Source organism: Ruegeria sp. TASC047, from assembly GCF_059612445.1.
The window spans coordinates 339261-395112 of record NZ_JBXWQP010000029.1; the positions used below are offsets into that span (position 1 = coordinate 339261).

Annotated in this window: 53 protein-coding genes and 2 tRNA genes (2 of these 55 only partly in view); 27 read left to right on the top strand and 28 right to left on the bottom strand. The window is 57.3% G+C overall.

Translation table 11 applies throughout. The features are described 5' to 3' along the window. Both AC2FLO_RS09465 and AC2FLO_RS09470 read right to left on the bottom strand, forming a co-directional pair. A protein-coding gene (locus AC2FLO_RS09465; protein WP_496752470.1) for an Ldh family oxidoreductase crosses the window boundary here: on the bottom strand, window positions 1-315 show its beginning. Its footprint begins 696 nt before the window's first position; only the first 315 of its 1011 coding nucleotides appear in the window; it begins with the start codon at window positions 313-315; its stop codon lies beyond the left edge, outside the window. A 31-nt stretch (window positions 316-346) separates the two neighbouring features. Further along, window positions 347-2776 (bottom strand): GcvT family protein, encoded by a 2430-nt coding sequence (locus AC2FLO_RS09470; RefSeq protein WP_496752469.1) that lies wholly within the window; start codon window positions 2774-2776, stop codon window positions 347-349. A 342-nt stretch (window positions 2777-3118) separates the two neighbouring features. Here AC2FLO_RS09470 and xylB point away from each other — a divergent pair, with 342 nt between their 5' ends. Genes xylB through AC2FLO_RS09485 form a run of 3 tightly spaced genes read left to right on the top strand, consistent with a single transcriptional unit; the run spans window position 3119 to window position 6818 of the window. Further along, window positions 3119-4576 (top strand): xylulokinase, encoded by a 1458-nt coding sequence (xylB, locus tag AC2FLO_RS09475; protein ID WP_496752467.1) that lies wholly within the window; start codon window positions 3119-3121, stop codon window positions 4574-4576. Then, complete coding sequence (locus AC2FLO_RS09480) at window positions 4573-5523, top strand: aldose epimerase family protein (protein ID WP_496806601.1); 951 nt, start codon at window positions 4573-4575, stop codon at window positions 5521-5523. Before xylB ends, AC2FLO_RS09480 begins: the two co-directional genes overlap by 4 nt. Further along, window positions 5520-6818: a cytochrome-c peroxidase gene (locus AC2FLO_RS09485; RefSeq protein WP_496752464.1), complete on the top strand. Its 1299-nt coding sequence runs from the start codon at window positions 5520-5522 to the stop codon at window positions 6816-6818. Before AC2FLO_RS09480 ends, AC2FLO_RS09485 begins: the two co-directional genes overlap by 4 nt. On the opposite strand, the gene AC2FLO_RS09490 is transcribed toward AC2FLO_RS09485, so the two are convergent. After that, window positions 6819-8330: a CRTAC1 family protein gene (locus AC2FLO_RS09490; RefSeq protein WP_496752462.1), complete on the bottom strand. Its 1512-nt coding sequence runs from the start codon at window positions 8328-8330 to the stop codon at window positions 6819-6821. Then, entirely contained in the window at window positions 8320-9537 is a 1218-nt protein-coding gene (locus tag AC2FLO_RS09495; protein WP_496752460.1) for an ROK family transcriptional regulator, read from the bottom strand. Before AC2FLO_RS09495 ends, AC2FLO_RS09490 begins: the two co-directional genes overlap by 11 nt. Window positions 9538-9689: 152 nt before the next feature. Here AC2FLO_RS09495 and xylF point away from each other — a divergent pair, with 152 nt between their 5' ends. The 5 genes from xylF (at window position 9690) to AC2FLO_RS09520 (ending at window position 15752) form a co-directional block, all read left to right on the top strand. Beyond that, complete coding sequence (gene xylF, locus AC2FLO_RS09500) at window positions 9690-10709, top strand: D-xylose ABC transporter substrate-binding protein (RefSeq protein ID WP_496752459.1); 1020 nt, start codon at window positions 9690-9692, stop codon at window positions 10707-10709. Window positions 10710-10785: 76 nt separating this feature from the next. Beyond that, the gene (locus AC2FLO_RS09505) at window positions 10786-12084 is read left to right on the top strand and encodes a sugar ABC transporter permease (protein ID WP_496752457.1); all 1299 of its coding nucleotides are present in this window, start codon (window positions 10786-10788) and stop codon (window positions 12082-12084) included. Further along, window positions 12084-12881: an ATP-binding cassette domain-containing protein gene (locus tag AC2FLO_RS09510; RefSeq protein WP_267364642.1), complete on the top strand. Its 798-nt coding sequence runs from the start codon at window positions 12084-12086 to the stop codon at window positions 12879-12881. The genes AC2FLO_RS09505 and AC2FLO_RS09510 overlap by 1 nt, the downstream gene beginning before the upstream one ends. A 10-nt stretch (window positions 12882-12891) precedes the next feature. After that, window positions 12892-14199 (top strand): xylose isomerase, encoded by a 1308-nt coding sequence (gene xylA, locus AC2FLO_RS09515; RefSeq protein ID WP_496752455.1) that lies wholly within the window; start codon window positions 12892-12894, stop codon window positions 14197-14199. Between the two features lie 89 nt (window positions 14200-14288). Then, entirely contained in the window at window positions 14289-15752 is a 1464-nt protein-coding gene (locus AC2FLO_RS09520; RefSeq protein ID WP_496806602.1) for an MATE family efflux transporter, read from the top strand. Between the two features lie 9 nt (window positions 15753-15761). On the opposite strand, the gene AC2FLO_RS09525 is transcribed toward AC2FLO_RS09520, so the two are convergent. From AC2FLO_RS09525 to AC2FLO_RS09560, 8 genes are all read right to left on the bottom strand, one after another. Then, complete coding sequence (locus AC2FLO_RS09525; protein WP_496752451.1) at window positions 15762-16859, bottom strand: M56 family metallopeptidase; 1098 nt, start codon at window positions 16857-16859, stop codon at window positions 15762-15764. After that, entirely contained in the window at window positions 16846-17241 is a 396-nt protein-coding gene (locus AC2FLO_RS09530; protein WP_209504337.1) for a BlaI/MecI/CopY family transcriptional regulator, read from the bottom strand. The genes AC2FLO_RS09525 and AC2FLO_RS09530 overlap by 14 nt, the downstream gene beginning before the upstream one ends. A 65-nt stretch (window positions 17242-17306) precedes the next feature. Continuing rightward, window positions 17307-17711 carry a DUF2160 domain-containing protein gene (locus AC2FLO_RS09535; protein WP_480583453.1) on the bottom strand — a complete coding sequence of 135 codons (405 nt, stop codon included), beginning with the start codon at window positions 17709-17711 and terminating at the stop codon, window positions 17307-17309. Window positions 17712-17719: 8 nt separating this feature from the next. Then, window positions 17720-18517 carry a carbohydrate ABC transporter permease gene (locus AC2FLO_RS09540; protein WP_155139158.1) on the bottom strand — a complete coding sequence of 266 codons (798 nt, stop codon included), beginning with the start codon at window positions 18515-18517 and terminating at the stop codon, window positions 17720-17722. After that, window positions 18514-19377 (bottom strand): carbohydrate ABC transporter permease, encoded by an 864-nt coding sequence (locus AC2FLO_RS09545; protein WP_209595792.1) that lies wholly within the window; start codon window positions 19375-19377, stop codon window positions 18514-18516. The genes AC2FLO_RS09540 and AC2FLO_RS09545 overlap by 4 nt, the downstream gene beginning before the upstream one ends. Next, complete coding sequence (locus AC2FLO_RS09550) at window positions 19374-20450, bottom strand: ABC transporter ATP-binding protein (RefSeq protein WP_496752448.1); 1077 nt, start codon at window positions 20448-20450, stop codon at window positions 19374-19376. Before AC2FLO_RS09550 ends, AC2FLO_RS09545 begins: the two co-directional genes overlap by 4 nt. A gap of 1 nt (window position 20451) precedes the next feature. Then, complete coding sequence (locus AC2FLO_RS09555) at window positions 20452-21501, bottom strand: ABC transporter ATP-binding protein (protein WP_496752446.1); 1050 nt, start codon at window positions 21499-21501, stop codon at window positions 20452-20454. Window positions 21502-21563: 62 nt separating this feature from the next. Beyond that, on the bottom strand, window positions 21564-23303 hold the full coding sequence (locus tag AC2FLO_RS09560) for an ABC transporter substrate-binding protein (protein WP_480476378.1): 1740 nt from the start codon (window positions 23301-23303) through the stop codon (window positions 21564-21566). 474 nt (window positions 23304-23777) lie between these two features. Between AC2FLO_RS09560 and AC2FLO_RS09565 the strand changes: the two genes are divergently transcribed. Continuing rightward, entirely contained in the window at window positions 23778-24560 is a 783-nt protein-coding gene (locus tag AC2FLO_RS09565; RefSeq protein ID WP_480476380.1) for a DeoR/GlpR family DNA-binding transcription regulator, read from the top strand. 65 nt (window positions 24561-24625) lie between these two features. Here AC2FLO_RS09565 and AC2FLO_RS09570 read toward each other — a convergent pair. The 6 genes from AC2FLO_RS09570 to AC2FLO_RS09595 form a co-directional block, all read right to left on the bottom strand. After that, a tRNA-Glu gene (locus tag AC2FLO_RS09570) sits at window positions 24626-24700 on the bottom strand. Window positions 24701-24726: 26 nt separating this feature from the next. After that, window positions 24727-24801 (bottom strand) — tRNA-Glu (locus AC2FLO_RS09575). A gap of 98 nt (window positions 24802-24899) precedes the next feature. Continuing rightward, window positions 24900-26642, bottom strand: coding sequence for a single-stranded-DNA-specific exonuclease RecJ (gene recJ / locus AC2FLO_RS09580; protein ID WP_496752969.1), 1743 nt, complete (start codon window positions 26640-26642; stop codon window positions 24900-24902). Between the two features lie 93 nt (window positions 26643-26735). Next, window positions 26736-27719: a class II fructose-bisphosphatase gene (gene glpX, locus AC2FLO_RS09585; protein WP_267366140.1), complete on the bottom strand. Its 984-nt coding sequence runs from the start codon at window positions 27717-27719 to the stop codon at window positions 26736-26738. Between the two features lie 69 nt (window positions 27720-27788). Beyond that, on the bottom strand, window positions 27789-29075 hold the full coding sequence (locus AC2FLO_RS09590) for a homoserine dehydrogenase (RefSeq protein WP_267366139.1): 1287 nt from the start codon (window positions 29073-29075) through the stop codon (window positions 27789-27791). A 125-nt stretch (window positions 29076-29200) separates the two neighbouring features. Next, complete coding sequence (locus tag AC2FLO_RS09595) at window positions 29201-29449, bottom strand: hypothetical protein (RefSeq protein ID WP_496806704.1); 249 nt, start codon at window positions 29447-29449, stop codon at window positions 29201-29203. A gap of 102 nt (window positions 29450-29551) precedes the next feature. On the opposite strand from AC2FLO_RS09595, the gene AC2FLO_RS09600 reads away from it, so the two are divergent. Beyond that, the gene (locus AC2FLO_RS09600) at window positions 29552-30139 is read left to right on the top strand and encodes a TetR/AcrR family transcriptional regulator (RefSeq protein WP_267366137.1); all 588 of its coding nucleotides are present in this window, start codon (window positions 29552-29554) and stop codon (window positions 30137-30139) included. A 21-nt stretch (window positions 30140-30160) separates the two neighbouring features. On the opposite strand, the gene AC2FLO_RS09605 is transcribed toward AC2FLO_RS09600, so the two are convergent. Continuing rightward, window positions 30161-31072 carry a pirin family protein gene (locus AC2FLO_RS09605; protein ID WP_496752967.1) on the bottom strand — a complete coding sequence of 304 codons (912 nt, stop codon included), beginning with the start codon at window positions 31070-31072 and terminating at the stop codon, window positions 30161-30163. A gap of 157 nt (window positions 31073-31229) precedes the next feature. Here AC2FLO_RS09605 and AC2FLO_RS09610 point away from each other — a divergent pair, with 157 nt between their 5' ends. Further along, the gene (locus AC2FLO_RS09610) at window positions 31230-31709 is read left to right on the top strand and encodes a hypothetical protein (protein WP_496752966.1); all 480 of its coding nucleotides are present in this window, start codon (window positions 31230-31232) and stop codon (window positions 31707-31709) included. Here AC2FLO_RS09610 and AC2FLO_RS09615 read toward each other — a convergent pair. From AC2FLO_RS09615 to AC2FLO_RS09625, 3 genes are read right to left on the bottom strand one after another with little or no spacing between them, the layout of a single operon-like run. Next, window positions 31671-32267 carry a TadE/TadG family type IV pilus assembly protein gene (locus tag AC2FLO_RS09615; RefSeq protein WP_496752965.1) on the bottom strand — a complete coding sequence of 199 codons (597 nt, stop codon included), beginning with the start codon at window positions 32265-32267 and terminating at the stop codon, window positions 31671-31673. The two genes, AC2FLO_RS09610 and AC2FLO_RS09615, sit on opposite strands and share 39 nt — an antisense overlap. A gap of 4 nt (window positions 32268-32271) precedes the next feature. Next, the gene (locus tag AC2FLO_RS09620; protein ID WP_480583474.1) at window positions 32272-32802 is read right to left on the bottom strand and encodes a TadE/TadG family type IV pilus assembly protein; all 531 of its coding nucleotides are present in this window, start codon (window positions 32800-32802) and stop codon (window positions 32272-32274) included. After that, complete coding sequence (locus tag AC2FLO_RS09625; protein ID WP_496752964.1) at window positions 32799-34436, bottom strand: pilus assembly protein TadG-related protein; 1638 nt, start codon at window positions 34434-34436, stop codon at window positions 32799-32801. The genes AC2FLO_RS09620 and AC2FLO_RS09625 overlap by 4 nt, the downstream gene beginning before the upstream one ends. Before the next feature lie 335 nt (window positions 34437-34771). Here AC2FLO_RS09625 and AC2FLO_RS09630 point away from each other — a divergent pair, with 335 nt between their 5' ends. The 4 genes from AC2FLO_RS09630 (at window position 34772) to rpoD (ending at window position 40745) form a co-directional block, all read left to right on the top strand. After that, window positions 34772-36202 carry a Glu/Leu/Phe/Val family dehydrogenase gene (locus AC2FLO_RS09630; protein WP_496752963.1) on the top strand — a complete coding sequence of 477 codons (1431 nt, stop codon included), beginning with the start codon at window positions 34772-34774 and terminating at the stop codon, window positions 36200-36202. Between the two features lie 119 nt (window positions 36203-36321). Continuing rightward, entirely contained in the window at window positions 36322-36618 is a 297-nt protein-coding gene (locus AC2FLO_RS09635) for a hypothetical protein (protein ID WP_267366003.1), read from the top strand. 80 nt (window positions 36619-36698) lie between these two features. Then, entirely contained in the window at window positions 36699-38648 is a 1950-nt protein-coding gene (gene dnaG, locus AC2FLO_RS09640; RefSeq protein WP_496752962.1) for a DNA primase, read from the top strand. A 114-nt stretch (window positions 38649-38762) separates the two neighbouring features. Next, on the top strand, window positions 38763-40745 hold the full coding sequence (rpoD, locus tag AC2FLO_RS09645) for an RNA polymerase sigma factor RpoD (RefSeq protein ID WP_209504318.1): 1983 nt from the start codon (window positions 38763-38765) through the stop codon (window positions 40743-40745). 178 nt (window positions 40746-40923) lie between these two features. On the opposite strand, the gene AC2FLO_RS09650 is transcribed toward rpoD, so the two are convergent. Then, on the bottom strand, window positions 40924-41163 hold the full coding sequence (locus AC2FLO_RS09650; protein ID WP_496752961.1) for a helix-turn-helix domain-containing protein: 240 nt from the start codon (window positions 41161-41163) through the stop codon (window positions 40924-40926). Further along, complete coding sequence (locus tag AC2FLO_RS09655; protein ID WP_496752960.1) at window positions 41160-41942, bottom strand: AraC family transcriptional regulator ligand-binding domain-containing protein; 783 nt, start codon at window positions 41940-41942, stop codon at window positions 41160-41162. The genes AC2FLO_RS09650 and AC2FLO_RS09655 overlap by 4 nt, the downstream gene beginning before the upstream one ends. Before the next feature lie 345 nt (window positions 41943-42287). Between AC2FLO_RS09655 and AC2FLO_RS09660 the strand changes: the two genes are divergently transcribed. The 6 genes from AC2FLO_RS09660 to ribD all read left to right on the top strand — a co-directional run bounded on the left by AC2FLO_RS09660 (window position 42288) and on the right by ribD (window position 45879). Next, the gene (locus tag AC2FLO_RS09660; RefSeq protein WP_496811670.1) at window positions 42288-42725 is read left to right on the top strand and encodes a thiol-disulfide oxidoreductase DCC family protein; all 438 of its coding nucleotides are present in this window, start codon (window positions 42288-42290) and stop codon (window positions 42723-42725) included. A 2-nt stretch (window positions 42726-42727) separates the two neighbouring features. Further along, the gene (locus tag AC2FLO_RS09665; protein WP_496752958.1) at window positions 42728-43273 is read left to right on the top strand and encodes a DUF4166 domain-containing protein; all 546 of its coding nucleotides are present in this window, start codon (window positions 42728-42730) and stop codon (window positions 43271-43273) included. A 78-nt stretch (window positions 43274-43351) separates the two neighbouring features. Further along, window positions 43352-43756 carry a hypothetical protein gene (locus AC2FLO_RS09670; RefSeq protein ID WP_496804350.1) on the top strand — a complete coding sequence of 135 codons (405 nt, stop codon included), beginning with the start codon at window positions 43352-43354 and terminating at the stop codon, window positions 43754-43756. Window positions 43757-43777: 21 nt separating this feature from the next. After that, on the top strand, window positions 43778-44191 hold the full coding sequence (locus AC2FLO_RS09675) for a secondary thiamine-phosphate synthase enzyme YjbQ (RefSeq protein WP_496752956.1): 414 nt from the start codon (window positions 43778-43780) through the stop codon (window positions 44189-44191). A gap of 120 nt (window positions 44192-44311) precedes the next feature. Further along, the gene (nrdR, locus tag AC2FLO_RS09680) at window positions 44312-44782 is read left to right on the top strand and encodes a transcriptional regulator NrdR (RefSeq protein WP_267367325.1); all 471 of its coding nucleotides are present in this window, start codon (window positions 44312-44314) and stop codon (window positions 44780-44782) included. Further along, window positions 44779-45879, top strand: a complete 1101-nt coding sequence (gene ribD, locus AC2FLO_RS09685) for a bifunctional diaminohydroxyphosphoribosylaminopyrimidine deaminase/5-amino-6-(5-phosphoribosylamino)uracil reductase RibD (RefSeq protein ID WP_496752955.1) — start codon at window positions 44779-44781, stop codon at window positions 45877-45879. The genes nrdR and ribD overlap by 4 nt, the downstream gene beginning before the upstream one ends. A gap of 2 nt (window positions 45880-45881) precedes the next feature. Here the strand turns inward: ribD and AC2FLO_RS09690 are convergent, their stop codons facing one another. The 3 genes from AC2FLO_RS09690 to AC2FLO_RS09700 form a co-directional block, all read right to left on the bottom strand. After that, window positions 45882-47882: a capsule polysaccharide biogenesis protein gene (locus tag AC2FLO_RS09690; RefSeq protein WP_496752954.1), complete on the bottom strand. Its 2001-nt coding sequence runs from the start codon at window positions 47880-47882 to the stop codon at window positions 45882-45884. A 3-nt stretch (window positions 47883-47885) separates the two neighbouring features. Then, window positions 47886-49019 carry a polysaccharide biosynthesis/export family protein gene (locus AC2FLO_RS09695; RefSeq protein ID WP_496752953.1) on the bottom strand — a complete coding sequence of 378 codons (1134 nt, stop codon included), beginning with the start codon at window positions 49017-49019 and terminating at the stop codon, window positions 47886-47888. An 80-nt stretch (window positions 49020-49099) separates the two neighbouring features. Further along, a complete protein-coding gene (locus AC2FLO_RS09700; protein ID WP_480583507.1) occupies window positions 49100-50398 on the bottom strand; it encodes a capsule polysaccharide biogenesis protein in 1299 nt (432 codons plus the stop codon). Window positions 50399-50539: 141 nt separating this feature from the next. Between AC2FLO_RS09700 and AC2FLO_RS09705 the strand changes: the two genes are divergently transcribed. From AC2FLO_RS09705 to AC2FLO_RS09730, 6 genes are all read left to right on the top strand, one after another. Continuing rightward, window positions 50540-51127 carry a riboflavin synthase gene (locus tag AC2FLO_RS09705; RefSeq protein ID WP_480583510.1) on the top strand — a complete coding sequence of 196 codons (588 nt, stop codon included), beginning with the start codon at window positions 50540-50542 and terminating at the stop codon, window positions 51125-51127. 104 nt (window positions 51128-51231) lie between these two features. Then, window positions 51232-52353, top strand: coding sequence for a 3,4-dihydroxy-2-butanone-4-phosphate synthase (gene ribB / locus AC2FLO_RS09710; protein ID WP_480583513.1), 1122 nt, complete (start codon window positions 51232-51234; stop codon window positions 52351-52353). 2 nt (window positions 52354-52355) lie between these two features. Beyond that, window positions 52356-52907 (top strand): 6,7-dimethyl-8-ribityllumazine synthase, encoded by a 552-nt coding sequence (locus AC2FLO_RS09715; RefSeq protein ID WP_496752952.1) that lies wholly within the window; start codon window positions 52356-52358, stop codon window positions 52905-52907. Beyond that, window positions 52904-53386: a transcription antitermination factor NusB gene (gene nusB / locus AC2FLO_RS09720; protein WP_496752951.1), complete on the top strand. Its 483-nt coding sequence runs from the start codon at window positions 52904-52906 to the stop codon at window positions 53384-53386. Before AC2FLO_RS09715 ends, nusB begins: the two co-directional genes overlap by 4 nt. A 59-nt stretch (window positions 53387-53445) precedes the next feature. After that, complete coding sequence (locus AC2FLO_RS09725; RefSeq protein ID WP_496752950.1) at window positions 53446-53751, top strand: hypothetical protein; 306 nt, start codon at window positions 53446-53448, stop codon at window positions 53749-53751. Between the two features lie 328 nt (window positions 53752-54079). Then, a complete protein-coding gene (locus tag AC2FLO_RS09730; protein ID WP_480481561.1) occupies window positions 54080-55183 on the top strand; it encodes an adenylate/guanylate cyclase domain-containing protein in 1104 nt (367 codons plus the stop codon). 387 nt (window positions 55184-55570) lie between these two features. On the opposite strand, the gene AC2FLO_RS09735 is transcribed toward AC2FLO_RS09730, so the two are convergent. After that, a protein-coding gene (locus AC2FLO_RS09735) for an SRPBCC family protein (RefSeq protein WP_267365293.1) crosses the window boundary here: on the bottom strand, window positions 55571-55852 show its 3' portion. Its footprint extends 144 nt past the window's final position; 282 of the gene's 426 nt are visible here — the last part of the coding sequence; the start codon falls outside the window, past its right edge; its stop codon occupies window positions 55571-55573.

Sequence of the window (55852 nt, forward strand, 5' to 3'; positions counted from 1 at the left end):
TTCGATCAACGCGTCGCGGGCTTCTGCTGCGGCGACCTGATAGTACCCGTTATCTGCGTTACAGCGCAGAACGCCCGGGGCAGCCTTTTCTATCTTAGGTTTCGCATTGCCGTTTGCATAGCCCGAGGTGAAGCTTTGGACATAGACCGGCAGCATACGCAATCCGTGGCTGCGCGGTCCGTCCCGCTCGGACCGGGTAACAATGTCGGCCAGAATATCGCTGCCCTGCGCGTTTACACCGGCAGAAACAAGTACGGATTTCGCGAGCGCCCGAACCTCGGCAAGAGAAAGCGTTTTGGTCGATTGTTCGGTCATCTTTTCAAATCCAGTCTTTTTACTTCAGGGGTCAGGCACGCGCACGCGCGCTGGTGGGATCAACGGCGCAAGTATCGATCACCTCGGCATCACGCATTTCGTTATGGACCAACACCTGCATCCGTGTACCCGGCGCGGTCATATCGTTTGGTACAAGTGCCATCGCTATGTCGTGGTTGCAATAATAAGAGAACCCGCCCGACGTAACGTGCCCGATCAGTTCACCGTTTGCATAAACGCCTTCATCGAACATCACCGAAGTTTCGCCAAAGGGAAGTTTCAACGTGACCAGCCGTTTGTGATTGCCCTCGCTTCTCTGCTTCTCCAGCGCCGTTTTTCCGATGAACTCTCGCCCCTCGGTGACAACAAACCGATCAAGGCTGGCCTCATACGGTGTCATGTCCTTGCAAATCTCGCGGTTGATGGCGCGATAGGATTTTTCAAGGCGCATGGATTCCAAAGCCTCAAGACCGAAGGGTTTTACACCGGCTTTCAAAAGCAGGTCGACAAGGTGGCGGTTATACCCGACCGGATGGTGCAGTTCCCAACCCAGCTCGCCTGTGTAAGATACCCGAAGCAGGTGAACGTCTTTGGCATAGCCCACTTCACCTTTTTGTGCAGAGAGCCAGGGAAAAGCAGCATTCGACAAATGGTTGTCGGTGAGGGGTTGCAAAATCTCGCGCGCCTTGGGACCGGCCAGCGCGATCACACCCAACTGTTCCGAAACGTCTTCAAGGATAACCGATTGATCTTGTGGTAGCAGGCGTTGCAGCTGATCCCAGTTATAGGCGCGCCAATTCGGGGTAGAGACCAGGTAAAAATCATTCTCGGCATAGCGGACAACTGTGTATTCCGCATCCATGCCACCTTTTGGATTCAACAAGAGCGACAGGTTCATCCGGCCCACTTTGGGCAATTTGTTTGCCATCAGACCATCCAGCCACCGCGCGGCGCCGGGACCGCGTACAGTAAACTTGGTCATCGGCGACATCTCGATGAACCCGGCCGCCTCGCGGGTGGAACGTACTTCATCCTGAACGCGTTCCATGTGGTTAGTGCGGCGGAAAGAATGTTCAGGGATCGCCTCTTGCGGCGATTTGGCGAACCAGCGCGGGAATTCGTAGCCGTTGAAGCTGGTCCAGACTGCGCCATGCGCCGTCAGCAGATCGTAAGACCCCACGGTTTTCATTGGGCGCGCGTCCGGGAAATCTTCACGGGGGATATGCGCGTTCATATGTGTGCCCCAGGTTTCGCGAACCTTGTCCATGGTCCAGCGTTTGGAGGCGTAGTCAGAGAAACGGCGCGGGTCCAGTTCCGACATGTCCATGCCCGGATCACCGTCGACGATCCAGCGGGCCAGCCGTTCGCCCACGGTGCCGCCCCACAGAATGCCACCGGGCATCCCTTCGGCCAGCCACAGGTTTCTGTGCCCCGGCGCTGGCCCGGCAAGTGGCAATTCGTCCGGCGTCATTTGGAAGGGGCCGCGCGTGTTGGCCTTGATGCCCACCTCGCCAAGAACTGGAACCCGTTCGATTGCCCGTGCCCATTGGGTTTCCACGGCATCGAAATCCTCGGGCAAGAGGTCTGCGCCAAAGTCAGGTGGCACGCGGTCTTCGGCAAACAGTTTTAGGTCCTTGGTGAATTCATAGGGCCCGAACTGAATGCCACCGACATCTTCGCGCAGATATGCGCCGTAATCCTCATCCCGCAGGATCGGGAACTCGGGCAAACCCTGCGCGCGACGTTCCTTGAGCAGTGGAACGGTTTCCGTGGTCCAGTACTGGTGAACGATGGGAATGCAGGGCAGGTCCAGCCCAACGCGCCGGGCATTTTCACGGGCATAGTTGCCGGTGGCAAAAACCAGATGCTCGCAGTTAATCTCACCCTGATTGGTGGTCACTTTCCAATGACCGCTTTCCAGCTTTTTATACGCCTGTGCTTCGGTGTTCTGACAGATTGTGGCGCCTGCATCCCGCGCCAGTTTTGCCATTGCCATGGTGATGTCCGCCGGGTTCACATAGCCGTCCTCGGTATGCAGGATACCGCCGCGAATATGCTCGGACTGGCTCAAAAGGGGGTGAACTTCGGCAATTTCCGCCGGTGTCAACAGTTTGCAGGGCACACCGGCGGCCTCGGCAATCGAGATATATGACTGGAATTCATCCCAACGTTCCTGGGTGTTGGCAACGCGCAGCTGACCCACTTTGCGCAAGCCTACCGACGCACCCATCTTCTGTTCGACTTCGGAATAGATGCGGATGGTTTCCATCGTCATCTTCGACACTTTATGGGACCGCACGAAGGTGACCAGCAGACCTGCGGCATGCCAGGTCGAGCCTGAGGTCAGCGTGGTCCGTTCCAGCATCACCGCATCGCTACAGCCGTGCTGTGTCAGCCCATACAGAATGGACGCGCCCACACATCCGCCGCCAACGACAACAACTTTGGCATGTGACTTCATTTGCCGATTTCCTTCTTGCGACTGATCATGGTGTCAGACGCTCTGCCTGCCCGAAATCAGTAAGATGAGAACGTTCCGAAGTTTTTACGGAAACATGGCGCCAGACAATCGCAAAAAATCTCTCCTGCGGCTTAGTTCAGGTCACCTCTCACCGGGTGCCTTCGCATTGGTCGCTGTCTGGGTCCCGGTCATTCGGTGCTGTCCAGCACGGCATCAATTTTTATGTGCCTTGTGTTGTTTCACCTTGTTATGTTAGCGCAAACTGTGCCAGTGAAACCTGATACCTTTGCAAAACTGGGTTTCTGTTGCCTACGTATTGCGGCTTACAAGTGGGAGAAACAGGTGTATCTCGGTCTTGATTTGGGGACGTCAGGTCTTCGGGGAATTGTGGTCAGTGAAGACGGCGACGTCGTTGCCGAGGCCGAAGCGAGCGTCAGCACATCGACACCGCATCCGGGCTGGTCAGAGCAGGAGCCTGCGGATTGGGTTGAAGCGTGTCAAAAGGTCGTTGCCCAGTTGCGCGGGCAAAACAACGCTGCGTTTTCGGCAGTGCGCGGCATTGGTCTTAGCGGGCATATGCATGGCGCGACGCTTCTGGACCGAAATGGTAGCGTCTTGAGGCCCTGTATCCTTTGGAACGACACAAGGTCTGCCCGCGAAGCTGCCGAACTGGATGCGCATTCCGCGATGCGATCGATCACCGGAAACATCGTTTTTCCCGGCTTTACTGCGCCTAAACTGGAATGGGTGCGCAGGCATGAACCTGACGTTTTTGAAAAGACCGCCAAAGTCTTGCTCCCCAAAGACTATTTACGCTTCTGGCTGACCGGAGAATACATCAGCGACATGTCTGACAGCGCGGGTACAGCGTGGTTGGACGTCGGATGCCGTGAATGGTCGGAAACAGCGCTTGAGCTAAGCCACATGCGTTGGGATCAGATGCCCGAACTGGTCGAAGGCAGCACTGCCGGGGGCGAGCTGAGGGCGGAGATTTTGCAGCACTGGGGTCTGACCGGACCCGTTGTTGTTGCCGGCGGGGCTGGCGACAACGCGGCGGCGGCCTGTGGTATTGGAAGCATCGCCGAAGGCAGCGGTTTTCTATCGCTGGGAACGTCGGGTGTGCTGCTGGTTGCCAAGGACAGTTACGCGCCCGCACCGGAAACGGCGGTTCACTGCTTCTGCCACGCGGTGCCGGAGCGCTGGATTCAAATGGGCGTCATCCTGTCGGCGACCAACAGCCTGAACTGGCTGTCCCGGAATCTCGGCCAATCCGTTGGTGCACTCGCATCGGCTTTGCCGGATACCGTCACCGGGCCGTCGAAGACCACATTCCTGCCATACCTGTCGGGGGAACGTACCCCTCATAATGACAGCGCCATCCGGGGGGCGTTTCTTGGGTTGGATATTGCGTCGGATCCAGCGGATCTTGCACAGTCCGTGATGGAAGGTGTCTCATTCGCGCTGCGCGATTGCCTTGAGGCCCTCAGGAGCACGGGAACAAAGCCTGAAAGCCTGATGGTTGTGGGTGGGGGCGCACGATCCCGGTTCTGGGTCGAGACGCTGGCAACTGTTCTGAGCGTCCCGCTTGCCTTGCCCAAAGGCAGTGAATTCGGAGCCGCCATCGGCGCGGCGCGCCTTGCTGCCTGTGCAGTAGACGGCGCAGACCCGGTGGAACTCATGACATCGCCAGAAATCTCTGAAATTGTTCAGCCGCGCGCGGGGTTATTCGATGCCTATGAGGCTGAATATCAAAGATATCGCCAGTTTTATGCGGCACTATCCCCCTTGTCTACGCCATGATGAAGGGCGTCACTTCCCTACCCATCGAACAGGTTGTTCTGGAAGATGGTGCGATGTCGGTTTCCCTGCTGAGCTATGGGGCGATCACACAAGGGTGGTGGATCGGTGAAACGCCCTTGATCCTGGGCTATCCAAACCCGCAGGAATATCTGACGGACCCGTATTTTCTGGGTGCAATCGTGGGTCGCGTCGCCAATCGGATCGGTGGCGCAAAGTTTAAAATTCAGGATGCCGCTTATCGCCTGATGGCGAATGAGGGGGAAAACACGCTGCATGGCGGTGTGGTCGGGCTGTCACGCAGCCACTGGATTATCAGGAAGACCAAGCCGAACCGTGCGGTTCTGTCCTTGACGTCACCTGACGGCGCTGACGGTTTTCCCGGAGAAATCAGGTTCGTGATTCATGTCGAGCTGGCTTTTCCACGGCTGACTTACACGATCACCGCATGGCCGGACCGGCCTACGCCGATCAGCATTGCGCAGCACAATTACTATACTCTTGGGTGCCAAAGCGGTATTCTTGGCAACCGTTTGACCCTGAATTCCAAGCGGGTACTGGAACTGGACGACAGCTCCACTCCGACAGGCGTCGTGGATGAGATCGAAAACCAAGCGCTGGATTTCTCATCCCCGCGCGTTATCGGTGATGAGGGGCGCGGCCTTGACCACTACTTCGTGTTTGAAGAGGCGGGCAATTTCGATCGACCGGTTGCCACAGTCGAAACACCGTCAGGTTTGCGTATGAATATCTACTCTGATCAGCCCGGCGCGCAGGTCTATTCTGCCGCGCACCTGTCCGATCCTTTCAGGCCATGCGCAGGGCTTTGCATTGAACCGTCCGGTTACACGGACGCTGTGAACCAGCCCTTGTTTCCGTCCGCCATCTATTCTCCGGCCAATCCGTATAAACAAGTTCTGACGTTGGAAATCGCAGAGGATCAGGCATGAAAGTTGCGATATCGATGTATGCTCTGGCCTTTTGCGTGACACTGTCGGCGGCGCAGGCGCAGGACCTCGGGTCGCTTCCGCAATTTGTAGAACCGGACCTTGTCAAGGTCGAACTGGGACAGTTGCTGTTTTACGACCCGATCCTGTCGGGGAACAAAAACATCAGCTGCGCCACTTGTCATCATCCGAAACTGGGAACGTCAGACGCGCTGTCTCTGGGTATCGGCGAAGGCGGTGTGGGGCTGGGGGCAGCGCGCAGGCTTGATCAGGAAAACATGCCCGAGCAGCGCATTCCCCGAAATGCACCGGGGCTGTGGAACCTTGGAGCGCTGGAATTCACCACCTTTTTTCATGACGGGCGTCTTGAGGCAGACCCGTCACAGCCTGACGGGTTCCGAACGCCCTTGGGCACAGATATGAGGCCGGGCTTCCAATCTGCACTGGCCGCGCAAGCGATGTTCCCGGTCTTGTCGGCTGACGAAATGGCGGGCCACTATTCGGAAAACGAAGTGAGCAAAGCTGTGCGTCTTGGTTTGCTGACCCAAAAGGACGGCGCATGGGACCTTATCGCGGCGCGTGTTGCCGCAATCCCGGAATACAGGGCGCGCTTTGACCAGCTCGCGCCCGGAGAAGAGATCACTTTTACCGCAATCGCCAATATCATTGCCGATTTCATCGCCTTTGAATGGCGCGCTGACAACAGCCTGTTTGATCGCGCGATGCAGGGGAAAGAGGCGCTGCCCGAACAGGCACAAATGGGGCTCGACCTTTTTTACGGCAAAGCCGGGTGCAGCACCTGCCATTCCGGCTGGTTCCAGACGGATCATGGATTTCATTCTATCGCCATGCCGCAAATCGGGCCGGGAAAAGCCGCCCGGTTCGAGAACCATGTTCGCGATGACGGGCGATTGCGTGTGACGGGCAATGCGGATGACGCCTTCACATTTCGCACGCCATCCTTGCGCAATGTGACCCTTACGGCACCCTATGGTCACAACGGAGCTTACGCGCGGCTTGAAGATGTTGTCCGTCATCATCTGGATCCGGTCGCAGCTTTGCGCAGCTATTCGGTCGAAAAAGCAGCGTTGCCAGAGTTTCCGGGCGCGGAAGATCAAAAAGCCTTGCTCGACCCCACGCTGATTGAGGCGATTGCAGCGTCGAATGATCTGGCCCCAATCAGCCTGAGTGATGATGAAGTAAACGCCATTTTGAGTTTTCTTAACACATTGGAAGACCCGGCAGTCCGGCTGGGTGTGCCAGCGCATGTGCCTAGCGGTTTGCCTGTTGATCAATGATCAGCGGTCGATGCGAAGCACTTGATTGCTTCTGAAGGTCTGCCAATCACCAACTGTACGGTCTGGCCAGATAACCCGCAGCTCCAGTTCGTCCGCATTGCCCAGGCCAAAGTGGTGAAGCCCGGAGATGCCGCTTGCATGGCCGCCACCAATGGTCACTTCCCGCGTTTGAATTCCGTCGGTGGTTTTAACCTCGATGTAGCTGCCGACAGCTGCGCGGTTGGGTCGATCCTGGCCAAGATCAACCTGAATCCAGTTTCCAAGTTGTTGTTCGTTCTGAAATACCTCAAGCGCTGACCCGCGATTGACCACCAACAGATCAATCGATCCATCCCCGTTCAGGTCCGCCAGGGCCCCACCGCGGGACTTTCCCATTGAGGCGACACCCGCCGCTGAGGCAGCTTCAAAAAACTGACCATCTGCTGATTGCAGCAACAGGTTGTTGGGGTCGGTTTGCGCTGCATCGGGCATCTGTTCGACATTGCCCTTGGCGACAAATATGTCGTCGCGCCCGTCGTTATTGACGTCGCCGAACTGCGCATGCCAGCCGGTTGAGGGGCGACCATCGCCACCGACATGCGGCCTGTGAGCCGTTGTCCCCCGGTCATAAGTCGCGTCGCGCCATGTCGGCCCCTCGGCAGTAGGATCAAAGATCTGAAACTTCTGGTCCCCCATCGAGGTCAGGTAAACATCAGGGAAGCCGTCCCCTGATATATCCCTTGATGCAATCCCCATGCCCCAGATCGAATAGGGCAGCCACCCATCTTCCGGCGCATAAAGGCGTGGCGTGTCTTCCATGGCCCAAAGCTGCTCTTGCCCGCCGCGCACATAGTAATGGCGGTCGTTACTGACACGCAGGTCCGCGCGCCCGGTGCGCGCCCAGTCGGAAAACAGAATGGACAAGGAACAGTGGCCCGGCACCAGGTGGAGAGGCGGGCCATAGGCCGTCCTTTCGGGGCGATACAAAAGCGTCGGCCCGCAGGCTTCAAACGGGCCATCGGGATTGGTTCGATCGACATATGTTCCAAAAGCCAGTGTCGGCAGGGTTTGACCACTTTCCCAGGTGGCGGAAAAACCGGTGGTCCAGTGATCCTGAGACTGGAAATTCAACGAGGTGAACGGTTCGAATGCGCAATTCGCCTTGCCACGCAATAAAACGTCTTCGCCAACGCGCAAAACCGCCAGGTCCACAAACCCGTCCCCATCGATATCCAGTGGGTAGGCGCCGGTCACGCCGGTCAGGGACAGTGCGCTTGGCGTTTCTGACCGAAAACTGACATCGGGTCCTGATGTGTTGACAAACAATTGAGCCGGATTGGTTCCCCCTGCGGCAAACAGCTCGGGCCGATCATCGCCATTGCAGTCGAAAACGGCAACGCCTCCGCCCACGAAGTGCTCCCACCCGCCGTCGTAAACATGGCTGGGGACGTCGATGCTGTGAAACTGCGGAAGGTTGATGTCGGCCGTGGCGGTGGAAGCTGTCGCAAGCAGGGCTGTCAGTTTAATTCGCATTTTCCGCCAGTTCCCTGACTTTCAGGATCGAGACTTGTTCGATCCCATAGGCCGCTGCCCCTTTTGCCCACATTGAATCCCCCCAATGGTTTACGTTGATTTCAGGCAGTGGCGCGTCAACGCTGACGACACCGTTTTTGATGCGGGTCATTACTGCCTCGGAATGCAGGTATTCGAAACTGCCTCTGGTGCCGGACAGGATGATACATTCCGGATCGAACAGATTAATCAGGTTGGAAAGCCCCATTCCAAACATCTGGCCAGCGCGGGACAGAACTGAAATGGACCGGGCATCACCGGATTGGGCGGCCGCGTGAATATCAGCAAGAGTGTGCGGGTCAGTAGCCTGGCTGGCAATGGTTGCTTCGCGGATCAGGGCATATTCCCCAACATAAGCTTCAAGGCATCCGCGTTGCCCACACTGGCACAATGCGCCATCCAGCTGAACTTTGACATGCCCGAATTCCGCGCCGCAGCCGCGCTCGCCGCGATAAAGCTTGCCATCCAAAACAATGCCCAGACCAATGCCGTGTTCTATCGTGACAACCAGAAAGTTCTTCAGCCCTTTGCCAAGACCGAAAAGCTGTTCGGCCTTTGCAACCAGATTGGCGTCATTCTCGACAAAAGCGGGGCAGGGGAGCGCTTGGGACAGAAGCGGGCTCAGATCCACGTTGCGCACTGTCAGCGAAGATGACCAATGTACAAAATTCCGCTCTGCGTCGACCAGTCCGGCAATCCCGATGCAGACGCCGGAGACCTCTGTCAGGGACCTGCTTGCAGAGGCGCAGGCCTGTTCCAGCGCCGTGCATATCTTTATTGCAAACGCCTCCGGGGCCATCCGGGCCTCTTCCAACGGATGTGTGTAGGAGATGATCTCAGTGCCTTCAAAATCGACCAGGATGACTGAAATCTGGTGCCGGGCCACTTTTACACCTGCAATCAAATGACATCCGCCGTGCAGTTTCAGCAGCACACGTGGTCTGCCGCGGCGCGCGGATTTTGACGGTGTTTCGCTTTCGATTTCCTGAATCAGACCAGCTGAAAGCAGGTCTGACGTTGCTGTTGTCACTGTCGCCGGGCTGGTCTCAAGCGCGCTTGCAATGTCGATCCGCGATATCGCTCCGGTCGACCGGATTTGTTCCAGCACGCGCAAGCGGGTGATGTTTCGTTGATCCGTAGCGTTTGAAGAAACCTTGCTTTTCAGCATTCTGCCCTCGCGAATCTGGTGATTTCCCAAGCGTAAGCGGTTTTTCTTCTTTCCGGTAGCATAAATATTTTACTGACTGAAATAAATATGCTACTCAGAATTGTGAGAGCCACGAATCATGAAGCGATGGCTCGATAAACCGGGAGGAAATCATGAAACGAATTCTCAGCGCTTCTGCTGTGGCCGTCCTGATGGGGACGGTTGCGTTTGCAGAAACTACGGTCGGTGTCAGCTGGTCGAACTTCCAGGAAGAGCGCTGGAAAACCGACGAGGCGGCAATCAAAGCCGCGCTTGAGGCTGGCGGTGCCGAGTATATATCGGCAGATGCGCAATCGTCGTCGGCCAAGCAGTTGTCGGATATTGAAAGCCTGATCGCCCAGGGCGTTGATGCGCTGATCATTCTGGCGCAGGACTCTCAGGCCATCGGACCGGCTGTTCAGGCAGCGGCCGACGAAGGTATCCCAGTCATCGCATATGACCGTTTGATCGAAGATAATCGGGCCTTCTACCTGACTTTTGACAATGTCGAAGTCGGTCGTATGCAGGCGCGTGCGGTGTTCGACGCCATGCCCAAGGGCAACTATGTGATGATCAAGGGCTCGCCCACCGACCCGAACGCGGATTTCCTGCGCGGTGGTCAACAGGAGATCATTCAGGGCGCTGTTGACAGTGGTGACATTGTGATCGTCGGCGAAGCCTATACCGACGGCTGGCTGCCTGCGAACGCGCAGCGCAACATGGAACAAATCCTGACCGCCAACGAAAACAAAGTCGATGCTGTGGTCGCGTCAAATGACGGAACCGCAGGCGGTGTAGTTGCTGCACTGACCGCACAAGGTATGGACGGCATTCCGGTGTCGGGTCAGGATGGCGACCATGCGGCGCTGAACCGGGTGGCCAAAGGCACGCAAACCGTTTCGGTCTGGAAAGACGCACGTGAGCTGGGCAAGGCCGCAGGTGAAATCGCGGTCGCGCTGAGCGGTGGAACGGCTGCGGCGGACGTCGAAGGCGCGGTCAGCTGGACTTCGCCCGGTGGGACTGAGATGACGTCTGTCTTCCTGGCGCCTGTGCCGATCACAAAAGACAACCTTTCCGTTGTGGTCGATGCTGGCTGGATTCCGCTGGAAGACCTGTGCCAGGGCGTCGAGAACGGCCCTGCACCCTGCAACTAAGTCAAGTCTCCAAACCATAACGTCTCTGGCCCGCAAGGCCGGGCCAGAGACCATAGCTGAACATGAAAGATCGGATATGACCGAAACTTCGTCTCAGCCGGTACCCCAAAAAGCAAAGGCCAACCTGTTCCAGCAACTGGAACTGGACATGCGGCTATTGGGCATGATCGGCGCCTTCATCATCCTGTGCATCGGCTTCAACATCGTAACGGATGGCCGTTTTCTGACGCCCAGAAACCTGTTCAACCTGTCGATCCAGACCGTCTCGGTCGCGATAATGGCCTGCGGCATGGTGTTCATTATCGTGATGCGCCACATTGATCTTTCGGTCGGCGCGCTGCTGGCGACCACATCCGCCGTCATGGCGATGACACAGACCGAGCTTCTGCCGAACGTGCTGGGGTTAGGTTTAAATCACCCGGCGACTTGGGCAATCACCCTTGTTGTCGGCCTTTCAGTCGGAACCTTGATCGGCGCATTCCACGGTTGGATGGTCGGCTATCTGACGATACCGGCCTTTATCGTGACGCTTGGCGGTTTTCTGGTCTGGCGCAACGTCGCCTGGTACATGACAGACGGCCAGACTATCGGCCCGCTGGACAGCACGTTCCTGATATTTGGCGGAACCAACGGGACGTTGGGAACAACGGTCAGCCTTCTGTTCGGCCTTGCCGCCACCGCTATTGCGGTCTGGGCGTTGTGGAGCGGACGCCGCTCCAAGGCTGCCCATGGGTTCCCTGTGAAACCGGTTTGGGCTGAAACAACTTTGGCGGGGATCATTGGCATCGCCATTATGGGTTATGTCTTGATCGTCAACAGTTACTCGATCCCCACACGCAGGCTGGAACGTATGTTCGAAGCGCGGGGCGAGACCATGCCTGAAGGGCTTGTTGTGGGTTATGGTATCCCGATCTCGGTTCTGATCCTGATCCTTGTTGCAGTAACCTTGACTGTTGTGGCCCGCAAAACCCGATTTGGCCGCTATATCTTTGCCACGGGGGGCAACCCGGATGCGGCGGAACTGTCGGGCATCAATACCCGTATGATGACCGTCAAGATCTTTGCCCTGATGGGGTTCCTGTGTGCGCTGTCGGCGGTCGTGGCCTCGGCCCGTCTGGCCAACCACTCGAACGATATCGGCACATTGGATGAGCTTCGCGTGATTGCTGCGGCCGTGATCGGCGGCACCGCCCTGTCCGGCGGTATCGGTACGATTTACGGCGCGATCCTTGGCGCGCTGATCATGCAGGCGCTGCAATCGGGCATGGCCATGGTTGGCGTGGACGCGCCGTTTCAGAACATCGTCGTGGGCACCGTTCTGGTTTTGGCCGTCTATATCGACATCGTCTATCGCAAACGTCTGGGAGCGAAATGATGCAAGCACAAGAAACACAGAACCAAACTTCGGGCCGTGGGTCCGGCCAGCCTCCGCTTGTCGAAATGCGCGATATCTCGATTTCGTTCGGCGGTATCAAGGCGGTGGACCGTGTCTCGGTCGATCTGTACCCGGGCGAGGTTGTGGGCCTTCTAGGCCACAATGGGGCCGGTAAATCTACGCTGATCAAGGTGCTTTCCGGCGCCTATCAGATGGACCACGGAGAGATTCTGATCGACGGCAAGAAGGTTGAGATCAACAACCCCCGCGATGCGCGTGCCAACAATATTGAGACGATCTACCAGACGCTGGCCTTGGCGGACAATCTGGATGCAAGTTCGAACCTTTTCCTGGGGCGGGAAATGGTCACGCCCTTCGGGCTGGTCAACGATGCCGCGATGGAGGCCGAATGCCGCAAGATCATGGCACAGTTGAACCCGAACTTTCAGAAGTTCAATGACCCGGTCTCGGCGCTATCCGGCGGTCAGCGGCAGTCGGTGGCCATCGCGCGTGCGGTGTACTTCAACGCGCGTATCCTGATCATGGACGAGCCCACAGCCGCGCTTGGCCCACACGAAACACAGATGGTGGCGGACCTGATCCAGCAGCTCAAGGCGCAGGGGATCGGGATTTTCCTGATCGACCACGACGTGCATGCAGTGATGGAGTTGTGCGACCGGGCTTCGGTCATGAAAAACGGGCAACTGGTTGGCACTGTCGACATCGCCGATGTCACGGATGACGATCTGTTGTCGATGATCATTCTGGGCAAGAAGCCCGGCGAAAAGACGGAATGAGGTAAACGAGATGACGAGCGGTTTCTTTCAGGGGATCGAGCAGGTCCAATTCGAGGGCGAGAACAGTAAGAACCCGCTCGCATTCCGTCACTACAACCCGGACGAGATCGTGATGGGTAAGCGTATGGAGGATCACCTGCGTTTTGCCGTGGCGTGGTGGCACTCGTTCGCCTGGGAAGGCGGGGATCCGTTTGGTGGCTCGACTTTTGAACGCCCATGGCATCCGCAAGACGACATGGGCCGCGCCAAAATGAAGGCCGATGTCGCCTTTGAGATGTTCGAGATCCTTGGCCAACCCTATTTCTGCTGGCATGACGCGGATATCCGCCCCGAACAGGGGAACTTCGCCGACAATCTGCGCACTTTGAACGAGATCACCGATTATATCGGTGAAAAGATGCAGGCATCCGGCACTAAGCTGTTGTGGGGTACGGCCAATATGTTCAGCCATCGTCGCTGGATGGGGGGTGCCAGCACCAATCCCGACCCAGATGTCTTTGCATTTGCCGCTGCCACGGTGAAATCCTGTTTGGACGCGACCCACAAGCTGGGCGGCGAAAACTATGTGCTTTGGGGTGGGCGCGAGGGCTACGAGACGCTGCTCAATACCAACATGAAGGCCGAACTGGATCATATGGGCCGGTTCCTGAACATGGTGGTCGAGTACAAGCACAAGATCGGCTTCAACGGCACGATCCTCGTCGAACCCAAACCGCAGGAGCCGTCCAAGCATCAATATGATTTCGATGCGGCAACCTGCATCGGTTTCCTGCGCAAGTACGGCCTTGAGGATGAAATCAAGCTGAACCTGGAACAAGGGCACGCAATCCTGGCAGGACACAGCTTTGAACATGAGATCGCCGTTGCCTCGGCCGAAGGTATGCTTGGGTCCATCGACATGAACCGGAACGATTACCAGTCCGGGTGGGATACGGATCAGTTCCCCAACAACACGCCTGAAGTCGCGCTGGCTTATTACCACATCCTGAAAGCGGGCGGGTTTACCACGGGTGGTACCAATTTCGACGCCAAGCTTCGCAGGCAATCCATCGATGCCGAAGACCTGATCGCGGCGCATGTGGGCGGGATGGATATCTGCTCCCGGGGTCTGAAAGCGGCAGCTGCGATGCTTGAAGATGGTGGTCTGGAACAGGCACTGGCCGACCGGTATGCAGGCTGGAAAACGCCTAAAGCTCAGGCGATGCTAACCTCTGGCCTCGACGAGATTGCAGCGCGGGTACTTGCCGAAGACCTCAATCCTCAGCCACGCTCGGGGCGTCAGGAAGTGCTTGAGAACTACGTGAACCGCTTTGTGTAATTCCGGTCGTCTGAGCCTGAACTGAAATATTCGGTGTACAAAGCCCCGGAAACGCGTGAGTTTACTTAGGCGTTGTCCGGGGCTTTCCCTTGTCGAACGCAGTGGCATCATGGGCCCGTCCGGGTCGCGCAGGTGGGACGACCAAAGACTTGGTGGAAAAATCGGCAGGTAAGGCAATCTTTCTAAGTGGCAACCTGATGCTACATGTGACGCGCATGTCGCTGACCACGAGCATTGGATTGATGGCGATATTTGCTGTCGATTTTGTCGATATGGTCTTTATCTCGATGCTGGGCAACGACGCGCTGGCCGCAGCGGTAGGTTATGCCGGGACGCTGCTGTTTTTCACCAACGCAATCAATATCGGTCTGTCGATTTCTGCCGGGGCGCTGGTCGCGCGTGAGTTGGGCGGCGGGCGGGCTGAACAGGCAAGGCAATACGCATCCAGTGTCGCCGTTCTGGGGCTGATCGTCGGGTTGGTAACCTCTGTTCTGGTGTTGCTGAACGTCAGTTTTCTGCTGTCGCTGCTTGGCGCAAAGGGCGAGGTTTTGCGGCTGGCGACGCGTTATGTGTCGATCATTCTGCCGACCATGTGGGTGATGTCGATTGCGATGGCGGCGATGGCTGTGCTGCGCGCGCACGGCGATGCGCGCCGATCAATGATGGCAACGATTTACGGCGGCGTTGTGAATGCAGTTCTTGACCCGATTTTGATCTTTGCCGTCGGGCTGGGGTTGGATGGGGCCGCGATAGCCTCGGTTCTGGCGCGGCTATGCATGTTGGGAGCAGCATTGTGGCCCGCGCTGCGGGTGCATCAGGGATTTGCACGCCCATCGCTGAAACAGGTGGCACAGGACTTTCGGCCCGTGCGGGCCATCGCAATCCCTGCCGTTCTGACGAATGTCGCCACGCCGATCGGGAATGCCATCGTAGTGCGGGAAATTGCACAGTTTGGAACGGATGCGGTTGCGGGAATGGCGGTGATCGGGCGGCTGTTGCCGGTGGCGTTTTCGGTCATCTTTGCACTGTCCGGCGCGATAGGGCCAATCATCGGGCAGAATTTCGGGGCAGAAAAATTTGATCGCGTGCGTGCCGCGTTTTTGGCCGGGATCAAGTTCACCGCAATCTACGTTCTTTGCATGTCGGCCATTTTGTTTTTACTGCGTTCGCCAATTGCGAATTTGTTCGCAGCCCAGGGGGAAACGCGCGTACTGATTTATCTGTTCTGCGGCCCGCTGGCATTGGCTTCGTTCTTCAACGGTGTGATTTTTGTGACAAATGCCAGTTTCAACAATCTGGGCCATCCGGTCTATTCCACATGGATAAACTGGGGTCGTCACACTATTGGCACATGGGTGTTTGCCATGATTGGCTCACAAATCGCCGGGGCCTCGGGCGTTCTGCTGGGTCAGGCTTTTGGGGGCGTCATCTTTGCTGTCATAGGATGGGTTCTTGTCGCGCGCGTAGTGGCACGGCTGGAACGCGTGCAAACGCCCGAGCCTTTTGCCGATCAGGGGCGGCTTCACTCGCTGTTCGGGCGTCGCGGCTGGTAAGCGATCAGGTCAGTTCCCCTGATTGCGCGCTTCCAGCCGTTCCAGGTTGACCACTGTCGACAGCATCAGGCGGTCATGGCTCCAATCCCGTGTCTGCTGGATTGAGGCCGACCCCAGAGCCAAAAGCGCACCAAAGATCAGTGTCATTCCAAGGAACACTGCCGGTAGGGCAGGTACCGATGGCTGAACATCGGTCAGCGCGATTACACGTTGCCGCAATACGCGCTTTGCCTTACCGCCTGTCACAAAGGCAACATTCAGAACGCGTGGGCTGTTGGTTGAGATTGTCCGGGCGCAATAGTCCAGCAGGCACGCCGTGTATTCCCGCGCATCAATCCGTTTGCGCGCAACAACCGACTGGTCGCAGGCCAACTCGCGCAGCCGGCCGAACTGATACTTGAGCATCAGATAGGCGGGGTTCCAGAACAACAGCGGCCGCAGCAGCTCAAACCCCAGTTCCCATTCGACGTCACCCGTACGGATATGCTGAAACTCGTGGGCAAGTGCAAAACGCAACTCGCGCGGGGTGTCCAGCAGATGGCTGGGCAGAACGACGTGGCGGCGGCGAAGTCCTCGCACGGCAAAGGGCACAGTGATGCGATCGGAAAGTCGAATATCCACCTTGGCGGACCGCCGCCAAAGAAAACTGGAATTGACAGTCTGACGGATCGTCATTGCGTCCCGTAAGGCACGCGCGGCGTACACGGCTGCGATACAGGCAAGTATGGCGGCAACGAGGGTGATCACGGGCTGCCGCCCGGACAATGCCAGATCAACCCACCTTTCGCGGGTGTTCAGCAGTGCTTCGAACTGCGTGGCAGGCATTGCGATGTCACCGCGCAGATAGGCTGCAACGGCGATATCGCCAAGGGCCACGGCACTGCCCGGCCAAGCGTAAGTCGCCAGCGACGACACGCAAACCGCGAGAAACGGACTGGCAAGAACACAAATGCTCAAGGTCTTGAGCACCCGCAACTGTGCGACATAGCCATTGCGTAGGACGGTGCGGCTTAGGGCCGTGCGGGTCACCAGCCAGATGACCGCCGAAAATGCCAGCACGATGTTGAGTTCGATGAATGCGTCGAGAACCGGTCTAACCACTGTCATTTTGCAGTCTCCTCTCTACCAGTGCTCGAATTTCCTCCAGGTCGGCTTCGCTCAGCCCCGCGTCGTCGACCAGCCGCGCCACCAGTGTGGCGGGGGTGTCGTCGAAAAGCGTGCGCGACAGATTTTGAAGCGAACGGGCCTGATATCTGTCCTTTTCCAGAAGCGGCGTATAGATCAGGGTCTTTCCCGACTTGTGGCTTTCCACAAAACCCTTCTCGTCCAGAATGCGCAGGATCGTGGCCCCGGATGTATAGGCCAGGTTGCGTTCTGATGGCAGGCGGTCCAGGACATCACGCACCGAGCCTTGCCCGAGGGCCCAGAGCTCGTTCATGAACTCCAGTTCGACCTCGGTCAGCAGATTTGTTGTCTTTTTCTTTCGCATTGGTCTCGGTGTCGTCATGGTTAGTATGCCTGACAGACAAGCATCCTTTCGCGATTTCTCAAAGTCTAAACTTTCCAGAAAACAAAAACGCCCCAGCCAATGGACAGGAACAGCGGTGTCCAGACGGGTTGCCCGACCAATCCAAGCCACGCCAGGAAAATATATGCGGCCCCCAGAAGGGTGATGAACAGGCGATCCCCCAGCGTGGTTGTCAGCCCCAGAACCCCGCGCCGTTCAATTCCGTCGCGGAATTTGAAGCCCTCCAGCAAGCCAATGCATGCTATGGCCGAGAAGATACCGACAAACACGGCCAGCGTGGCAGGTGTCCATGCCATCCAGAAATCAGGCCAAAGGGGGTCCGTCCACGAGAACCCTTTTTCGGCCTCCTGTCCGACATTGCCCCATCCGGCCTTGGCCTGGGCAAAGGCTGTTGAGGGAAGGAAGGGGAGGGTGAGAAGCAGTTTTCGCATGTCGAACCTCACACACGTCCCATCGCGAAGCCACGCGCGATGTAGTTGCGAACAAACCAGATGACAATGGCACCAGGGATGATGGTCAGGGTGCCCGCGGCGGCCAGCAGGCCCAATTCGTACCCGGCACTGGATGCTGTACGGGTCATCACAGCAGCGATGGGTTTGGCCTCGACCGCGGTCAGGGTCTTGGCCAGCAGCATTTCCACCCATGAGAACATAAAGCAGAAGAACGCCGCGACACCGACACCTGCCTTGATGTTGGGCAGGAAGATTGTCACGAAGAAGCGCGGGAACGAATATCCATCCACATAGGCGGTTTCATCCAGCTCCTTTGGGATACCACGCATGAACCCTTCCAGAATCCACACCGCCAGCGGCACGTTGAACAGCGTATGGGCCAAAGCCACGGCCAGATAGGTGTCGAAAAGGTGGATCGACGAATAGAGCTGGAAGAACGGCAGGGCGAACACCGCCGCTGGGGCCATGCGGTTGGTCAATAGCCAGAAGAACAGTTGCTTGTCACCGAGGAACCGATAGCGCGAGAACGCATAAGCCGCAGGCAGGGCAACGCAGACGGAAAGCACTGTGTTCAGAGTCACATAGGTGATCGAGTTGATGTAACCCCAGTACCAGGTTGGGTCTGTGAAGATGGTAATATAGTTTTCCAGCGTAAAAGTCTGGGGAAACAGGGAAAAGCCCGACAGAATCTCGTTCGTTGTCTTGAAGGACATCGCCACCAGCCAATAGATCGGCAGCATCAGGAACGCGATATAGAGGATCGGGATGATGGACCGCTTTTTCATTCTGCGTCGTCCTTTGTCATCAGAGTGTAGAAGAGCCACGACACCAGCAGCGTGATGGCGAAGTAGATCAGGCTCATCGCTGCCGCCGGGCCAAGGTCGAACTGCCCCAGTGCGATCTTCACAAGGTCAATCGACAGCAGGGTGGTCGAGTTGCCGGGACCGCCGCCGGTTAGCACGAATGGCTCAGTATAGATGTTGAAGCTGTCCATAAACCGCAGCAGAACAGCGATGGTCAGAACCGTCTTCATCTTGGGCAACTGGATATAGCGGAACACCGACCACGGGCTGGCGCCGTCGATCTTGGCGGCCTGATAATAGGCGTCGGGAATCGACACGAGGCCGGCATAGCACAGCAGCACGACCAGCGAGGTCCAGTGCCACACATCCATGACGATGACGGTGATCCAGGCCGAAAGCGGCTGTTGCGTCATATCATAGTTGATGCCCAGCACGTCATTCAGGAAATATCCCAGCAATCCGATTTTGGGCAGAGTGAAGATGTTCCACATCGAACCCACAACGTTCCATGGGATCAGCATCGGCAAAGCCATCAGCACCAAACAGACCGGCACCCAAAAGCCCTTGCGCGGCATAGACAGGGCAACGATGATGCCCAGCGGTACCTCGATCAGCAGGATTAGGAAGGTAAATAGGAATTGCCGACCAAGTGCTGCCTGAAACCGGTCGGATCGCAGGATCTGTTCGAACCAGCCCAAACCTTCCCAGAAGAACTGGTTGTTGCCGAAGGTTTCCTGCACCGAGTAGTTGACCACCGTCATCATGGGCACCAGCGCGTTGAACGCCACCAGCGCAAGAACGGGCAGGACAAAGAACCATGCTTTTTGGTTTTCCGTTCTCATTGCGCCCGCTCCTGAGTTGCGATCCAGCCGTCGCGGTAGACGCGGGATTGTTCGGGTTTGAATTGCAAGAAGACCTGTGATCCCGGTTCCGGTACACTGTGTTCGGTCACAACCTTGAGGGCGGTGTTGCCGACCACGGCGCTGACCACATAGTGGCGGCCGATATCGGCGACCTTAGTCACATGTGCCGGAATGCCGGTGTCGCCGAAACCTACATATTCCGGGCGGATACCCAGATCGGTGCGGCCGCCGTCACCATGTGTGGGACCTTCCAGCATGACCTCGTGCCCTTCAAAAACGGCGCGGTCGCCTTTGGCTTCACATGGAAGGACGTTCATGCCCGGCGAGCCGATGAAATGGCCGACAAATGTGTGCTGTGGCCGTTCGAAAAGTTCGACCGGCGTTCCGATCTGAACCACTTCACCGTCCTGCATTACCACCACCTCGTCGGCGAAGGTCAGCGCCTCGGTCTGGTCGTGCGTCACGTAGATCATGGTTGCCCGCACGCGCTGATGCAGCTCTTTCAGCTTGGACCGCAGTTTCCATTTCAGGTGCGGGTCGATCACGGTCAGCGGTTCATCAAACATCACCGCATTCACGTCGTCGCGAACAAGGCCGCGACCCATCGAGATCTTCTGTTTGTTGTCCGGGCTCAGACCTGACGCGCGGGTGTTCAGCATGTCCGTGACGTCCAACATCTCGGCGATTTCCAGAACGCGACGCTTGATGGTCTCTGCGTCGACACCCCGGTTCTTCAACGGGAAGGCCAGGTTCTCGCCCACGGTCATCGTGTCGTAGATCACCGGGAACTGAAATACCTGCGCGATGTTGCGTTGGTCCGGGGGCAGGGCGGTGACGTCCTTATCATCGAACAGTATCCGGCCTTCTGAGGGGGTAAGAAGACCGGATATGATGTTCAGCAGCGTGGACTTGCCACAACCTGATGGCCCCAAAAGCGCATAGGCCCCGCCATCGCGCCATGTCACGTCGATTTCCTTCAGCGCATAGTCCTCGGGGCCTTTTGTTGACGGCATATAGCTGTGTCGAAGGTTTGAAAGCTTGATCTGTGCCATGTCAGGCCACCCTTTTGCCGTCTTGGCTGAAGTACCGGCAATGCGCCGGGTTCATGTAGAAACTGTGATCTTCGCCGACCTGATAGGGATGCACACCAGCGGCGAGTGAAACCCAGGCTTCATCACCATGCTGGAAATGCGCGCTGGAATCCGAACCTGACAGTTCGGTCACGATCACACGTCCAGTTAGTTCGACATCGGCGTCAGACGTACGAAATGGCGTCACGCGATGAGGGCGCACGGCGACCATATATTCCCCGTCGGACATGTCCGAGACAGCCCAGCCGACATTACCTGCCAATTGCGCCCGGGCGCTGGCAACGGTGATACGAGCCACATTGATAGGCGGGTCCGAGAAAACACGCGCCGCGGCAATGTTTTCCGGATTACGATAAATGTCTGTGGTTGGGCCGAACTGGGTCACACGGCCGTCTTCCATCAGCGCGGTGTAGCCCCCCAACAGCAATGCCTCTTCAGGCTCCGAGGTGGCGTAGACAACGACGGCCCCGCGACCAGCGAACAGGTCGGGCAGTTGTTCGCGCAGCTCTTCGCGCAGTTTATAATCAAGGTTCGCCAGCGGCTCATCAAGGAAGACGGCGCGGCTTTCTTTTGCGATGGCACGCGCCAGCGCGGTTCGCTGTTGTTGCCCGCCCGACAGCTCATGCGGGCGGCGGTGCAGCATGGGGCGCAGTTGCAGCAGATCGGCGGCCTCTTCCACGCGGCCATCGATCTCGGACTTAGCCATGCCAGCCACGCGCAGGGGCGAGGCGATATTGTCAAATACGGTCATATGTGGGTAGTTCACGAAGAACTGGTGCACCAGGCTGATATGCCGCTTTTGCGTGTTCAACCGTGTCACGTCCTGTCCGTCCATCAGGACCTTGCCCGAGGCGATCGGGTCCAGCCCTGCCATCATCTTGATCAGTGACGTTTTTCCGGAACCTGTCGCGCCCAATAGCACGTTGAAATGGCCGGTTTGCAGCGTCAGGTTGGTCGGCTTGATATGGATGACGTTGCCGACCCGTTTGGTCGCGTCTTGAAGTTCGATCATCTGGGAAACTCGCGGGGCATTCAGGGGTAGGCCGGGCTTAAGCCCGGCCTACGATGTTGCATTTACTGGGACTGCCAGCGCTTAACCAGTTCGTCATAGTTGACGGTCTGGCCCTGCGGCTTTTCATTCTCCAGCTTGGCCTTGGGCGAACCGGCTTTTTCCAGCCAGAACGCGTCGTCCTGCGGTTCATTCAGACGCGGGCCACAGCCACCGTATACACCGGCGCTTTCATCCGCGGCCTGCATGCGGGCCATGGTGATGTCCATCTCTTCGGCCAGACGGTCCATCGCCTCTTGCGGGGTGAAGGCGCCCGAGTTCACGTCACCGATCTGCTGCCACCAGATCTGGGCCAGCTTTGGATAGTCCGGTACGTTGATGCCGGTTGGCGACCATGCCACGCGGTCAGGCGAGCGATAGAATTCGACCAGGCCACCCAGCTTGGATGCGCGTTCGGTGAACGACTCGTGGTTGACCGAGCTGTCGCGGATGAAGGTCAGACCCACATGGGACTTCTTCACATCAACAGTCTTGGACGTCACGAACTGGGCATAAAGCCAAGCTGCCTGCGCACGATCCGAGGGGGTCGATTTCAGGAACGTCCAGGAACCCACGTCCTGATAGCCAACCTTCTGACCTTCTTCCCAGTAGGGGCCGTGCGGGCTGGGCGCCATCCGCCACAGCGGAGTGCCTTCGTCATCCACGGTGTTGTTGCCTTCGGACTTCGGCTTCACCATGTCGGCGGTAAAGGCGGTGTACCAGAAAATCTGCTGGGCCACGTTGCCTTGGCTCAGTGCCGGCAGCGACTGATAGAAGTCATAAGACGCCGCACCCGGAGGCGCGTAGGCCCGCAGCCATTCGTCCCATTTGCGGATCGCATAGACCGCAGCCGGACCGTTTGCAGCACCACCGCGCGACACCGAGGCGCCGACCGGGTTACAGGTGCCCGCTTCCATGCGGATGCCCCATTCGTCAACCGGAATACCGTTCGGCTCGCCCTTGTCACCAGCACCGGCCATCGAAAGCCAGGCGTCGGTCATGCGCCAGCCAAGGTCGGGCGCGCGCTTGCCGTAATCCATGTGGCCGTAGATCGCCACGCCGTCGACTTCTTTCACGTCATTGGTGAAGAACTCGGCGATGTCTTCATAGGCCGACCAGTTGACCGGAACGCCCAGATCATAGCCGTATTTCTCTTTGAACGCGGCCTTGTTGGCCTCGTCATCGAACCAGTCCTTGCGGAACCAGTAAAGGTTCGCAAACTGCTGGTCGGGAAGCTGATACAGCTTGCCGTCCGGCCCGGTGGTGAACTGAATGCCCATGAAGTCATCCAGATCGATTGTCGGCGAGGTTGTCGCCGCCCAGTCGCCGCCCATCATGTCGGTCAGTGGATAGGCCAGTTGTAGACGCGAGTGGGTACCAATAAGGTCACTGTCGTTGACATAGCCGTCATACAGGTTCCGACCTGTCTGCATCTGGGTCTGAACAGCCTGGACCACTTCGCCTTCGCCAAGGATCTGGTGATTGACCTTGATGCCGGTGATTTCTTCAAACGCCTTGGTCAGAACCTCCGACTCGTAGGAATGCGTCGGAATACCTTCGGACAGGACGTTGATTTCCATGCCAGCGTAGGGCTGTGCAGCTTGGATAAACCATTGCATCTCGGCCATCTGTTCGTCTTTCGACAAGGTCGATGGCTGGAATTCGTCGTCGATCCAACGTTGTGCTGCGGCTTCGTCGGCCCAAGCGGACCCGTGCCCCGCAATGACGGCAGCCGCCGCCACTGCGGAAAGTAGATGTCTCCGCATCTGTCTCCTCCCAAAAATTATGGTTCTCCGGCGGGAACCGGATGCAGAACAGCATCAGCGATTTTTTGCGTATGTGTCAAACTAAATTTTTAGTAATTGACGTTCAGGCACTCCGGAGCCGCATAAATTGAATTTGTTTCCACCGCTGTAAATGATTGTAACTATATAATTATGTTATCGAAATTTCAAAATTTCTCCGCGAGGGAAATAGGGAACTCCACTGAGACCCGTTGCAAGCAAGAGATGACAGAGGGCGCATTGAATTGCATTCGCGTTGCGAGAGGCATGGACACTGATCCGGCACTCGTGAGAAGTCTGGCAAACCAGCTTCCCGGATCATTGCTGCTGAAACTCAGTGCTCACATGGCACCAATCCGTTCCGACAAAAGGCCAATTGTGGCAATGCGGATGTAGCACTGCCTTGCCGTTCACGGTATTCCGTGTCCATATAAAGGAAAATTCCGGAGCCGGTTCGTGAAGAAGAATACCCTCAACACCCATCGTGAGCTGGAATTGCTTGATGCCCTCAGACGTTTGGGTGGAACGGCCCGGAATTCGGATTTGGCGAATATGCTCGGCGTATCCGAAGAGACGGTGCGCCGAACGATCAAAGCCTTGTCAAAGGCGGGTACAGTCGAACGCGTTCATGGCGGAGCTTACCTTGCCGGAGTGCAGGGCGCCCCCAACTTCTTTCACCGGATATCACAAGACGCTGATGAAAAGCGTTTGATCGCCGGGCATACCGCGAAACTGGTTCGCGATCAGATGACCGTTTTCCTGGATGTGGGATCGACAACCGCCTTCGTCGCAGAAGAGCTGCGACAGGTCAGCAACCTCACGGTAGTAAGCAACTCCATCGGTGTCGTTCAGACCTTGGCCGGGGTCAACGGAAACCGTGTGCACCTTTTGGGGGGTGAGTTGCAGATCGATGAAAGGGGGACGTTTGGTCACGTCACCCACAAGCAGCTGCAACGCTATGCCTTTGACATCGTGATCCTGAGCACGGACGCGATTTCCGACAGCAAAGGGTTTCTCTACCACAGCGCGGTCGAAGCGGATCTTGCATCGGTGGTGGTCAGGTGCGCAGACCAGGTTGTCATGGCTGCAGCGCATTCCAAGTTTGGTGAAAGGGCACCTTATGTGGGGCCGGATCCTCGGCTGGTGCATTCGCTGGTCACGGATGCTGTGCCAAAGGGTGGGGTGGCCAGATTCCTTGACCGTTGGGGCATCGAAATTCAGATCGCTGATGATAGCTAGGTTGCTGTTTCCCGAAGCGGCCCGGTTGATCTTGCTGCTTTGGGATGGAAGAAGCTTAAGAAAAGTGGCAGCCCGTAGGGGAATCGAACCCCTCTTTCCAGGTTGAAAACCTGGCGTCCTAACCGATAGACGAACGGGCCACTTGGTATAAGGTCACAAGCGCAAATGGCAGCCCGTAGGGGAATCGAACCCCTCTTTCCAGGTTGAAAACCTGGCGTCCTAACCGATAGACGAACGGGCCACGCTGGCTTGTGGAGGGCCTTTTACGGTTTCGCCGTGACCCCCGCAAGCGTAAAAACGCAGGGACGGGAAAGTTTTTTAGCACACCAAAGCCGCGTGTTAACGGGCTTCTGCCGCGTCCTCCAGCCTGAGCTGCACAGATTGGCGCCCGCCCCAGGTGTTGACCTCTAGTCGACCCGCAAAATGAAAGCGCGCACCGCCGTGATTTGACAGTTTTTCGCCCATCGGCCCGTCAAAAGCACCAAAGGCAATCGCATCCAGCCCGCCGCCCATTCCATCGGTCAGCGACAATTTCAGATGCGATTCACCGACCCGCTTGGCAAAGCGAACCTGCAGGTCAGGCAACGCATAGCGCGGGGCCGGGGCACCGGCGCCAAACGGTCCGGCCTGTTCGATCTGCTCGATCAATTCCACGGTTGCCGCGCCGGGCATCAACGCGCCATCCAATTTCAGATCCGCAGGTCCACCCTGGCCCGCCCCTTGTCTGGCCAGCAACTCGCTCAGGCGTTCCATTGCGGGTTCCAATTGATTGCGCATGACGGTCAAACCTGCGGCCATCTTGTGGCCACCTCCTTTGACCAGCAACCCTTCGGCCGCCAGACGCTGGATCGAAGCCCCAAGATCGACGCCGGAAACCGATCGGCCCGAACCCTTGCCCTCATCCCCGTCAAAGCCGATCACGACTGCCGGTCGGTTGGCTGTCTCCTTCAGCCGAGAGGCCACGATACCAACGACACCGGGGTGCCACCCTTCGCCTGCCACCCAGACCAAAGGGGCGTCCAAGCCACGCGCCTCGGCCTGCACCAGCGCGGCGGAGCGCACCGCGTTTTCAATGTCGCGGCGCTCGGTGTTCAATGCATCCAGACGTTCGGACAACGCCTGCGCCTCAGGCAGAGAATCGGTGCTCAGCAAGCGCGCGCCCAGATCGGCCTGACCGATCCGTCCACCGGCATTCACGCGGGGCCCAAGCAGAAACCCGAGGTGATAACTGTTCGGCGCGGTATCCATGCGCGAGATATCGGACAGCGCGACAAGGCCGGGGCGCCGCCGCTGTGCCATCACTTTCAGCCCCTGTCGCACCAGGGCACGGTTGGCCTCGATCAGTGGTGCCACATCGGCAACGGTCGCCAGGGCCACCAGATCCAGAAGGGCCATCAGGTCCGGTCCCCTTGCGCCCGCGTCACGCAGCTGCCGACCGGCCTCGACCAGCATCAGGAACACAACGCCCGCCGCGCAAAGATAACCAAGATCGCCGCTTTCATCCTGTCGGTTTGGGTTCACCACTGCGACGCAATCGGGCAGCGTCTCGCCCCCCAAATGGTGGTCCAGAACGATCACATCCGCCCCCGTAGCCGCCGCAATCGGATCATGGCTGAGCGTGCCGCAATCAACACAGATGATCAGATCATGCGTAGCCGCAAGCTCCTGCATCGCGGCAACGTTGGGGCCATACCCTTCGTCGATCCGGTCCGGCACATAAAGCGTCGCCTGCACGCCCATCTGCCGCAGCCAGACCAGCAGCAACGCGGCAGAGCTGCCGCCATCGACATCGTAATCTGCAAACACAGCAATTTTCTGGCGATTGCGGACGGCTTCCAGAAAGCGCGTGGCGGCAACTTCCATATCCTTGATGGCCCGCGGATCTGGCAGCAATTCCTTCAGCTTTGGGTCAAGAAAGCCGGGCGCCTCCGATACCGGCACGCCGCGCCGGGCCAGAACCTGGCAAACTGCACGGGGCAGGTCGGTTTGTTGCGACATCATCTCGGCCGCCCGCTCAATCTCCGGGCTGGGTCCAACCCAAAGCCTTCCCGTCAGTGATTGCTCGACTCCAAGAAAACTCATTGCTCGCCTCTCATGCGCCAAGGCCGGACCCTTGTGGACCCGGCCTCTTCACCTTTTCAGAAATACTCTCGCCGAAGGCACCGGCGCAAGCCGTTATGTGTTGTCATGCGGCCATGTCGGCGTGCGGTAGGACATGCGGCGCACCGACCCGGTCTTGGACCGCATCAGCAGCGTCGTGGTTTCCACCCAGCCGGGCTCGCGCTTGATCCGGGGCAGCAAAGAGCCACCGGTCACGCCGGTGGCGGCAAAGATCACATCCGCCGTCACCATCTCATCGCGTGCATAAACACGGTCCAGATCGGTGATGCCTGCCTTTGCGGCCCGGCCACGTTCGTCATCGTTACGGAACAACAGGCGACCAAAGATCTGCCCACCCATACATTTCAGCGCAGCGGCGGCCAGCACACCCTCGGGCGCGCCACCCTGGCCCATATACATGTCGATGCCGGTTACTTCGCTTTCAGCGCAATGCATGACACCCGCCACGTCACCATCAGTGATCAGACGGATCGCGGCGCCGGTTTCGCGCACTTCGGCAATCATCGCTTCGTGGCGCGGGCGTTCCAGAATGCAGACGGTGATGTCAGCGGCTTTACATCCCTTGGCCTTGGCCAGAGCTTCGACACGCTCGCGTGGCGACATGTCCAGATTGACGACACCTTCCGGCAGCCCCGGGCCGACCGCCAGTTTGTCCATATACACATCCGGCGCGTGCAGCATCGAGCCACGCGGGCCCATGGCGATGACGGTCAGTGCGTTCGGCATGTCCTTGGCAGTCAGCGTGGTGCCTTCCAGCGGATCCAATGCAATATCCACACCGGGGCCATTGCCGGTGCCAACCTCTTCGCCGATATACAGCATCGGCGCCTCATCGCGCTCGCCTTCACCGATGACAACGACACCTGCGATATCCAGCAGGTTCAGCTGTTCGCGCATTGCGTTCACAGCGGCCTGATCCGCGGCTTTCTCATCGCCCCGGCCTACCAGCGAAGCCGAGGCCAGTGCAGCCTGTTCCGCCACCCTGGCCAGCCCCAGAGACAGCAGGCGGTCATTGAAATCGGTCTTGGCAGCACTCATGTTTCTGTATCCTCTGGTCAGTATAGCCGTGTCTTCCGGCATAGCTTGCGTTTCATGCAGGTCGCAAGGTCAAACCGCTTCAATCCGCAATGCAACTGGGTCGCCTGCAACCACATCGGTTTCGCGGAAACCCTCCAACGCGACGTCCAGCGCCGTTCGGGTGGTCTTATGGGTGACGATCAGCACAGGCGCTGTGCTTTCGGCATGTGCATATTGGCGCATCCGGTCAATTGACACCCCGGCATTGCCCAGAATGGCCGCAACCTTGGCCAATGCACCAGGTTTATCCAGCAGGCCCAGCCGCAGATAGTACGGCGCAGGTCGACCGGTGACGGCGGGAACTGCGGTTTCAAGCGTGGTGGCTGGGCGGCCAAAGGTCGGGATTTGCAATCCGCGCGCCAGATCGCAGACATCGCCCATCACAGCGCTGGCTGTGGGACCTTCGCCTGCGCCGGGGCCGCGCAGAACAACCTGCTCAACCGCGTCGCCTTCGATCACGACCATATTGGTGCCGCCTTCCAGCTGGCCCAGTGGCGAGTCGCTGGGTACTAGGCAAGGCTGCATGCGTTGCTCCAGCCCGCGCGCGGTGCGCTGCGCCACGCCAAGCAATTTAATGCGAAAGCCCATGTCTTCGGCCTGATCAATGTCGTCCAGGCTGATCTGCTGAATACCCTCAATCTCGATCCCGTCGAAATTCGGCTTGGTCCCAAACGCAATCGAGGATAGTAGAGCCAGCTTGTGCGCAGCGTCGATACCTCCGACATCCAGATTGGGGTCGGCCTCAAGGTATCCCAATTCGGCGCATTCATCGAAAAGGGCATTGTAGCCCTGACGCTGCGATTGCATCCGGGTCAGGATGTAGTTGCACGTTCCGTTCATGACACCCATCACGCGGGTGATCTCGTTCCCCGCCAGACCTTCGGTCAGGGACTTGATCACCGGGATACCACCAGCGACAGCGGCCTCAAACCGGATCACACGACCGGCGGCCTCGGCCTTTTCAGCCAGTTCCTGCCCGTGGATGGCCAGCAATGCCTTGTTGGCGGTGACCACATCCTTGCCACTGGCCAATGCTGCTTCGACTGAGGCTTTGGCAGGACCGTTCTCGCCACCCATCAATTCGACGTAAACGTCTATGTCGTCGCGTTTTGCCAGTGCAACCGGATCGGTTTCCCAGGCATAATCCGACAGGTTCACGCCACGGTCCTTGTTCGGGTCGCGCGCGGATACAGCCACGATTTCAATCGAACGGCCTGTACGGGCCTGCAACAATTCTGCATGGCGGCGGACGATCTTGACGACACCCACGCCGACCGTTCCCAAGCCCGCAATTCCCAGCCGCAGTGCCTGTGTCATGTCGTGGGTCCTTTTCCGCTCGAATTTTTCTGGTGTCGGATGCTTGTCCAATCAGCGCTGCCTTAGCGGGTTCAGGCCAAGGGTGCAATCCGTCACCGGGGATAGTGGGGGTGATTCATGACGCGTCAGTTGGTTTGCGCGTTTTGTAGCACCTGCGCCTTTTGGGCCAAGGCATTGCTGCGTTGGGTCAGATCGTCTTCGACTGCTGCTGCCTGATGGATCGGGTCCACCGGTGGCCCTAAGGTTTCCTGCAACGGAATAAGGCGCGGGTAGGGGGCGGATCTAACTGCAGCCGGTTCGCTGCCTTCCAACTCGGGAATGTCCGCACAGGCGGCGCAAAATAGAATAAGGGGCAAAACAGGCAGCAGTTTCATGTCGCAGGCTTTTCGGTCTTTGTTGCCCCATCGTGATGCACGTTTTGACGACATCGTTCAAGCGGGGTTCTATATGAACATCTGTTCATATACTGTAGACCCATGGCACGCACTCAAGGCTCACATTCCGACATAACCGGCCCGCGAATCCGCAAGGCCGCGCTGCACCTGTTTGCCCGCTATGGGTATGCCGCTGTCTCGATGCGGCAGATCGCAAAAGAGGTCGGCGTACAGGCAGGCGCGCTTTATAACTATACGCCCGACAAACAGAGCCTTTTGCACCGGTTGATGCGCGAACACATGCAGGACCTGCTTGAGGCGCTTGATGCAATGGGCCGTTGCGACGATGCCGAAGACGCTTTGCGCCAGTTTATCGGCTTTCACATCCGCTTCCATTTGCAACGCCCCGACGAAGTTTTCATCGCCTATATGGAGTTGCGCAATCTTTCGCCCGAAAACTTTGCTGAAATCGAAGACTTGCGGCGCCAATACGAAAACGTGCTGGAAAGCATCCTTGATTCAGGGCAGCAGGCCGGACAATTCGCAATTTCGGACACGAAGATTGCAACGCTGGCCGTGATAGCCATGCTGAACGGCGTGATGACCTGGTACCGTTCGGGCGGTCGCCTGTCACTGGACGAAGTCGAGGAGATCTATTGGAACATGGTGCACAAGGCAGTGACGGCCTGACAGGATCAAACCGTCACGCTGTTAGTGCGCGGGGCGAATGAACGTGCCATTGCGCAGCTCGCGAAATGCCTGTTCCAGTTCGGCCCGCGTGTTCATCACGATGGGGCCATGCCACGCGACGGGTTCATTGATTGGAGCCCCAGAGATCAGCAGGAACCGCACACCTTGGGGGCCAGCCTGAACGGTGATTTCATCGCCAGTGCCAAAACGGACAAGCGTGCGATCCCCTGACATGTCGCGGATATTGACCTCTTGCCCGGCGATTTCCTTTTCCAACAGCACACCTGTCGGCTGCGAGGCATCGGCAAAGGCGGCCTGACCCTGAAACACATAGGCGAAAGCACGGCGGTACGTATCGATCCGGAAGGTTTTCTTCACACCTGCCGGGACAGAGATATCCAGATACTGCGGGTCAGCAGCTATCCCGTCTACGGGTCCGGTCTTACCCCAGAACTCACCTACGATCACCCGCACTGTGGTGCCATCGTCATCGGTGATTTCGGGGATGTCCTTGCTTTGAACGTCCTGATAGCGCGGGGCGGTCATCTTCTGGTCCGAAGGCAGGTTGCCCCACAGCTGGAAGCCGTGCATCTGACCCGAGATGTTGCCGCTTGGCATTTCCTGATGCAGGATGCCGGATCCTGCGGTCATCCATTGCACATCGCCGGCGCCAAGCGTGCCGGTGTTACCCAGCGAATCCGAATGCTCGACTGTGCCGGTCAGAACGTAAGTGATCGTTTCAATTCCCCGGTGGGGGTGCCACGGAAACCCGGCCTGATAATCCTGCGGGCGGTCGTTTCTGAAATCATCGAACAGCAGAAAAGGATCCAGTTCGGACGGATCCTGAAACCCGAATGCACGGTGAAGTTTGACACCAGCCCCTTCCATTGTGGGAATGGCTTTGCGTGTTTCTAACGTCGGTCTAAGGGACATGTTCACCTCCGTTTCATCCGGGCAGCATGTAATCTCTGCGCCACGGCAGTCAATTTGCATGAAATAACCGGACCTGTGCGAAATTGTTTTGCGGCCAAGCCTCTGTTGTTTCCGGCGCAAAATGGCTAGATCGAAGCGGATCAGACAGGAGACATCCATGCAGGACGACGTGTTGGCAACAATTCAGGCCTCATCCCCCAGACGATGGACCGGGGTAGGGATGCTGACAACGGTTGGAATGCTGGTTACCTATGTCGCGCTGGCATCGCCACCCGAACCGGTTTGGCAAGTGTTTCTGTTTGTCGTTGGCGGTGCATCGCTTTGGCTGGCGCTTCGTGTCTGGCGCGCCACAGAAGACTGGATCGAACTGACGCGGACCGAGTTGCGAACGGGGTCGGGTGAGATCATCGCAGAAGTGGCCGATATTGAAACGGTAGATCGTGGTGTGTTCGCGTTCAAACCGTCAAACGGCTTTCTGGTCCGTACGCGAAACAAGGCGGCGAACCGCTGGGCTCCGGGATTGTGGTGGCGGGTTGGTCACCGAGTTGGCGTGGGCGGCATGACATCTGCCGCCGAAGCCAAGTTCATGTCCGAAATTCTATCCGCTATTTGTGCAGACGAACGGGGTCTGGGTTAAGTTACAAGCAACTTCGTTTGTAAAGCGGGGACGGGTAAAGATGAAGTTCTCAAAGGTGATACCTGTCGCAAAATCCCAGCCCGGTCGGAACGTGGGGATGTATTCATTGGACGTTTCAACCAGAATAACGGTGTCCTGATTGGGCATTGGCGGCAGGCGGTCTTCGATTTCATCGATTCTGTTGTCATCCCATTCCTGATCAAAGCCGCGTACGGTCGACCAGCGCACATAATGGCGTTCATCGTCTTCATCGTAAACGATCAGAGAGACCCGCATTTTCACGTCTGACCGATTGTTGATCATCTTGCCTGCCAAATCGTGCAACGAGTCAATATATACATCGGTCACTGCCTGCGTTTCACGCGAAATCAGGTCGCTGATCGTATAAGCTGCCTTCAGATTGGATGCGCTTTGACGAAACCCCTCGAATGCTGTGAACGTGAACGTGATCGTCCATAACATCAGAGGAAAAATCATGAGGGCTTCTACGGTCAGAATGCCACTTTCGTCTTTCTTGAATACTTTGAAGCGATTCTTCAGGTTTCGGAATACAGACATGATCTTACAGTGGCTCCTGTACGAATGCCGTTGTTGCGGTCACCGCGTAGTGACCGGTAGCGTCCGGGACAAGCTTGGCAATGGCTGAGGTCTCAAGAACCGGATCTATGCGCAAACAGGCCCGCAAGATCATCAACTCGTTGGATTGGCCGCTTTTGAAATCCAGAACCGGTTTGGGATCTTCGGAACTGTCCGTGCAGGGGATGCTGTCTGAAAGCACGATACCAGCGAACGCGTCCTGTTTGACCATTTGCAGTCGCAAATTCCCTGTACAATCCTTGATTCCGGACACTTCGCAAATCCGATCCCTGATCACGTCGTGATTCCAGTCCGTACCCGTACCCAGCCGAATATCCCTTACGATCAGGTCCACCCCACGCTCCAAAGCAGCATGCCGCATCGTGATGATGGACAGTTCGGCTCCTGCCACGAGAAGCGCCAGGAAGAAGGGTACGAGCATGATGAACTCGATTGTCGCATTGCCTGCCTCGGATTGTCGAAACAGGCGGAGCATCGACAGCTTTCTGCTGATCATTGGGTTAGCCTCAGTTTGCGGATCGACGATGCGATGGATTCAAAGGCTTTCTCAAGGTTCAGGCCACTTACGTCATAGACGTGGCTGTCAGAGCTGGCACAGTCTTTGAGGGTCCTGTACCCGCTTCTGGGCGCCTCGAACGCGATACCGTAAACGATGATGCCCTGATCTTTGGCCGCATCACAAATGTGCTTGGTGTGCTGGTTCTTGGCCGACGTTTCAACTTTCGCGTAGGCCTGGGAATACCATTCCGCCCAACCGCTGGACTGCCAGTAATAGTTGTCGCGTGCATTCGAGGCCAATGAAATTCGATTGAAGAGTTCAGGATATGTCAGCCGAACGGCAGTTCCGAGTTCTTCGTTCAAAGGTGTCTCAGGTTCCGGATTTCCGTAGGGATGATCCGCCCAAACGCCCTGCTGAGGCCAGAAAAAGTTCGGACGGCCCTGAGAATGATACACAGTATATTCTCCGGCTTCCGAGTTGTACCAAACGTCTGACAAGCCTTCGCGCAGCGATGGGTTAAGCATGTATTGATCGGTGTTCTGACCATCGGTCATAACAATAGCGATCTTCAGAACGTCGGTGTCATAGTCCGAGGGACGGACCGAGAATTTTGATGGCACAATTGTTGTACCTGCATAGGATGGATCCTGTTCCAGTGACAGGTCGCGAACAATTCCGCGCATGCTCGGGTCCAGCAGGGCAGTACCCCACTTCATACCGATGTCGATTGATGTGTTCCCACCGGGGGTGAGGGACGCAATCTGAGCAAGCAGTTTGTTCATATTGTCGGTGACAGGGGTGATTGCACTTCCTGCGCGGACCGGACAAACGGGCAGGTCGATTGAACCTTCAGAATAGGTGAAAGGATCGAAATGGGCGGTGCGCTCCAACGTGTCATCGCGTTCCAGATCAGAATCGCTGTACTGTTCCGGAATGAAGTTTACGCAGTGCGAATAGCTGTGCTCCTGCGTGACATTTGTGAACTTGTCCAGGATTGGCGCACCCGCGTTGACCTGCGTTGCATAAGGAACAATCGAGATTGAAATCTGTGTTTCGTCAGGTTTGTCCAGCATGAGCCTGACAAATTCCGACGCAGCTTCTCTCAACACTGCGATTTTTGTCTTCGATGGTGTGGCAGACGAGCGCGACATAGAGCCGGAAATGTCGAGAACCAACGAGATTTCTACAGCGCCAATGGATTCTTCAGCCGCACTGGTCGCAACAAGGCCCAGTTCAGTGACTTTGCCGAACCTCAGATAGCGGGTCGGAACAACCGCTTCGGCTGTAGCGCTTACTTTTTTGGAGCCGAAACCTTCGACAACCGTCGTAATGGCATTCAGATTGCCCAGCCCGGCCTTGTCCATGTAAGAATCGACGACCGCCTTGGCGGGAAGGTCCTGGTCGAGGTCCGCGGCAGCAAGCACAGCGCGGTCCAGTGTGGATTGCAGGCTGGCGCGGTCACGCTCATACTTCATGACATCCATGGCCATGCCGGTAATTGCCAGCATCAGGACCACCATAAACAATACGAAAATAGTGAAGACGCCATCTTCGTTCCGAGCGAACTGCTCTAACTTGAACGTTTTGCGCTTCGGTTTCGAGCCGTCGTTACAAAGCAAGGAATTTAGCATTCTGGTTACTCCGCCTCACACGTCGAATTCGTGCGTCAAAGAAAAAGAGATTTGGGACAAAGTTAATTTTCAAACGTGGCGTGAATTGGGCGAAAAAGGCTTGGTTTTGGCCTTTTTACGCGCCGAAGGGGTATAATTTGGGCCGTTTCAGGTGATCTGTCGATGAAATGAAAACAATTCGTTAAGGAGTTGGCCGATCTGAGCGACTCACCCTAGGGCAACTAAGCGTGCGTTTATAAAATGGTTAAAAAAAGTGCATTGTTTGATTGCAGCATGCCGCCAGTGGTGCGACAAAACGTCGTGACGTATCGTCATGTACCGCTACGGAGGATTTTATGACCGGCATCAAAGAACCCAGCTTTCGTGAAAGTGTTGACCTGATGTTCAACAGGGCAGCCGCCCTTATGGAACTGCCGCCGGGGTTGGAGCAAAAGATCCGTGTCTGCAACGCAACCTACACAGTTCGATTTGGCGTGCGGCTGCGTGGTGAAATCCACACATTCACTGGTTACAGGTCTGTCCACTCGGAGCATATGGAACCGGTCAAGGGCGGTATTCGATATGCCACTGCGGTTAACCAGGACGAAGTCGAAGCTCTGGCTGCGCTGATGACGTATAAGTGCGCACTTGTCGAAACACCGTTTGGTGGCTCCAAGGGTGGGCTTTGCATTGATCCACGAGAATATGAAGAGCATGAGCTGGAACAGATCACGCGGCGCTTTGCGTATGAGCTTGCAAAGCGAGACCTGATAAACCCATCGCAAAACGTGCCTGCGCCCGATATGGGCACTGGGGAGCGTGAAATGGCTTGGATGGCTGACCAATACGCGCGGATGAACACAACGGACATCAATGCGCGCGCCTGTGTGACAGGAAAGCCGCTGAATGCCGGTGGTATCGCGGGGCGGGTCGAAGCGACTGGGCGCGGTGTTCAATACGCGTTGCGCGAGTTTTTCCGCCACCCTGAAGACATCCAAAAAGCAGGCATGTCAGGTAAACTGGATGGTAAGCGCATTATCGTGCAGGGGCTTGGTAATGTAGGTTATCACGCTGCAAAGTTCCTCAGCGAGGAAGATGGCGCGCGCATCACCGGAATCATCGAATGGGACGGTGCGCTATTTAATCCCGACGGGATTGACGTCGAAGCCGTGCGTCAGTGGATTGTCAAACATGGCGGCGTAAAAGACTATCCCGACGCGACCCATTCCGCTGAAGGTGCAGCAGTGCTGGAGACCGATTGCGACATTCTGATCCCGGCGGCTTTGGAAGGTGTCATCAACCTGTCGAACGCCGATCGGATCAAGGCGCCGCTGATTATCGAAGCTGCCAATGGTCCGGTTACTGCTGGCGCGGATGAGGTCCTGCGTAAGAAGGGCACAGTGATTATCCCCGACATGTATGCCAACGCAGGCGGTGTGACAGTATCCTATTTCGAATGGGTCAAGAACCTTAGCCATATTCGCTTTGGCCGGATGCAGCGTCGCCAGGAAGAATCGCGCCACGAACTGATCGTCAGCGAGTTGGAACGGCTGGACCGGTACCTAGGCGATGCCTGGTCGATGTCGCCGGACTTCAAGGCCAAGTACCTCAAAGGCGCGGATGAGCTTGAGTTGGTGCGCTCGGGTCTCGATGACACAATGCGTATTGCTTATCAGTCGATGCGTGAGGTTTGGCACAGCCGTGATGATGTCGAGGACCTGCGTACGGCGGCTTATATCGTGGCGATTGACCGCGTTGCGAAAAGCTACCGCGCCAAAGGTCTCTGAATCGGACAGGCGGGGTGATCAATTCGCCCCGCCAGCATGCGCTGCGGCTTGAATGTCCCTGACAGCCCGTTAGGTTGACGGGCAATCTACTTCAAAGAAACGAATCTCCGGAGAATTCCATGTTGCGTATCGCTTTTGTCGCGGCTCTGTTGGCCACCCCTTTGGCCGCTCAGGAAACCAAGGAACAAAGCTGCAAGTACCAAGCTGATGTGGTGGCTGCGGTTCAAAAGGCGCGACTGGACCGTGTAAAAGAACGTGACGTTGTACAAGCGGTGGCGGATAGCGGCCCGACATGGCCCGAAAACTACAATGCTGCAATCCCGCTGATCACACCTTGGGTTTATGAGCAAAAGATGCGGGACGTGCGCAAGAAAGACCTGGGCGCGGCGTGGCTTGAACTGTGCCTGCAACAATAATCCACAACTCGGACATTTCCCTGTGGACAACTGCGCGCCTTCCTCTTGGCGCGCGTTTTCATTTCTGGCAGGTTTAGCAGATGTCATTGCCCCCCGGATTTCTGGACGAATTGCGCACGCGGCTCAGCCTGTCTCAGGTTGTCGGGCGCAAAGTCATGTGGGACCAGCGCAAGTCCAATCAGGGCAAAGGGGACATGTGGGCGCCTTGCCCGTTCCATCATGAAAAGACGGCCTCGTTCCACGTGGATGATCAGAAGGGGTTTTATTACTGCTTTGGCTGTCACGCCAAAGGCGACGCGATCAGTTTTGTGAAAGAGACCGAGAATGTCTCGTTCATCGAAGCAGTCGAGATTCTGGCCCGCGAAGCCGGGATGCCGATGCCTGCGCGCGATCCGAAGGCGCAGGAAAAACAGGACCACCGCACACAGCTGGCTGATGTGATGGAGCAGGCAGCGCAGTTCTTCCGCCTGCAGCTCAAGACCGGGGCAGGAGCCGCCGCACGAGACTACCTCGCGCGCCGCGGGTTGAACGCGCAAGCGCTGGACCGGTGGGAGATTGGATTTGCCCCGGACGATTGGCAGGCGCTGTGGGACCATCTGCGCGGCAAGAACGTGGCCGAGGACCTGATCCTTGGGGCCGGGCTGGCCAAGCCGTCAAACAAGGGCAAAAAGCCTTATGACACCTTCCGCAACCGCATCATGTACCCGATCCGCGATCCGCGTGGGCGTTGTATCGCGTTTGGCGGGCGGGCGATGGACCCCAATGACAACGCGAAATACCTGAACTCGCCCGAGACCGAGCTGTTCGACAAAGGGCGCAGTCTTTACAATCAAGGCCCTGCTCGACAGGCGGCAGGTAAGGGGCAGCCGCTGATCGTGGCCGAAGGTTATATGGATGTGATCGCGCTGGCCGAAGCAGGCTTTGGCGCGTCGGTTGCCCCATTGGGTACCGCCATAACCGAACATCAGCTGCAACTGCTCTGGCGGATATCGGACGAGCCGATCATTGCGCTGGACGGCGACACAGCAGGTCTGCGCGCTGCGATGCGGGTGGTTGATCTGGCTTTGCCGATGCTCGAAGCTGGAAAGTCGCTGCGGTTTGCCCTGATGCCCGAGGGCAAAGACCCCGACGACCTGCTGCGCGCCGAAGGGGCAGGCGCTGTGAAGGCCGTGCTGGATGGTGCCATTCCGATGGTCAAGCTGCTGTGGCAGCGCGAGACCGACGGCAAGGTGTTCGACAGTCCTGAACGCAAGGCGGCTTTGGACAAGTCCCTGCGCGAGAAAATCAAGCTGATCCGCGACCCATCGATACGGGCGCATTATGGGCAAGAGATCAAGGACCTGCGCTGGCAGTTGTTCCGTCCGCAACGGCAACCGCAATCCCGGCAATGGCAACCGCGCGGCAAATGGGTGCCGCCAAAACAACCCGCCACGCCCGGCGCGCGGTCCTCGTTTCTGGCCTCGTCCGAGAATGCCGAGATTCAACTGCGCGAAGCGGCCATTCTGGCTATTGCCGCGCTTAACCCCCAAGTCGTCGTGCAGTTCGAACACCAACTGGAAGAGATGGAATGCCGCGATGTTGATCACGCCGCATTGCGAACCGCAATCCTGCGCCATGCAATTGATGATCCGGACAATCTGAAGGACCACATTGCCGAAACTTTAGGGCCTGAGGCCCTTGAAAACCTGCTGGCCCTTCGCCATGTCGCCGTAATCCCCTGTGTGTTCAAACCGGGCGACGTTGAAAAGGCCGAGATGACTCTGGCCGAAGAACTCGCGAAAATCAAAGCGCTCCGGGGGTTGGATGCTGAGATTGCCGAAGCCGCAGAGGAGTTGTCTGATCTGGCCGATGAGGCGCTGACATATCGGCTGGCGCAAGCGGCAGAAGAACGCAACCGGACAAACCGAAGCCAGAATGAAGACAGGGCCATATTCGACATCGCCGACAACGGGGCGCGAATCAACCGCGACGAGAAAGACGCGTTCGAGGCAATCATGTCCGGCATCAAATTCGAGCGGAAACGCCGGTAAAATGGTGTTTTCGTAAGGCACTGGAAAAGAAAAACGGGTAAACGGGTGGCCGAATCACTTCTACGCGCTAATGATTCGGTTCAAACGAATCACCCATCCCTGCAGGAGCATTGAATGGCCGCCAAAGACACGACCGAAGATCGCAAATCCGACGAGCAGGACCAGGAAATCTCGCTGGACATGAGCCAGGCCAACGTCAAGAAGATGATCGCCGAGGCCCGCGAGAAAGGTTACATCACCTACGATCAGCTCAATCAGGTTTTGCCGCCCGATCAGGTCAGCTCGGAACAGATCGAAGACGTTATGTCTATGCTGTCCGAGATGGGCATCAACATCATCGAAGATGAAGAGGCCGAAGAGGAAGAGAACAAGGGCTCGACCGAACTGACGACCACCGAAAGCAACCGCGAGGTTGCGTTGGCCGGGGCCGCCACCGAAAAGCTGGACCGCACCGACGATCCCGTTCGCATGTATCTGCGCGAGATGGGTTCGGTCGAACTGCTGAGCCGTGAGGGCGAGATTGCCATCGCCAAGCGGATCGAAGCAGGGCGCAATACCATGATTGCCGGCCTGTGCGAAAGCCCGCTGACCTTTCAGGCGATCACCATCTGGCATGACGAATTGCTGTCCGAGGATATTCTGCTGCGGGATGTCATCGATCTGGAAACCACATTCGGCAACCAGCTGGACGAAGATGGCGACGCGCCAGTCGTTGACGCGTCTGCCGTGCAGGCTGCGAAACCCGCGAAAGAGGCCGGGCCGGAACTGGATGCCGATGGCAACCCGATCACCAGCGACGACGACGATGACGAAGACGATCAGGCCAACATGTCGCTGGCCGCGATGGAAGCGGCATTGAAGGATCAGGTTCTGACCACGCTGGAGCGGATCTCAACCGATTTCGCGATGCTGTCCGAAATGCAGGACAGCCGCATTTCGGCCACCTTGAACGAGGATGGCACGTTCAGCGAAAAAGACGAAGAGACCTATCAGAAGCTGCGGGCCGAGATTGTGCAATTGGTGAATGGTCTTCACCTGCACAACAACCGGATCGAAGCGCTGATCGACCAACTTTACGGTATCAACCGTCGCGTCATGTCGCTGGACAGTTCGATGGTGAAGCTGGCCGATCAGGCACGGATAAACCGTCGCGAGTTCATCGACGAATACCGCGGGCGTGAACTGGATCCCAACTGGCTGGCCGAAATGGCGGAAAAGCCGGGCCGGGGCTGGCAGATGTTCATCGAACGCTCGACCGCGAAGGTCGAAGAGCTGCGCAACGACATGGCTCAGGTCGGCCAATATGTGGGTCTGGACATCAGCGAATTCCGCCGCATCGTTCAGCAGGTCCAGAAGGGCGAAAAAGAGGCGCGGCAGGCCAAGAAGGAAATGGTCGAAGCCAACCTGCGTCTGGTGATCTCGATCGCCAAGAAATACACGAACCGCGGCCTGCAATTCCTTGATCTTATTCAGGAAGGTAACATCGGCCTGATGAAGGCGGTAGACAAGTTCGAATACCGTCGCGGCTATAAGTTCTCGACCTATGCAACGTGGTGGATTCGTCAGGCCATCACGCGTTCAATCGCGGATCAGGCACGCACGATCCGAATTCCGGTTCATATGATCGAAACGATCAACAAGCTGGTCCGGACCGGTCGCCAGATGCTGCACGAGATCGGCCGCGAGCCGACACCTGAGGAACTGGCCGAAAAGCTGCAAATGCCGCTTGAGAAGGTTCGCAAGGTGATGAAGATCGCCAAAGAGCCGATTTCGCTGGAAACTCCGATTGGTGACGAAGAAGACAGCCAGCTGGGTGATTTCATCGAGGATAAGAATGCCGTGCTGCCTCTGGACAGCGCCATTCAGGAGAACCTCAAGGAAACCACGACACGGGTCCTGGCCTCACTCACCCCGCGTGAAGAACGTGTGCTGCGGATGCGTTTCGGCATCGGAATGAACACCGACCACACGCTTGAAGAGGTGGGTCAGCAGTTCAGCGTGACCCGCGAACGTATCCGCCAGATCGAAGCGAAGGCGCTGCGGAAGCTGAAGCACCCCAGCCGATCCCGAAAACTTCGGTCCTTCCTGGATCAATAAGTATCAAGGCGCCTCACCCGAGGCGCCTTTTTTCATTCCGGACACACTTCACGATGGCCTGTTCTCCCATCACATTGGCGGGAACGCACAAGGCCCGGACCTTCTGTCTTTCTATATCCGTTCTGTCCACTCATGGGACGGGCCGGGGCGAGGTTTATCAAGCTGATGACCCCCGGTCTCACGTCCGTATCGGGTGTTCCAATCGCGTCTTGAACGCGCTGGGCGGCTGGCCTGTCCAACGTTTGAAAGCGGTCGAAAATGCGGCCTGATCGGCATAACCCAGCGAATAGGCGATTTCGGACAAGGGCATTTCATTCTTGATAAAGGTCTGCGCCAGGTCGCACCGCAGATCGTCGACAACATCGCGATAGCTGGTGCCTTCGTCCTTGAGGCGCCGACTGAAGGTTCTAAGGCTCATCCCCAAATCAGCCGCGAGGCTTTCGGCCTGCGGGATTGCGCCGGGCAGGGAACGGGTGACAAGCCCTCGACCTTGGCACGGGTCAGATGTTTGGGCGCGCCTCTCTCAGAAAGCAGGCGATCTGCATATTCCAGCAAATGCTCTCTGAGTTGGGGGTCATACGTCGGCACAGGCAGGTCCAGCGCGGCAAGTGGCAGGATAATCTCGAGGTTCTCGGCCCCAAAAGTCACCGGAAAACCGGCAAGCTTTTCAAATCTTTGGGCGTGGTCGCCGACCCTGTGCTGAAACCGAATTTCTATCGGATAGAGATTGACTTGTGTCAGGTTCCGCATTCTGGCCAGGGCAGCAAAAATCAGGAATTCGGTGCGTCTGTGATACCGCGCATACCCGGAATCTTTCCACTCGGCTTCCAAGGTCGCAAAATTACCCGCGACGCGCAGGTTAAGCGCGATGGCAGGGTCGATGATGCTGTGAAAGCGCGTGAGGTTCTCCATCACCTGTTTCAGGTCTCGGGAATACTTGCTGATATAGGCGGTCACGGTCGAGGCTGACGTAACCTCAAGCCCCGTGCGGGCAGCAAATGTGACGTCGTGGGTGGCGTCACATGCATAACGGATAAACAAAGCCTCGCTTTGTACGCTGTAGGTAGTGACCGGCGGTGCGATATCCTGAGGGCGTAGCCCCGCCATTTTCAGGACATCGCGGGACATGTCGCCATTACCGGAATGGCGGTCCAGTGCCTGAATAAACAGATGAAGTCGGCCGATATCGACATCCATCGCGAAACAGTACCTCAAATTTTCAAATACATACGCAGACTATTACGGAATTCTCTTTCATGATCGACGGTGCTGACAAGTGGATTTCACACAGAAACAAGCCGTCGATGGCAGTTTCTCGAAAATTTTTGACCGGTATGGACAAGCGTCGCCACGTGTAACGAACCACTTCAGCAGTGTTGCCGGGTCCAGACCTTTATGGGGATGAGGTCAGAGCCTCGGGGAAATCACCAGCCTCTGGTCAAGGCTCCCCGGCACGCCCCCACACCTTTCGTACATGTCGCATTGCTTCGCTCAGGTGGTTTTGTCAGGCTGGCTTTAAGTCAATAATTCCGGTGTAAAACCTTGCAAGATATTTTCAAGAATACAGGGGTTTATGACCAAAACCTGATTGTGTTTGACAGCGAATGCGTGTTGTGTTCGGGGTTTTTCCAGTTTATGCTGAAACGTGACCGGCGCCAAGTTTTCCAGTTTGCAACGGCGCAATCCCCGCTTGGGCAAAAGCTATATCGTGATCTCGGCCTTCCCACACAGGATTTTCAAACAAATCTGGTCGTTGTGGATGGCGCTGTTTTTCAGCATCTGGATGCGTTTGCAGAGGCGATGAAACAGTTGCGTGGCCCGTGGTCGCTGTTCTCAATGTGCCGGTTTCTGCCTCGGCTTATCAAGGATCCCGCCTATCGCCTGATCGCACGAAACAGATACGCGTTCTTCGGGCGTTCCAAGACATGTCTGGTTCCCGGTCCCGATATCAGGGTTCGTTTTGCCGAAAACGGGTACTAGCGATGGGCGATCCCTTTCTTAAGGCGATAGGATCGACCGAAAGGTTGCCAAAGGCGGTTCGAGATCTGCACATGAGCGAGGGCTGCTTTGCGGGACGCTGCGAGATCGAACGTGGCAAAGGGATATGGGTTGCCCTTGTAACACGTCTGGCAGGGTTTCCGCAAAACGGCAAAGACATCCCCGTTTCCCTGCAGATTGATTCAAATGGCGAAATCTGGTCATGGGACCGGAATTTCGCGGACCACAAAACCCGATCAACTCTGAAATATGATACGAAAAGAGAGTGTGTCCGTGAATCTTTCGGCGCGGTCTCGATTTGGTTGCAGCCCATTTGGCAGGAAAACGGGATGCATATCAAAATTCTCCGCCTGACCGTGTTTGGCATCCCGATGCCATCTTTTACCTTGCCGCGTTCAAGAACGCACGAATGGCAGGACAAAGCGGGGCGCTTTCGGTTTGATGTGTCTGCGGACGCGCCGGGACTGGGGTTGTTGATCAGATACCAGGGATGGCTCACGCCGGTTCACGCAACGCATGAGACGGATTAAACAGAACGTGAGTGACCCTGTGCCGACGAAGCTTATGGCCTAACCTTTTTGAGACACACAATCAGGGAAGAAATGACAATGAAACATACACGGACATTTGCCGCGATTGCCGCCCTGGCGTTCAGCATTCCAATGACGGCTGACGCGGCGCCGCACGGGTACCGGACCGAGCCGATAAACGCCACCGATTTCGAAGTTATTCCGCGCGGCGACCAGCGCACCGAAGGATACTGGTGCGCGGCAGCGGATTATGCACGGCGTACATTGGGCGCGGGCTGGCGCGATCCGATCTACGTGTTGCGCGGGTATGGGCCAAGCGTCACCACCGGTCGTAAAACGGCGGTTCAGTTCTCGACCAAGCCGCCCCAGAATGTCGATGTACAGCCAAGCAGCTTTGTTACAATCGGTTTTCAACCTGGCGCCAGCATGTCTGTACAAGGCGCGAATGCCAGGTGTAACTATCGACCGTTCTATAACGATTGACAGAACGGCGAGACACCGCGAATGCAGACTGAATTTGTAATCCGGACCCAAGGATCAGGTCTTTACGAATTCACGTCCGAGGTGACGCAGTGGCTTGGGCAGGTGGCGACGGATGGCTTACTGACGCTTTTTGTCCGCCACACCTCCTGTTCATTGCTTGTTCAGGAAAACGCAGACCCCGAAGTTCAAACTGATCTTCGGGCGTTTTTCGCAAGGCTGGTGCCGCAATCCGATCACCCGGCAATGTCGTATCTTCGGCATACTTATGAAGGCCCCGACGACATGCCAGCGCATATAAAGGCAGCGCTGTTGCCGGTATCCTTGTCGATACCTGTGGTGCAGGGTCGCCTGTGTCTTGGAACATGGCAGGGGATATATCTGTTTGAACACCGCACGGCACCACACCAGAGACGGATTGCAGCGCACCTTGCCTGACCCTTTATCTAGCGGTTGAAATTTCCGACTACCCAAACTCTAGTTGCTGCCCTATAGTTGTGGATAAGTAAGTCGCAGCGCTTACAAAAAGAGGCGGAACAAGGTACGAGGAGACGGCGGATGCGCTGCCCGTTTTGCGGAAATATTGATACTCAGGTAAAAGATTCACGTCCGGCAGAGGACCACGTGGCAATCCGCCGACGCCGGTTCTGCCCGGCCTGTGGCGGGCGGTTCACGACCTATGAGCGTGTGCAGCTGCGTGATTTGGTTGTCATAAAGACCAATGGTAAGCGCGAGGATTTCGACCGCGACAAACTGGAACGTTCGATCCGCATCTCGATGCAGAAACGGCCAGTTGATCCTGAGCGGATCGATCAGATGATTTCGGGTATCGTGCGTCGGCTGGAAAGCATGGGCGACACGGATATCCCGTCCCACAAGATCGGTGAGATCGTTATGGAAGCTCTGGCGCGGATCGATACCGTCGCTTATGTTCGCTTTGCGAGTGTGTACAAGAATTTCCAGGCGGCCGATGATTTTGAGGAGTTTGTCCACGAACTGCGCCCGCCGCAGCCACCGACGGACGAGTGAGCGAAACAGATAAGCGATTCATGGCGCTGGCCCTGTCACTGGGGCGGCGCGGTCAGGGGATGTGCTGGCCAAACCCTGCGGTGGGGTGTGTTATCGTGCGCAAAGGCCGGATTGTCGGGCGCGGTTGGACCCAGCTGGGCGGCCGCCCCCATGCCGAGACCGAGGCTTTGGCGCAAGCCGGGCAGGCCGCACATGGCGCGACCGCCTATGTGACTTTGGAACCCTGCGCCCATCACGGCAAAACACCCCCCTGTGCCGAGGCTTTGATTGCTGCGGGTGTCGCCCGTGTCGTGGCAGCCGTGGAAGACAGCGATCTGCGTGTCGCGGGGCAGGGCTTTGCCAAGTTGCGCGAGGCCGGAATTAAGGTCGTAACCGGTGTCCTCGCAGAGCAGGCGGAATGTGATCTGGCGGGCTTTTTTCTGAAGACCGAACAGGGCCGACCTTTCGTGACCCTCAAGCTGGCCAGCAGTTTTGACGGGCGGATCGCAACCTCGACCGGGCACAGCCAATGGATTACCGGGCCACAGGCGCGCCGCGTCGTCCATGCCATGCGTGCGCGACACGACGCGGTGATGGTCGGAGCGGGTACGGCGCGGGCTGACGATCCCTCACTGACAGTTCGGGATCTTGGCATTGATCATCAGCCCGTGCGCGTTGTGGTTTCGCGCCATATGGATATTTCCTTGATGGGGCATTTGGCCCGCACGGCATCAAAGACACCTGTGTGGCTCTGCCATGCGCATCACCCGGATGCCGAGCGCGCGAAAGCCTGGGAAGGATTGGGCGCAAGGCTGATCCCCTGCGCGTTGAAGGATCATCAGATTGACGCGGTCGATCTGCTCCAACAGTTGGGGCAAGCCGGTCTGACCAGCGTCTTCTGCGAAGGCGGGGCGGCGCTGGCTGCATCGCTGCTGGCCGAGGATCTGGTGGATGAATTGGTCGGATTTACCGCTGGATTGACCATTGGGGCCGAAGGTCTGGCTGCTGTGGGAACATTGGCGTTGACGACACTGGACGCCGCGCCACGGTTCGAACTGGTTGAAGCGAAAGTGGTGGGTGGGGATATCCTGCACCGTTGGCGCAGGGCGTCGGAGTAGCGTTAGCGCCACAAGTGCGCATGTGTCGCAAACACGCCCTGAAGTTTTGACAGAACACGATTGAACGGACCGGTCGGAGCACAAGTGCCCTGCGCCAGACGTTCAACGGCAACCTCGACGGGGCAGGGTTGCCCTGTGACCGGGTCGAAATAACGAGGGTAATCAATCAGGCTGGCATGGACGAGGCCCATCAACGTCGGTCTTGCGCCACGCCGAGCGGGAACAGCCCCCAGATCCGTGGTCAGCCCCCAACCCGCATAAAAGGGCGCGCCCAGAGTTGTAACCTTCACGCCGCGCAGCAAAGCCTCGAACCCCAGAAGCGATGTCATGGTCCATACTTCCTGCACGTGCGGCAACAATGATGCGGGGTCTGTTTGGGTTAAAACAATGTCGGCAATTGCCTCGGCATCGATCCTGCCTTCGCGCAGACCCGCTTCGACATCGGGGTGGGGTTTGTAAATCAGGATCGCGTCGGGATTGGCGTCGCGCACAGCTTTCAGCAGGTCCAGATTGCTGCGGACCGCGCTGGTACCCAACAGTATCGAGGCGTCGTCCTCGACCTGTCCGGGCACAAGAATACGATGGCCTTCGGGCAGGGGGCTGGTCGGATTGCCGGTATTGTATTTGCTCAGGCCTGCGGCCAAAAGGTTTTCGACAAGACGTTCCGCGCGCAGGTCCTGATCCGGCCTCAATGTTTCACGCAAGGTGATCAACTCTTCCAACTGGCTGGGTTTTGTCGGGTCGTAATAGATACCGATCTCGTCCGTCACCAGCGACAGTGGCGGGACCAGTGCCGCCCCAAGCCCGCGTGAACGCAGGAACCCGTCTTCGACCCGAACCGCCCCTTCGGTGTTCCTTGCCTGGCTGGCCCAGACCATGTGGGGGCGGTCCAGTGTGCCGGGTTGAGATGCCGTAAAGCGCAGCTTTCCATGTTGCCCGAAAAACTGTTGCAGATGCCTGCGTTTCCACAAGCGCATCCCGGATGCCGTCCAGCCGTTCTTGTCCTGTCGCCAGGCGCCGGTCTTTGCCTCTAACGTGTCCAGTACCGTTTCCAGTTCGCACAGCTGATCGCGATAGGGGTCATACCAAGTCGGGTACAGCAGCATGGCAGCCGCGAACAATTGCGCCCGTGTCAGGCTGCGCTGGCGGCGCGGAACGGGTCTGTCATCCTGCGTCAGGCCCCATCCGGCATAGAAAGGTTGGCCGAACACACGCGGTTTGTGGCCTGCCAGAATTGCCTCGAACCCCAGTTGCGAGGACACGGTGTAGACAGCAACAGCCCCTTCAAGCAACGGCCATGGGCTGATCGGGTCGCTGAACTGCGTTATCCGGTCTGACAGGTCCTGATCGGTAAAATGCCCCTGACGGTGACCCGCCAGTGTTTCAGGATGCGTCTTGATCAGGATACGTGCGCCGGGGTTTTCCTCCTGCGCCAAGACAAGCATTTCAAGAAACCGGGCGCGGTCCGCTCCGCTTGCTGTTACCGACGCATCGCCGACCGTCTGATCAATCACCAGAACATAACCCGGATCGGGTGGTTCAAGATCGAGATCGAAGGCGGAATACTTGCTGAGGTTAAGCTCTCTGATCCGCGTGATCGCGGCGCGGGCACGGTTCAGCAGAGCCGTGTCATCCAGAGGGTGCGTGGCCAGCATTGTTTCAAGTTCAGACGGCGTGGCGGTATCGAAATGCAGGCCGGAACGATCCAGCAACAGCCCCAAAGGGGGCTCGCCATTCCGGCCCGGGTGCAGTGATCTGAGAAAGGCGTCCTCGACCCGCAGAATCGGGGCGGCGTGTTTTTCGGCGATCTTAAGACCGCGATGTGCTGTCGGGCTGTTGCCCCAGACGCCTACGCAATCGCCTTCTTTCGGAAATCCCAGTCGAATGTCGTAACCCGAAAGCGACAGAATTCGTCTCAGACGTTTCTGGGTCAGAAAGCCGCCGTTATAAACAAACAGCCGATTTTGCCCGCTCCCGGCTGACGTGTCGGGATCGGGCCGCATGCATCAATTGCCGGTTAGCGTGGCAACGTTTGCAACGGGAGTCAGACCGCCTGCGATAAGTGAGATCGACTTGCTCCACTGAGCATAGGGCGCTTCGGTCACGTAGATCGTATCATCGTCCCGGATCACGAAATCGCGTGCAATGAACAGGCCGTTGGGGGCTGTCAAGTTCAGCAGGTAGATCATGCGCTGATCCCCTTTGAGGTCGGCCCGTCCGGTGATACTGCGGGCAACATCCTGACGTTCCTTGCGCAGAATGAAGATACCCGTTGGATCCGAGGACAGCGTCAGCAGACCGCCGACCTGCGCCAAGGCTTCCAGTGCCGACAGATCCTGACTTTCAAACGCCACGCGCGACTGGCCCCCGGTTGCGCCAAGGGCGATATACGATCTGCTGTCCTCTTCCACCAGAATGCGGTCACCACCGCGCAGGGCGACGTCCAGCTTGGGGTTGCGGAACAGGTCCTCGTACCAGACGGTACCTTTCTGATCGCCCCGGATCAGGGTCACCAGCGCGATGTCAGACGCGACCGAGACTCCGCCCGCCCGGGACAACATACCAAGCAGCGACCGAGTTGGCCGTTCAATCGGATAAATGCCCGGTGCGGCGACCGTGCCCGTCAGCGAGACGGTGGACCCGTCACCAGCGACGCGACGCACTTCGACCTGCGGGTCCGGCGTCTGTTCCTGAAGCTTGTCCGTGATCAGAACGCGCAGCTGTTCCGGCGTGTTTCCTGCAGCCCGAATCTGGCCTGCATAGGGAACAAAGATAAATCCGTCGCTGTCGACCTGAACCTCATTCAACGCGGTCGCCAGGCCGGTTTCGCCGGACAGCAGTCCATCGTCGACGTTTTCCCAGATGGTCAGCCCCAGCACGTCTCCAGGGCGAACGGTATCTGCGGTCAATGTCTGGGCACTGCTGAAGGAGGAAGAAAAGCCATACTGAGGAATGGCGGACGTCGCGCGTGTGACGTTGTCGTCAACTTCAACGACATATGCGTTGCCCCCGTTTTGAACTGAACCGGCCAGAATTTCGGATTTATTCGGTCCGGATTTTGGCAGCTGGCACGCGGCCAGCAGGCCAATTGCAGCCACAAGGGACACACCCCGCATCCATCGCCCAGAAGAGACTTTCACCGCCCGATATCCTCAGTCTTTTGTAGTTGCGTGCAGACTAGCTGGTAAGTGGCTTAACTTCCAGTCACACACCACCCGTTTCATTCGACGACTTTCAACTGTGTCGTTCGCGCCTCGTTCGTGTTCAGAACCGATTGGTAGGGGTCGTTGGTGTCCAAAAGCATATCTACGGCGCGGCGCAGCAGCTGACGGCGGCCACGCCTTGAATAGAACCCGCCGGGTACCTGACTGGTTTCCAGAAGAAATTGCCGATAACAGCGATAGGCTTCGGCATCCGGGTGGTGGGGATCGGCGAAAAACGCCGCGATTGGCTGCTGCGAGACGAAATCGGGCTTGTCATAAACCGAACGCCCGAAAATGCGCAATGGAATGCCTCGCCACAAAACCTGCTGTCCGGCGGTGGAATTCACGGTGACGGCCGAATTCGCCTCATCCAGCAATCTGGCCAGTTTGCCGCCCGGCACATAATGAACCCGGTCGCCGATGCCATGTTTTCCGGCTATCTCGCGGGCCCGGCGTCGCAACGGTTCGCGATGGTTTTCCAACGGGTGTTCCTTTACCACCAGCCTGTGATGGGCAGGCGCGCCCTGCGCAAATCCTTCGATTACCAGCTCAAGAAATTCACACATGCCCGAAAAGCTGGAATGAGCCTGCACCGAGCTGTCATGCCCAAGCTGCAACAGAACGAGGTGGTAGGGGTATCCGCCCCATCTGACCCGCGCCGTTGCCACACTTCGTTGAAGGCGATGAAAAGGCATCAAAAACAGTCGCTTGAGGTACAATCTGAATTCTTGCGAGACAGGTAATTCCCTGTGCGGTTGAAAGTTGCGGTAGCGACTGTTCAGGGCCATCACGAACCAATGATAAAGGGCGCCATAGAAGATATGGTGCCGCATGTCTCCCCAATGCGACGGTGGCGGCGGCGCCTTTCGGTCGGACAAGGCCAAGGCCTGGCGCATTTGCTGAACGTCCAGCGACATCAGCCGGGAATTTCCGTTTGATCCGTCCCGCTCATAAGTCACCCACCATGGGCGCAGATACCCCTCCTCGAATACATGTACGGTAACTCCGCAAGACCGGGCGATTTCGACCGCACGCGCATGTATGGGTCTGGTGTCGCCATATAGAACAATATCCGTAACTGCTTTTTCATCGATCAAAGAGGACAGTGTTGCGGGCCAGTTTTCCGGTTTGTCCTGAAACGGGATGTAGCTTGCCTTGCCAAACCAGAACGCCTGATCGCCTGCATTGAACCCAACCCGCCAGACCCGAGCCCCCGTGGCGCGCAACATACGCCCCAAGGCCGGGAAAAAAGGTCCGTGCGGGCCCTGAAGGAACAGGAATACCCGATCATGAGACCTTGAAGGCGGGTGCGGCATCCGAACTGCTCGTATTGTTGTTGTTGCCAAAACTATGCCCGTTTGGTGGGTGTACGGCAAGGCAGGGCTTGCCCGCGCGGCCCGTTGGCCTTACCTCGACGGTGATAGTCAGGCACAGGTTAGGAACTGAGGGTTAACGGAATGTTTACAGGGATCGTCACCGACATGGGCACTGTCGCCGAGCTGGAGCAGCAGGGAGACCTGCGCGCGCGGATCAGGACTGCCTATGACACTGCGGGCATCGATATCGGAGCCTCTATTGCCAGTGACGGTGTTTGTCTGACCGTGATCGCGCTGGGCGACGATTGGTATGATGTCCAGATCAGCGCGGAAACCGTCTCGAAAACCAATCTCGACACCTGGACTGTCGGCAAGCGTGTCAATCTGGAACGCGCGCTGAAGGTTGGTGACGAATTGGGCGGTCACATCGTCTCGGGCCATGTGGATGGCGTAGCCGAGGTGATCGCGATCAGGGAAGACGGTGACAGCACCCGCGTCACCCTGCGCGCGCCAAAGGATCTTGCACGGTTCATCGCGCCCAAAGGATCGGTGGCATTGAATGGCACATCCCTGACGGTCAATGACGTGACAGATTGCGATTTCGGCATCAACTTCATTCCACACACCAAAGAGGTCACCACCTGGGGTGACGTGCAGGTCGGGGACCGGGTCAATCTTGAGATCGATACACTGGCCCGTTATGTGGCGCGTCTGGCCGAGATGTCCTGATACCATACGTCGCGTCGGAGCAGACCTGCGCCGTTTGTGGACTGGTCTTTGTGCCCTCAGTGGTCTATTCCGCCGTTCAAACATGCCATGCGAAAGGCTGCCCAATGAGCTTTGAGACACCCGGCCCGGTCGAGGCCCGGCTGCGCGACGCGATCAGCCCGATCGAAGACATTATTGAAGAGGCGCGTGCCGGCCGGATGTATATTCTGGTCGATCACGAGGATCGCGAAAACGAGGGCGATCTGGTGATTGCTGCCGAGTTCGCAGATGCCGAGGCCATTAACTTTATGGCCACCCATGGCCGTGGTCTGATCTGTCTGCCTATGACGGCAGAACGGGTCGAAGCGCTTGGGCTGCCGATGATGGCGGTGAACAACTCGTCCCGGCACGAAACCGCATTCACCGTGTCCATCGAGGCGCGCGAAGGGGTCAGCACCGGGATCTCTGCCGCCGATCGTGCGCTGACCGTGGCGACTGCGATCAACGAGCAGAACACAATGGCCCATATCGCAACGCCCGGCCACGTCTTCCCCTTGCGCGCCAAGCGGGGTGGGGTGCTGGTGCGTGCCGGTCATACCGAGGCTGCCGTTGATATCTCGCGTCTGGCCGGTCTAAACCCCTCGGGCGTGATCTGCGAGATCATGAAACCCGACGGCACCATGGCGCGTCTGCCTGATCTGGTTGAGTTTGCGCAAGAGCACAACATGAAGATCGGCACGATCAGTGACCTGATTGCCTACCGGTCGCGCAACGACAATCTGGTGGTTGAAACCTCGCGTCAGATCGTGACGTCAGAATATGGCGGCGAGTGGGAGATGCGGCTGTTCACCGATCAGACCCATGGCATCGAACATGTGGTCATGATTAAGGGCGATATCACCACACCCGAACCGGTGTTGACCCGCACCCATGCTTTGCACGAGGCCCCCGATATTCTGGGTCTTGGTCCGAAATCATCGCGCGAACTGCCGCGCGCCATGGAAAAGATTGCTGAAGAAGGACGGGGCGTGGTCTGCCTGTTCCGTCAACCGCGCAACTCGCTATATGCGACGGGTGACGAGGGACCGCGCACCATTAAACAAACCGGTCTGGGGGCCCAGATCTTGTCCAAGATGGGAATTCAGGAACTGGTTCTGCTGACCGACTCGCCAGAAACCGTATATCTGGGGCTTGACGCGTTTGGCCTGTCCATCGTCGGTACCCGTTCGATTTTGAAGGAAGACTGATCATGGCTGCTCAAGACGAACATGGCGTTCTGCCGACACCGAAATTTGACAAGCCGGTCAAGCTGCTGATCGTGGCGGCGCCGTTTTATCGTGCGATTGCCGATAACCTGATCACGGGCGCGAAGGCCGAAATCGAAGCCGCGGGTGGAACCTGCGAAGTGGTCGAGGTGCCCGGCGCGCTGGAAATCCCGACCGCCATCGCAATGGCCGACCATCAATGCAACTTTGACGGTTACGTCGCGCTGGGCTGCGTCATTCGCGGCGAGACCACGCATTACGAAACCGTTTGCAATGACTCCAGCCGGGCCATCCAGTTGATGGGCCTACAGGGCCTGTGCATCGGCAATGGCATTCTGACTGTGGAAAACGACGCGCAGGCCGAAGTCCGCGCGAACCCGAAAAAGATGAATAAAGGGGGTGGGGCTGCTGCTGCGGCCTTGCATCTGATCGCGCTCAGCCGTAAGTGGGGCTCTTCCAAAAAGGGCGTTGGTTTCAAACCGCCGTCCGAGTCCATCCTCGTGGCGGGCGACAGCAACGGACCCTCGACAGCATGACCAAGACAGACGCGCCGAAACCGGCAAACCAGAAACGCCTGATGAAATCCGCCGCCCGGCTTTATGCCGTGCAGGCGCTGTTCCAGATGGAACAGTCCGGGCAAACGACCGAAGCTGTCGTGAATGAGTTTCTGGATCACCGTTTTGGCGCTGTCTATGAGGGTGAGGAAATGTTGGACGGTGATATCAGCGTCTTCCGCTCGTTGGTCGATAATGCGGTGAACTATCAGGCGGCCATCGACCAGATGACGGACCGTGCGCTGGTCGCCAAATGGCCGATCGCTCGGATTGACCCGACCTTGCGGGCGCTGTTCCGTGCGGCTGGGGCAGAGCTGACCCAAAGCAACACGCCGCCAAAGGTTGTCATCACTGAATTTGTTGACGTTGCGCGTGCGTTTTTCCCGGAAGGCAAAGAGCCGAAATTCGTCAATGCTGTGCTGGATCACATGGCCCGCGAGGCACAGCCCGAGGCATTCTGACGCCTTTACGAGAACCAGATATGCACTAACTTGAATGTCATAGCGCAAAGAGGTTCGCCATGCCCAAACTGATCCGCCTTTATATCACGCAAGTTGCCTGGGGCTTTGTCATTTCGGCTGTGTTTGTCGGCGTCCTGTTGGCGCTGAATGTCGCAAACCTGCGCCATCTGATAACCAGTTCGGAAATCGGTCTTATCGCTTTGGTGATGATCTGGTTCATGAACGGCATTGTCTTTGCCGGTGTCCAGTTCGCCTACAAGATCATGAGCATGGCAGAAAAGCCTCAAGGCCCGCGCCGAGGAACACCGGTTTTAGATGATTTGAAACCAGTTGCGATCAAGCAAGAGGCGAGTTTTTCACGCTAATTTTGATGCCAGGCTTTATCACACCAAGCCTCTTATGGGTTCTCTGGCATATCGTGAGATGGTTGCGCCGACATTGACTGTTGCAGCTTCAAAGCAGGTGCAGCCGCTGTCACGTTTGTATGCGGTTGATTTCAGCCTATCGCGGATATTCAGAATGGCGTATCTGGGGCCTTGGTCTGAACATATTCCTTCAATATAGCGCTTTGAATAACCTGCTAATCGGAAGGGACTTTGATCATCTTGTCCAAGCGACTAGTTTGACAACATGGCCTCCGTACCACAATTAACCGACTGGATGATTACCGAAGGACGCCGCTCAGGCGACCCCGTGAAAGTAGTTTCTCATTTCTGCTCGTCATTAGTTGACGAAGGCGTTCCACTCTGGCGAGTCAATATTGGTCAGCGGTTCGCCAATCCGTTACTTATTGCATGGGGGATAGTCTGGACCCCTGACCGGACCGACAGCTACGACGTAACTCATGAAACGATGTCGACAGACGGGTATGTTGGCAGCTCATTTGAGTACATTCTGGAGCACAGAAAGCCACTTCATAAAAGTCTGCGACAACTTGATCCAAGGACCGAGCATTCATCGTATCTTGAATTCGCTGAGTCGGGTGGCACAGACTACTATGCCACCCTTATGTATTATGGTGATGGATCTCTGCACGGCTGTACATTTGTTACACAGGACCCAGACGGTTTTTCACCGCAACATCTGGAATTGATTGAGGAAGCTCTGCCTGCTCTATCGTCCGCCTTGGAACCCGTCACAATGCGCAAGTCAGCCAAGGGGCTGCTACGAACATATCTTGGTGATGGGCCCTCTGATGCGGTTTGGAATGGGCGGATCAAGCGGGGCGAACGAACGACAGTTGATGCAGTTGTCATGTTTTCTGATTTGCGAGGTTTCACGGCTCTTTCGGAAGCCGCTCCCGAGGTGGATGTTTTTGACGCGCTGAGCGGATACTTTGATCTGGTTGTGCAATCCGTAGAAGAGAACGGCGGCGATGTTCTCAAGTTTATGGGTGACGGTATTCTCTCGATCTTCACCATCGCAACTCAGGTTGACCACGCCGACCGATGCCGAAAGGCTGCGCAAGCCGCACAAAGTGTATTGGCCGGTTTGACGACGCTCAACAGTCGCCGCGTTGAGGCTAATAAGTCGTCTTTGGATGTAGGAATCGGGATCAATGTTGGGCAAGTCAGCTATGGCAATATCGGCAGTCCGGGAAGGCTTGATTTCACGGTTCTCGGGGGCGCAGTGAACGTTGCCAGTCGCATAGAAGGTCTAACCAAGTCTATCGGTCACAGAGTGCTGGTAACATCAGCGATTGCTGGGACCTCACCTGATCTGTTTTTGCCTTGTGGGGTTCACGAAGTTCGTGGCCTTGCTAATCCAATCGAATTGTTTTCTCTCATCGAAGGATAGCCTTGAACCAGTTTGCATGAATATTCTTGGGGCCAGGGAATGGGTGCTATGTTTCAACAGGAAGGCTGGTACACTAAGTCAGCATTGCTTTTGGAAGAATTGGGCTATCAGAGCGGATTAATTTGATCTGCATGACATCCAGGTGTGTAGAGACCGACGTTGGTGGTGCTCTGAGCCAATTCAGCAATGTGGCGGGACCACCAAACAACCGTGTGGTTTGATTCCCGAGGACCTGTATATACAGGTGGGCGCCAGGTAATCAGGCCAGGACCTGAACAGAGCCAGCCCCCTCGGAATTGCTTAAGGCCACCAGAATGCTACCTGTCACAAGAAGGGCAGAACCCGCCACGCGCTTAAGTAGGGCGTCTGACGGGTTCGCACAAGGGGTCAGGCATCAACAGTTTCGTGCAATGCCGTGCGCATCTTGCCAAAGTGCTCGTCCCAACCCTTGTCCAGTGCCAGGATCAGGCCAAAGGCATCGGCCCCTTGCGGCAGGCCTTCATGCCGCAGGTCAAGGCGCGTCCCGCCTGCGACGGGTTCCAGGGTCCACTTGACGACGCTCACCGCGTCGCCCATCGGTTTTACGGTGAACGTGTATTCCAGATATTTGGGAGGGTTGGCAACGCGAACCTCACCCCAGATCAACAGGTCGCCGCTTGTTGTGCCAAA

Coding starts and splice junctions, on each gene's coding strand:
- AC2FLO_RS09690 (WP_496752954.1), bottom strand. CDS start 47,882: ATGCGGCCCGATCCCGACACGTCAGCCGGGAGCGGGCAAAATCGGCTG.
- AC2FLO_RS09625 (WP_496752964.1), bottom strand. CDS start 34,436: ATGCTAAATTCCTTGCTTTGTAACGACGGCTCGAAACCGAAGCGCAAA.
- AC2FLO_RS09605 (WP_496752967.1), bottom strand. CDS start 31,072: ATGTCCCTTAGACCGACGTTAGAAACACGCAAAGCCATTCCCACAATG.
- AC2FLO_RS09600 (WP_267366137.1), top strand. CDS start 29,552: ATGGCACGCACTCAAGGCTCACATTCCGACATAACCGGCCCGCGAATC.
- glpX (WP_267366140.1), bottom strand. CDS start 27,719: ATGAGTGCTGCCAAGACCGATTTCAATGACCGCCTGCTGTCTCTGGGG.
- AC2FLO_RS09495 (WP_496752460.1), bottom strand. CDS start 9,537: ATGCTGAAAAGCAAGGTTTCTTCAAACGCTACGGATCAACGAAACATC.
- AC2FLO_RS09665 (WP_496752958.1), top strand. CDS start 42,728: ATGGGCGATCCCTTTCTTAAGGCGATAGGATCGACCGAAAGGTTGCCA.
- AC2FLO_RS09545 (WP_209595792.1), bottom strand. CDS start 19,377: ATGAGAACGGAAAACCAAAAAGCATGGTTCTTTGTCCTGCCCGTTCTT.
- recJ (WP_496752969.1), bottom strand. CDS start 26,642: ATGAGTTTTCTTGGAGTCGAGCAATCACTGACGGGAAGGCTTTGGGTT.
- AC2FLO_RS09560 (WP_480476378.1), bottom strand. CDS start 23,303: ATGCGGAGACATCTACTTTCCGCAGTGGCGGCGGCTGCCGTCATTGCG.
- AC2FLO_RS09615 (WP_496752965.1), bottom strand. CDS start 32,267: ATGTCTGTATTCCGAAACCTGAAGAATCGCTTCAAAGTATTCAAGAAA.
- dnaG (WP_496752962.1), top strand. CDS start 36,699: ATGTCATTGCCCCCCGGATTTCTGGACGAATTGCGCACGCGGCTCAGC.
- AC2FLO_RS09480 (WP_496806601.1), top strand. CDS start 4,573: ATGATGAAGGGCGTCACTTCCCTACCCATCGAACAGGTTGTTCTGGAA.
- AC2FLO_RS09715 (WP_496752952.1), top strand. CDS start 52,356: ATGGCTGCTCAAGACGAACATGGCGTTCTGCCGACACCGAAATTTGAC.
- AC2FLO_RS09610 (WP_496752966.1), top strand. CDS start 31,230: ATGCAGGACGACGTGTTGGCAACAATTCAGGCCTCATCCCCCAGACGA.
- AC2FLO_RS09670 (WP_496804350.1), top strand. CDS start 43,352: ATGAAACATACACGGACATTTGCCGCGATTGCCGCCCTGGCGTTCAGC.
- xylF (WP_496752459.1), top strand. CDS start 9,690: ATGAAACGAATTCTCAGCGCTTCTGCTGTGGCCGTCCTGATGGGGACG.
- AC2FLO_RS09590 (WP_267366139.1), bottom strand. CDS start 29,075: ATGACACAGGCACTGCGGCTGGGAATTGCGGGCTTGGGAACGGTCGGC.
- AC2FLO_RS09705 (WP_480583510.1), top strand. CDS start 50,540: ATGTTTACAGGGATCGTCACCGACATGGGCACTGTCGCCGAGCTGGAG.
- AC2FLO_RS09700 (WP_480583507.1), bottom strand. CDS start 50,398: ATGCCGCACCCGCCTTCAAGGTCTCATGATCGGGTATTCCTGTTCCTT.
- AC2FLO_RS09535 (WP_480583453.1), bottom strand. CDS start 17,711: ATGCGAAAACTGCTTCTCACCCTCCCCTTCCTTCCCTCAACAGCCTTT.
- AC2FLO_RS09550 (WP_496752448.1), bottom strand. CDS start 20,450: ATGGCACAGATCAAGCTTTCAAACCTTCGACACAGCTATATGCCGTCA.
- rpoD (WP_209504318.1), top strand. CDS start 38,763: ATGGCCGCCAAAGACACGACCGAAGATCGCAAATCCGACGAGCAGGAC.
- AC2FLO_RS09485 (WP_496752464.1), top strand. CDS start 5,520: ATGAAAGTTGCGATATCGATGTATGCTCTGGCCTTTTGCGTGACACTG.
- AC2FLO_RS09510 (WP_267364642.1), top strand. CDS start 12,084: ATGCAAGCACAAGAAACACAGAACCAAACTTCGGGCCGTGGGTCCGGC.
- AC2FLO_RS09490 (WP_496752462.1), bottom strand. CDS start 8,330: ATGCGAATTAAACTGACAGCCCTGCTTGCGACAGCTTCCACCGCCACG.
- AC2FLO_RS09505 (WP_496752457.1), top strand. CDS start 10,786: ATGACCGAAACTTCGTCTCAGCCGGTACCCCAAAAAGCAAAGGCCAAC.
- ribB (WP_480583513.1), top strand. CDS start 51,232: ATGAGCTTTGAGACACCCGGCCCGGTCGAGGCCCGGCTGCGCGACGCG.
- AC2FLO_RS09630 (WP_496752963.1), top strand. CDS start 34,772: ATGACCGGCATCAAAGAACCCAGCTTTCGTGAAAGTGTTGACCTGATG.
- nusB (WP_496752951.1), top strand. CDS start 52,904: ATGACCAAGACAGACGCGCCGAAACCGGCAAACCAGAAACGCCTGATG.
- AC2FLO_RS09555 (WP_496752446.1), bottom strand. CDS start 21,501: ATGATCGAACTTCAAGACGCGACCAAACGGGTCGGCAACGTCATCCAT.
- AC2FLO_RS09635 (WP_267366003.1), top strand. CDS start 36,322: ATGTTGCGTATCGCTTTTGTCGCGGCTCTGTTGGCCACCCCTTTGGCC.
- AC2FLO_RS09525 (WP_496752451.1), bottom strand. CDS start 16,859: ATGACAGTGGTTAGACCGGTTCTCGACGCATTCATCGAACTCAACATC.
- nrdR (WP_267367325.1), top strand. CDS start 44,312: ATGCGCTGCCCGTTTTGCGGAAATATTGATACTCAGGTAAAAGATTCA.
- AC2FLO_RS09530 (WP_209504337.1), bottom strand. CDS start 17,241: ATGCGAAAGAAAAAGACAACAAATCTGCTGACCGAGGTCGAACTGGAG.
- AC2FLO_RS09595 (WP_496806704.1), bottom strand. CDS start 29,449: ATGAAACTGCTGCCTGTTTTGCCCCTTATTCTATTTTGCGCCGCCTGT.
- AC2FLO_RS09540 (WP_155139158.1), bottom strand. CDS start 18,517: ATGAAAAAGCGGTCCATCATCCCGATCCTCTATATCGCGTTCCTGATG.
- AC2FLO_RS09650 (WP_496752961.1), bottom strand. CDS start 41,163: ATGAGCCTTAGAACCTTCAGTCGGCGCCTCAAGGACGAAGGCACCAGC.
- AC2FLO_RS09725 (WP_496752950.1), top strand. CDS start 53,446: ATGCCCAAACTGATCCGCCTTTATATCACGCAAGTTGCCTGGGGCTTT.
- AC2FLO_RS09655 (WP_496752960.1), bottom strand. CDS start 41,942: ATGGATGTCGATATCGGCCGACTTCATCTGTTTATTCAGGCACTGGAC.
- AC2FLO_RS09470 (WP_496752469.1), bottom strand. CDS start 2,776: ATGAAGTCACATGCCAAAGTTGTTGTCGTTGGCGGCGGATGTGTGGGC.
- AC2FLO_RS09620 (WP_480583474.1), bottom strand. CDS start 32,802: ATGATCAGCAGAAAGCTGTCGATGCTCCGCCTGTTTCGACAATCCGAG.
- AC2FLO_RS09675 (WP_496752956.1), top strand. CDS start 43,778: ATGCAGACTGAATTTGTAATCCGGACCCAAGGATCAGGTCTTTACGAA.
- xylA (WP_496752455.1), top strand. CDS start 12,892: ATGACGAGCGGTTTCTTTCAGGGGATCGAGCAGGTCCAATTCGAGGGC.